The following is a 44,181-nucleotide window of genomic DNA, read 5'->3' as shown; positions in this document are numbered from 1 at the left end:
GGATACCCCATACAACTGCTCCCCGGGAGTCGAAACTGAATTCCTCAGTCCAACTTCCGGGGAGCGGTTCAATCGGCTGGGGGCATTCGTGTCGATTCAGCGAAACACTCAGACGTCCGCGTTACCGGCCTTCCACACGTTCCACGGGATGTTCCAGTCCCCCAGGCCGTCTGTGCCCGACAGCGTGCCACCGACAGTGTTCTTCACGATGACGATGTCGCCGCGCTTGGTGTTGTCGTACACCCACTTGGCGTTGGCGGGGCTCAGGTTGAGGCAGCCGTGGCTGGTGTTGGAGTAACCCTGCTGCCCGACAGACCACGGTGCTGAATGGAAGAAGATGCCGCTGTAGGACATTCGCGTCGCCCAGTCGACCGGAGTCTTGTATCCGTCAGCGGAAGTGACAGGCACTCCGTACGTCGACGAGTCCATGACCAAGTTCGCGAACCGGTCACCGATGATGTAGACACCGTTGTCGGTGGGAGTGCTGTCCTTACCCATCGACGTGGGCATGGTCATGACAGTTTCGCCGTTGACCTGGAATGTGACCTGTTTCGTGTTGTCGTCGGCAACGGCAATCACGGAATCACCGATGTCGAAGGACGTCGTGGCGTCTTCCTGACCGAAGACGCCTTTGCCCAGATCGCGGCCGTAGACGTTGACCTTGACGTCGACCTTGGTGCCTGGCGCCCAGTACGCCTCCGGACGCCACCGAACCTCACGGTTGTTGACCCAGTAGAAAGCACCTTCGACAGCCGGGGTCGTGGTGACGGTGATCGACTCTTCGGCAGCCTTGCGATCCGGAATGTTCTCGTCGAACTGCACGGCGATCGGCTGGCCGATACCGACGACGGAACCCTCACCGGGCATCACGTACGGCTTGGTGAGGTTGCCAGGCGCGCTGGTCGTGAACGACGTCACCGTAGTGCTGGCGCCGCCCAATCCGTAGGCCTGGGCCTCGATCTTGTACTTGCGGTTGTAACCGAGGGGTTCAGCGGTCACCCACGACGCTCCGTCGGCAGCGATGGTGCCGGCAACCGTCTTTCCGTCGGCGTTGACCATCCGAACGGCGGACAGACTGCCGTCGGCGACGTCGATGCGGACCGGATCGCCCGGTGAGAAACCGATTGCGCCGTCAGTGACGGTGGAGGTGACTTTCGGCTTGATGAGCTCGGTCAACGGGTTGGAGTCGATCGGCGCGGCGCCCTCGTTGTCCACGGCAGCCCCACTGGACGTGCACGCGGTCACCAGAACCAACGCTCCCAACGACACGGCGGCCATTGCGGCGCCCCTCGAGACTCGGCCTGCCCCTCCACGCACGGACAGGCCCCACCACTGACGACTCATTTGTTCGACTCCGCTTCACATGTTAACGACCAGCAATTGCGCCAGGTCAATGATGCCAGGCACAGTCGTTACTCACGGTCATGAAAAGCCCGCCGAAGAGTAACGTTCGAGTATCAATCGTTTCGTACCGATTGGAATGTTACCGATTTCGGTCAAGGTCACAGGAACCACCCGTCCGACGACGCCCCACCAGGCGATTTGCTCCCGACGGAACGGTTCGGCTAATGTTCTGTCTCGCAAGAGCGAGCGCCTATAGCTCAGTTGGTAGAGCAAGTGACTCTTAATCACTGGGTCCGGGGTTCGAGTCCCTGTGGGCGCACTTGCAAAGATCCCCACCGTGGAAACGCGGTGGGGATCTTTTTTGTGTCCGGGCGGCGAATACACTCCAGCGAACCCGACAAAATGGAGCGAGCCATGACTGATCTGCCCGATTCGGAAGTCGCATTTGCCGGTGTCGTCGGTCAAGCCGAACTGATCCGCAGCGGCCAACTGTCGGCTCGTGAATTGACCGAACATTCACTCAGACGTATCGAACGGCTCAATCCCGCACTCAACGCATTCACCCGCATCCTCGCCGACGAAGCAATCGCCGAAGCCACCCGACTCGACGAGCGCCAGGCCTCCGACGACCCTGCCGGTCCCCTGCACGGCGTGCCCATCGCGATCAAGGACGAGAACGACGTAGCCGGAACACCCACTACCTACGGCGGTGCCGCAGTCACTCGGATCGCAAAGGCGGACTCCGAGGTAGTGCGACGCTTACGCGACGCCGGAGCGATCATCATCGGAAAAACCACGATGCCGGAGTTCGGTATCTGGCCGTTCACCGAGACCGCTGCGCACGGCTACACCCGAAATCCCTGGAACACAACAGTATCCACAGGAGGCTCGAGTGGCGGCACAGCAGCAGCTGTCGCGTCGGGCATGGTTGCCGCGGGAATCGGCGGCGACGGCGGCGGTTCCATCCGACTTCCGTCGGCATTCTGCGGATTGTTCGGACTGAAAGCGCAGCGCGGCCGAGTAAGCACCGCACCGAACGGCAACCTGTGGCGCAGTCTCGGAACACTCGGCCCGCTCACCCGTTCGGTCCAGGACAGCGCACTCGTCTACGACGCCATCACCGGCACCACACCGGTGGACGACTACCGGGCCGAACCACTCGGGGCCGGCTTCACCGAAGGTTTGGCGTCCCCGCTGCGCCCCCTCCGCATTGCGGTGTCCACCCGCTGCCCCGTACGCGGCGTGAGGCCGGCGCCCGAAGTGGTTGCCGGGGTTCGTGCGATCGCAGAAATGTTGAGCGCTTTGGGGCACCACGTCGACGAACATGATCCCGAATACCCGGATGCAACGGCGTCGTTCCTGCCCCAGGTACTCGGCGGCGTACGCGACGAGGCCTTGCGCGTCGATCGGCCCGATCTCCTCGAAAAGCGAACTCGCGCACTGTCTTCGATCGGCAGGATCGCATCATCCCGGCGCGTCGGCCGGGCCGCGTACCGGCGTGGCCAACGGATCGCGCACACCGTCAACCAGGTTTTCGACACGTACGACATAGTGCTGATGCCGACCACACCCGCCTTGCCACGACGGATCGGTCAACTCGAAGGCACAGGACTGCTGTCCGCCGTCCGCAAGGCTTTGCCGATCGCGGCGTACTGCTCGATCTGGAATGTGTGCGGCAATCCGGCGGCGGCCGTGCCGGCAGGATTTTCGGCCGGCGGACTCCCCCTCAGCGTCCAACTGGTGTCGCGACCGAACGGCGAGCTGACAATTTTGTCGCTCGCACATCAGCTAGAGGGCCGGATGGGGTGGACGAATTCCCGTCCGCCGCAGGCTTGAAAGGCACGTGCGATGTAACTGCCGTCACGATTGGAACGACGCGTTTTGCAAACTGAGGAGCCTGTCGGCTAATGTTCTGTCTCGCAAGAGCGAGCGCCTATAGCTCAGTTGGTAGAGCAAGTGACTCTTAATCACTGGGTCCGGGGTTCGAGTCCCTGTGGGCGCACTTGCTAGAAGGCCCCCATCTCATCGAGATGGGGGCCTTCTTCATGTCCGACGTCGCTGAGTGATCAGCGAATGATCTTGCGAATGACCAGGAGTCCGACAACGGATCCCACGGCGATCAACGCGTACTTCACGTTCGGCTCGTTGAGCTTGGCGAGCACCGTCTTCTTGGTGTTCTCGACCAGCCGCTTCGGGTTGGTCCGTACCGTCAGTTCGTCGAGTGTGCTCGCGAGCTGGTTACGCGCCTTCTCGATCTCGCGCTCGATGCTCTCGGTGTCCCTGGGCACGTGTCCTCCAACTTGTCTGTGTGCTGTCGCTTGATGTTCGTTGCCGCTACGTCCGTGCAGACGCCAGGCGTCGACACCTGGTTCTACCGTAGAGGAGCAGATTGCTCGCGCGCCCACCTGGCGCGCAATTTCTCGACTAACCTCGATTCCCGTGACCGAGAACAGTAGATTGTCTGCCGGCGATACCGCGCCGGATTTCACGCTCCCCGACGCCGAAGGCAACGAAGTTTCGTTGCACGACTACCGAGGCCGCAAGGTCATCGTGTACTTCTACCCGGCGGCCAGCACGCCGGGCTGCACCAAGCAAGCGTGTGACTTCCGCGACAACCTCGCCGAATTGAACGGGGCCGGCCTCGACGTCATCGGCATCTCACCGGACAAGCCGGCCAAGCTCGCCAAGTTCCGCGACAACGAGGAGCTGACCTTCCCGCTGCTCTCCGATCCGGAGAAGGCGACGCTGCAGGCCTGGGGCGCGTTCGGCGAGAAGAAGATGTACGGCAAGACCGTCCAGGGCGTCATCCGATCCACCTTCCTCGTCGACGAAGAGGGAAAGATCGAAGTTGCCCAGTACAACGTCCGGGCCACCGGTCACGTCGCCAAGTTGCGACGCGACCTGTCCGTCTAGCTATTCGAACCGGCTCAAAAACAGGGCTTGCGCGTACGCGAGATTCTCGATCTCCGACGGGTCGACGCTCTCGTTCGGGGCATGGATGCGGCACTGCGGTTCCTCGACGCCGATCAACGCGATCTCCGCGTCGGGGAACTGCTCCGCCAGCGCGCTACACAGGGGAATCGAGCCTCCCTGTCCGGCAAATCCGACTTCGGCGCCGTACGCCGCACTCAGAGCCGCTGTGAGCTGCTTGAATCCCGGCCCACCCGTGGAAGCACCGAACGGCATTCCCGTCGCCTCCGGATCCACGCTCACCCGCACGCCCCACGGCGCCGCAGCCAGCAGATGCCCGATCAGCAAGTCCTGGGCCTCGGCGGGGTCCGTGCCGGGTGGAACGCGCAGGTTCAACCGTGCGGAAGCTCGTGGCGTAATTGCCGCAGCCGAGCCGACCACGGGCGGGCAGTCGATCCCCAAGATCGTGAGCGCCGGCCGCGCCCACACCTGGTCGGCCACAGAACCCGAGCCGACTAGATCGACCCCTTCGAGGACTCCCGCATCGCCGCGGAATTGTGTGTCGTCGTACTCGACGCCATTCCAGTGCTGATCGCTGACAAGACCGTCGACGGTGGTGTTGCCTTCTTCGTCGTGCAGGGTTGCCAGCATCTGCACCAACGCGGTCATCGCGTCGGGCGCCGGGCCGCCGAACACCCCGGAGTGCACCTCACCTTCGAGCGCCGAGACGTGGACGACCACATTGGCGATACCGCGCAATGACGTCGTGATCGTGGGCTCCCCCACTGCGGTGTTGCCGGTATCGGCGATCAGTATGACATCGGCGTCGAACAGTTCGGGGCGCTGCCTCAGCAGGTCTTCGAGGCCTCCGGTGCCCATCTCCTCCGAGCCTTCGGCGACGATTCGCAAGTTGACAGCCGGCGCCTGCCCGGCTGCTGCGAGCGCTCGGAGTGCGGTCAGGTGCATCACGAGGTTGCCTTTGCAATCCGACGCGCCTCGCCCGTACCACCGTCCGTCGCGCTCGGTCAGCGTGAAAGGTGGCGAATTCCAAAGCTCTTCGTCTCCGGGCGGTTGAACGTCGTAGTGGCAGTACAGGAGAACGGTCGGGGCATCCGCCGGGCCAGGCCGAAATCCGATTACCGCGGCGGAACCGTCCGACGTCTCGACCGCCTCGGCGTCCGCAAATCCCTGTTCGCGGAACGCGCCAACCACCCAGGCGGCAGCTGCCGCACATTCTTCCGCCGGGAATTGCCGCGCATCCGCGACCGACCGCAACGCAACCAACCGCGTCAGATCCTCGTGGGCGCGGGGCATGAGCTCGCGTACTGCAGCTCGCAACTGTTCGGCCATTTTGGTCTCCTTTTCTCGCCGACTCCAGTGTGCCCGAATCACCGATGAGCAACCCTCTCCTCCAGCGCACGTTCGGTCCCCTAGTATCGAAGGGTGGCAACGTCGTCGGATTTCCAGCAGTCGGTCGGGTGATCTTTCGGTGAGCCCGGATATTCCACAAGTGCCAAATTCTGCTGCAGATGCCGATAACCTCGAATCTGTGCAGCCATCCACCCGCAACCGCCTACGCCGCCGGCCGGACCCCGCACTCGAAAATTCTCAGAGCGACGCACCTCAGGAACTGCTTCCACGCAAACGTCCGACGCAGGAACGAAGCCAGCGCAAGTTCGATGCTCTTCTCGCCGCCTCTCGCGAACTTCTCACCGACGTCGGTTTCGAATCGTTCACGTGCGAAGAGGTCGCGGCGCGCGCTGACGTTCCCATCGGGACGCTGTATCAGTTCTTCGCCAACAAGTACGTCATCGTGTGCGAATTGAACCGTCAGGACCTCGTGGGGGTGCAACACGAACTGGCGCAGTTCGGCGGTGAGGTGCCGTCACTCGATTGGCTGCGGTTCCTCAACAGTTTTGTCGACCACATGGCCGGACTCTGGACATCCGATCCGTCCCGCCGCGAGGTGTGGTTGGCAATGCAATCCACGCCGTCCACGCGGGCAACCGGTGTCATTCACGAGAAGCAGTTCGCGGAAACCGTCGCCAAGATGCTTGGTCCACTCACACCGCGCTCACCGCGGGATCGCCGCATGATGATGGCGGAAGTGCTTGTGCACGTGGTGTATTCGATGCTGAATTTCTCCGTGCAGGACGGCCAGAGCCACGCCGACGCCGTGGTGGAACTCAAGCGTCTGATGGGTGCGTATCTTCTGGTGGCGGAGAAGGAATCTCGATTGAAGGGCCGCGGCACAGCCGACTACGAGGACTGACGCCAGCTCGACCCTAAGTCGATTCGATCACGGCGAACGCGCCGGCCATGTCACCGTCGTGCGTCAGCGAAATGTGAATCTTCACGTCGGTGAGGTGTTTCGCGACGTCGCCCCGCAATCTGATGCTGGGGCGCCCCCACGCGTCGGAGACGACTTCGATTTGATTGTGGATCATCTCCCCCAGCACCGGTGGGCTGGCGAAGAGAGCAGTGGACCACGCTTTGATCACTGCTTCCTTCGCCGCCCACCGGGCCGCGAAATGTCTTGCCGGATCGGAACTCCGAGTATTGGAATCCCGACGCTCACCCGGTGTGAAGTTGTCGAGCATAGCCGTTCCCGGCCGTTTCAGTTGCTCGGCGAACTCCGACACCGTGACGAGGTCGAAACCGATACCCAGAACTCCCATCCTGCGATTATCTACTTGCAGCCAGGAAGATTCGAGCGGTAACGCTGATCTTCACCCAGGCGTGCGTTCTCGCTGAGGAGAACATCCGCTTCGAGCTGACGCGAAGCCTTTGCGGGCGTTCCGTCGGCGCCGAGACGACGATCGGCGGGACGCTCGTACAGGCTGTCGCCACCGCACATTGCCTTGGCGAGGCGACGCTGACCGTCGATGGTGCGCTGCTGTGCGGCTGCAACATAGTCCGCACGCTTGTCGGCGGGCACCGACTCGACAAATGCCTGCGGGTGGACAACCGCGATCAGTCCGGAGACGTGACCGAAGCCCAGGCTGGTCAGCAGGCCGGCGCGCAGCGGGAGCTGCTCGCCGAACTTGAGCGGCTGACGTGCCCACACGAGGTGCTCGAACTCGGCCATCTTGTCGTCGACGCAGTCGAGGCTGCGGTTCGGCGGGATGACGCCCTGGCTGAGCACCTGGCACAGACCGATCAGCTGGAAGGCAGCTGCACCGCCCTTGGCGTGGCCGGTCAGGCTCTTCTGCGACACCACGAACATCGGAGCACCGTCACTGCGACCCAAAGCCCCGGCGAGACGCTCGTGCAGTTCTGCCTCGTTGGGATCGTTTGCCGCGGTGGACGTGTCGTGCTTGGAGATGACCGCGATGTCGTCCGCGCTGACGCCGAGGGCGTTGAGCGAAAGTGCGAGCTGCGAATCCGCTCCGCCGCGTCCGGCACCCAGTGCGCCGATTCCCGGAGCCGGGATCGACGTGTGGACACCGTCTGCGAACGATCCGGCCCAGGCGACAACGCCGAGAACGGGCAAGCCCATTTCCAGTGCCAGGTCACCGCGAGCGAGCAGGATCGTGCCACCACCGGCGGACTCGACGAAGCCGCCGCGGCGGCGATCGTTTGCCCGCGAGAAGCGGCGATCTTCGATGCCCTTGGCGTGCATGTCCGACGTCTTGGCCGTGGCCGACATGTCACCGAAGCCGATGATGCCTTCCGCGCTCAGGTCGTCGAATCCACCGGCAACAACCAACTGGGCCTTGCCCAAGCGGATCTTGTCGACGCCCTCTTCGACGGACACGGCTGCCGTTGCGCAGGCCGCGACGGGGTGAACCATCGCGCCGTAGCCACCGACGTACGACTGAACGACGTGCGCCGCAATAACATTCGGCAGAGCTTCCTGCAGGATGTCGTTGGGACGGTTCTCGCCGAGCAGCGTGTCGATGTACAAGCTCCTCATGGACGTCATGCCGCCCATGCCGGTGCCCTGCGTGTTCGCCACCAGGCTCGGGTGAACCCAACGCAGCAGTTCGCTCGGAGTGAAGCCGCCCGTGAGGAATGCGTCCACTGTCGCAACGATGTTCCACAGTCCGACGCGGTCGACCGAATCGGCCATGTCGGCGGGGATGCCCCACTTCGTGACGTCGAAGTTGGTCGGAATCTGGCCGCCGACACTGCGCGTCAGCTTCATCTTGCGCGGAACACGGATCTCGGTGCCGGCGCGGCGCGTGACCGTCCAGTCACCGGACTCGGCCGAAACCGACGCCACTGTGTTCTCGGGATCGGATTCGACGAAGGCCTGAGCCTCTGCCTCGCTGCCGACCACGAAGCTCAGATCCTTGTCCAGGAACACGGAGGTGAGCAACGGTGCGGTGTTGTCGATCATCTGGCCTTCGTCGACGTAGCGGCGGATGCCGCAACGCTCGACAACTGCGTCGTGGTACTTGTCGGCGATTTCCGCCTCTGGCACCAGATCGCCTGATTCGACGTCGTACCAACCCGGCTTGGGGTCGTTCTCCCAGACGATCAGTCCGGTGTTCCACGCCAATTCGAGAACGCCTGCGGCAGAAAGCTGCTCGTCGACCTCCATCTCGAAGCGGGTACGCGAGGAACCGTAGGGGCCGAGCTCTCCGGCGCCCACGATGACCACGAGGTCCGCGGGAGTGACATCGAGTTCGGGCCAGCTCGGAGCCTTGATCGAGGCATCGATGCGTGCCGGTGCGGACAGCGCGAGGATGGTGTTCTCGTCGACTGCTTCGTCGACTGCCTCGGCAATCTCTGCGGTCGCGGCGGCTTCCTTGGCGAGGGCGCCCAGGTCGAGGTTCGCCTCCGCAAGTCCACCGGTCAGGTCGACCTCGAGCGGAGCCTTGGCTGCGCTACGACGCGACTGCGCGGTAGCCGTCTTCAGCAGTTCGGTTGCCATTTCCTGGGTGGACCAGGTACGGACACCGGCAGCTTCGACAGCGTCGACGATCGGATCGTTGTGACCCATCAGACCGGTTCCGCGGACCCAGCCGATGACGGCGTGTGCCAACGTGACTCGCTCGGCCCAGTTACGCTCGGCCTTCCAGCGGTTGACCACGGCGATCAGCGAAGCCTTGGCCTCACCGTATGCACCGTCACCACCGAACGTTCCGCGGTTCGGCGAACCTGGCAGGACCACGTGTAGGTGCGTGTCGACGTCGCTGTCGTAACCGATCTTCGACAGACCACCGATCAGGCGCTCCACCGACCACAGCAGCACGCGCATTTCCATTTCGGCGCGAGCGCCGGCGTCGGAGAGTTCTCCGCCGACGCGAGGAGCCGCGAACGGGAAGAGCATCGTCGGCGTCATAGCCGGCTTGATCAGCTTCTTTGCGCCACCGGCATTTTCGGTGGCCTCGTTGCCGATCCAGTCGATCAGTGCGTCGACGTCGGTGTACGACGCCATGTTGGCAGGAACCACCCAGAGAGCGGCACCGGCACGAGCGTTCTCGCGGTACAGGTCGCGGTAGAAGCCGAGACGCGAGCCGTCGAGACGCGACGTGGTGACGAATACCGTTGCGCCACCGGCCAGGAGCTTGCCCGTGACCGCTGCTGCGATGGAACCCTTGCTGGCTCCGGTCACGACTGCGACCTCGCCGGCCCACTCGGGTGCGTCGGATTCTGCCGTCACAGCCGCATCAGCGATGCGGGTGTAGACCTCGGCCAGCGTCGTGCGGCCTTCGTCGGTGGCGCGGGTGGCCCACCACTTTGCCTGTGCGGCAACGGTGGAACCGGCTCCGATGAAGTTCTCGACCGACAGGGTCTCGCTGCCCAGCCAAATACGTGCGAGATCCTCACGCGCACTTGCCCAACGGTCGTCGAGCAGGACCGCCTTCTGAGCGTCGAACGCCGGAGCAACCAGACGCGGCCAGTCGGAACCGAGTTCAGCCGAGACCAGGTCGACCAGTTCGGTGTCCTCGACGGTTGCTGCCGGAGCCTCTTCGCTGAGTCCGAGCTGCTCGAGCACGAGGCGGGCGGCCGAAGCCAGAACGCCGTTGCGGCCCGTGATGTTCTCGGTGAACTCACCCAGAGCGGCTGCGTCGACGGTTCCACCGCCGCCGCCACCGGTTGCCGGCAGCGAAACGCTGGTGCCGCGAGCGGAGGCAACCGAAGCAACGGCACTGTCGATGACTGCGTCGACTGCTGCTGCGTCGGCAAGAGCGCCGGAGGTCAGGCCGCCGAGGTCGCCGCCGCGGATGCTGGCACCGTCACGGGTACCGAGCGCTACCGCTGCGGTGACGTGGTGCGCCCAACCGTCGCCGAGTTCCCAGACCTTCTTGACACGATCGGCGATGTAGCCGGGACGCTTGCCCGAGGGGCCGAAGACCTTACGCAGGTGATCGTTGATCGAATCGGAAAGTACCGGTCCGAACGGCTTGTACGTACGGGCCAGCTTGTCGACAGTGGCTGCGAGCGAGCCCATGTCGGCATCTGCCGCGCCGTCGATGGCGCCGAGGGACAGCTCGGAACCGAGGTCGACCAGAAGCTGGTTACGACGTGAGGACACACCGTCGCACAGTGCCTCGATCGTGTCGGCGGGACCGACCTGATCGGGACGCAGCTTGGTCCACAGGCTGATCAGAACCTTCGTGGCGTCCGGCGCCTTGAAGGTGATGTCGTCCGGACGCGGTCCGCTGGACGTCGCGACGGGTGCAGCGGCGACCGGTGCGGCGGCGGCAGCCACCGGAGTGGCGGCGGGTGCTTCCACCTCGTCGTCATCGTCGGCAGCGGCCGGATCGACATCCGTGCCGTAGACGATCGCAGCTTCACGCTCGATGTTCAGAACCTCGACCGGGTAGCCGAAGCGGCCCGGCAGCTTGAGGGTCTGCGATGCGAGGTTCGCGACGGTCGGGGCAGCGCCGAGGCCGACCTCGACGAAGCGCTCGACACCGAGTCCACCTTCGGACTCGTCACTGAACAGCAGATCCTGGGTCTCGATCCAGCGGACCGGGCTGGCGAACTGCCAAGCCAGCAGCTCGATCAGGATGATCCGGGACAGTTCGTGGCTGCGCATTGCGTAGCTGTCGAAGTCAGCAAGGACTTCCTGCAACTGCTCCGACGGCACCAGGTCGGCGATTTCCTGAACGAAGTCGCGGCTCAGCGAGAAGAGCCTCGGAACGAGGTTCGGGATGTAGCGGCCGATGAGGATGTCCGGATCGATGTCGTGCGGGAGCAAGTCCTGCAGGCATACGCGGAAGTCCGCCACGCCGCCGCGAAGGACGGTGGAGTGGAACGGCACGTCGATGCCGGGAACCTGGATGTAGGCGCGCTTGCCACCGAATTCCGCACGGAGACGATCGATCTCGACCTCGAGTGCGTCGAGGCCGGCAACGGATCCGGCGATGGCGTACTGGCTGCCACGCAGGTTCAGGTTGACGATTTCGAGGAACTCACCGGACGCCTCGGCAACACCGGCGACAAAGTCCTGCACGTCGTCGTCGGACACACCGATCTGCGACGGGCGGATGGCAGCCATGCGGTAGTCGGAACGGCCCGCTGCGTCACGGGGAACCAGCTGGTGCATCGCGGAGCCGCGCTGGAAGACAACCTCGAGGAGAGCTTCGAGCGGGAAGACCTCGGCAACAGCGGCGAGTGCGTTGTACTCACCCACCGAGTGACCCGCGAGGAGCGAGCCTTCGATGAAGGTGCCGGACTCACGCAGTTCAGCAACCTGGGCAACACCGAGAACAGCCATCGCGACCTGGGTGAACTGCGTCAGGTGCAGAACACCGTCCGGATGCTTGTGCTCGACGCCGCGTGCCTTGACGGTGACCGGGTTGTCGCGAACCACAGCAAGAATCGAGAATCCGAGTGTCTTGCGGGTGTGCTTGTCCGCGCGCTCCCAGACGTCGCGTGCTGCCTTCGAGCGAGCGCGGGCGTCGAGGCCCATGCCCGGACGCTGGATGCCCTGGCCGGGGAAAGCGTAGATCGTCTTGGGTGCAGCGGTGCGTCCCGTGGCAACCATGACCAGGTCACCATCGATCCGGCAACCGACCTCGACGATCTCGGCACCCTGATCGATACCGATGCGATCGACGCGGACGTCGATCTCGGCGCCGGGGCGGACCATTCCGAGGAAACGAGCGGTCCACGCGGTCAGGCGACGCGGCGGGGTGCGAGTCTCGGCCGGGTCCACTGCGGTGACAACCTGCTGCGCTGCAGCGGAGAGCCACATACCGTGCACGATCGGGGTTCCGAGGCCGGCCAGCAGAGCGGCGTTGTCGGAGGTGTGAATCGGGTTGTGGTCACCGGAAACCTGAGCGAATGCGCCCATGCTGACCGGAGCCAGGATCTTCGCGTCACGGCGACGACGACGCGAGGTGTCGATTGCTGCATCGCTGATCGATCCGCCGGCGCGAGCCGGGTCGGCGAGTTCGCCTGCACCGGTGCGTCCGCGGATCGCGAAACGCTCGGTCATGGTGACTACTGCGGGGGCCTCGAGGCCCTCGCCGAGCATGGCACCGACCTCGACCTTGACCTCGACGACGCGACCGAGGTCCGTGTCCAGAACCGAGGCGACCTCGGCGTTGACCACGAGAATGCTTGTCTCGGTCGGAAGTTCACCGACCAGATTGACGGCGTGGTCGAGGTGGACCAGGTCGAGCATGCCTTCGATGACTGAAAGACTGTCCAGCTTGGCTGCGCCGAGGACGGCGAAGACGGCGGGCCAGCACGCTCCGACAACCACGTCGGGAACGGCCTTGCCGCTCACGCTCAGTGTGGTCGGCAGACCGGAACCGGTGACTCCGGCGTGATCGGCGATGCGGTCAGGTACCCACGCCACATTGAGGCGCGCGGTGCCGTTCTTGACGGTCGGAAGTTCCTGTCCTGCAGCAACTGCCAGCAATGCGGACATCGCGGCTTCGGCATCGGCCTCGGTGACGACCGGAGCGCCGCCGTCGACGACGGAGCTGGGAATGGTGATCGTGATGTCGACCGACTTGTCGGCGACCAGCGGAACCGAGAGCAGGACGTGCGTCTCGTCGACAACTGTCAGGCTCGATCCGGTCGAGGCGTGAACAGCCTTGTCGGCGGACTCGGCACTCCACTCTTCGAGGTCGCCGAGACGACGTACCGGGTTCTGGGTCAGGCGGCCGGCCCACTGGAGATCCGGTGCCGAGAGAACGGCGTCGAGCAGTCCGGGAGCAGAATCCTGGTGGCGACGGCTCGCGAGGACAACCGGAGTGGTTCCGGCAGCAACCAATTCGTCGTATGTGGCCTTCTCGAAACGATCGAGCAGGTCACCGACGGGCTCGTCGACACGCGTGATGCCGGCAACGGCAACGGTGCCGGGGATGACGCACACCTGATCGGCGGTGTACCGCGGATCGTGTGCCTGCCACAGGGAGTCACTGCGCCACCAGCGGCGCACGTCACCGTCGACGACGGGAACGAAGTTGACCGGCTTACCCGGCGTCTTGCACAGCGAGATGAAGAACGAGACGTCTGCGGGATGCAGAACCGTGCTCGTGTAGTCCGGGTACGACGCCTGCAGTGCGCAAATCGCAGCTTCGGGACGCTCGAGGGTCTCGGCATCGCCGAACAGGGTCGGGATGGGGCCGCGGTCGACGGGGTGCAGACGAGCCTCGGTGCGTTGGAGCATCTCGCCGAAGCGGGCACGCCAGGTGATGTCGAGCCACGGGCTCGTCGTTGCCTCGGCAATAGCGTCCTGAAGGTCTGCGCCGCAGTCGAATTCCTTGGCCGCGTCGATACCGACGGTCAGCTCGAGGTAACGACGCAGCCACTGCGCGTACGTCATGGTCTCGATGTCACCGAAGTACGGCTTGGCGGTGACGTCGAGTGCGGCGATGATCTCGTCACGGCGCTCGGCAACGGCGTCGGCATCGCCGGCGACCTCGTCGAGGAGGCGTCCGGTGCGCGATGCGGCGTTGTCGATCTCGTGGATGTCGGCACCGAGCTGGCTACGGCCCGAAGCCATTCCACCTTCGGCGGTACCCGCACCGACCCAGTCCGGAGTACCCGGTGTGTCGACGAGGAGCTGCTTGACCTCGGGAGACGTGGTGGCCTCCAGCGTCGCCATGGCTGCCGTACCGACGAGAATGCCGTCGACGGGCATTGCCGGGAAGCCGGCTCCGACAGACCAGCGGCCGGTCAGGTAATCGGCTGCGCGCTCGGGTGTTCCGATGCCGCCGCCGACGCAGATGATCAGGTTCGAACGCGTACGCAGCTCGGCGTACGTGTCGAGAAGCAGGTCGTCGAGGTCCTCCCACGAGTGGTGTCCGCCGGCGCGGCCACCTTCGATGTGAACGATGACCGGGAAGTTCGGAACCTCGTTGGCGATGCGGATCACCGAACGGATCTGCGCCACGGTGCCCGGCTTGAATGCGATGTTGGTGATGCCGATCTCGGACAGCTCTTCGATAAGCGCAACGGCCTCTTCGAGTTCCGGGATACCGGCGGTGACGATGACGCCGTCGATGGGTGCACCGGCAGTACGAGCGCGCTGCACGAGGCGCTTGCCACCGAGCTGCAGCTTCCACAGGTACGGATCGAGGAACAGCGAGTTGAACTGGACCGCGCGGCCCGGCTCGAGGAGCATCTTCAGTTCTGCGACACGGTCTTCGAAGATCTCTTCGGTGACCTGTCCGCCGCCGGCAAGCTCGGCCCAGTGACCGGCATTGGCAGCAGCGGCAACGATCTTGGCGTCAACCGTGGTCGGAGTCATGCCGGCCAACAGGATCGGTGAGCGACCGGTGAGCTTCGTGAAGGCAGTCTCGACGCCGATGCGGCCGCGGGGAAGCGCTACAGGCTTGGGCGCGAATTCGGTCCACGAACGTGAGACCTCAGGCGCAGCACCGGGGGTGAGCAAGTTGCGATGTCCGCCGCGGGTGGACGCGGCGATGATGCCAACACCCTGCCCACGCAGCGAGGACGACGTCATACGGGTCAGCTGATCGCTGGGTCCGAGATCGAGAATCCACTGCGCGCCGGCGTCGATGGCACCATTGACGGCCTGCACCCAGTTGACCGGGTCGACCAGGATGGCCTGCGCGAGTGCGCTGGCCCGATCTGCGTCGAGGCCGCAGCGGGCTGCCCAGCTGCCGACCAGGTCGACTGCGTCGGCGAGCGCCGGGTGGTGGAAACCGATCTCGGTGTCGAGCGGGTCGAAGGTGGGAGCGAAGACCGAACCGCCGCGCTTCTTGCCGTCGCGCTCGCGGGCTTCGGTCGCTTCGATCTGCTCGCAACGTTCCTGCACGCGGGCCAGCTGAGCGGGCGGTCCCGCGAGGACAACACGGCGGCGGCCGTTACGAATAGCGAGGACAGCTGCGCGATTGTCCGTCGTGGTCTGGGCCAGTTCGGCGACAATCGCGTCGAGGCGCTCGGGATCGACGTTGGACACCGCGACCATCGGCTTGCCCGACGCGCTCGCGATGATGCCGCGGCGACGACCGACCAGGCTGGCTGCGGCGCCGACGAGCTGAGCAACGGCAAGAAGCTCGCCGTCGTCGTTGCCACCAGCTGCAACAGCAGCGGTCGCGAGCACGCCCTGCGAGTGTCCGATGACGGACACGGGCGGATGCGCTGCAATGTCGAGACCCTGCGCAGTCAGCGCACGCAACGCCGCAAGTTGCGTGAGGAAGACGCCGGGGAGTGAAACAGGGGCTGCGGTGAGTGCTGCAGCAGAGGGACCTGCCGGCTTCTCACCTTCTTCTTCGTCCACGATCTCGGCTTCGAGAATCCACGCGACCGGATCGAATCCGATCGGGCGCACCACCACGAGGTCCTGCGCGAGCGGAGCGAGGCGCGCTGCCGCGTCGTTGACCAAGTCGGTGAGAATCGGCTCCAGGCCGTTGTCGCGGCTGAGTTCTTCGAGCGTGCTGAGCCACGGGGCGCCCTGTCCACCGAAGGCAAGGGCGTACGGCAATCCGTTGTTCAGTGAATCGACGAGCGCACCTTTACTGTTCGTGCGGGAGGCTCCCCCGTCGACGCCGACGCGGCGTCCATCCTTCGAGTCGCGTCCGTTTCCTGTAGGTGTCGTGTCATCGATCGTCACGCGTACGTCCTCTCCTGGTCACCTCTGCGGCGAGGTGGGAATTGTGGGTCTGCCCGGGGCGCACGTCTTGCATATCGACCGAAAGAATCGGCATGTCTGCGCCTTCCGTGCACGTTAAGGCTGACACAGGATCATGAGGATTTCCTCACGTTTGCTGGCAGCTCGAAATACTGGACTTTCCAGCCGGTGATCTTCCTCACGGGATGTCGAGAAAGTGACTCGTGAGTAGGTCGCAAACCCGCTGCCAGGGACTGTTACTCGGATTTCCACAAACCTGAGGAACTCCTCATATTTATCGTTACCAAATCGTTACCCTCTTGACGGTTGGCCCATCGCGTGCCTTTCACCCCAAAACCTGTCGGACTCCCGCGCTAGGTTCAGCGCGTCCGATCGGACAACTTTCTCGGGGGGAGAAATCATGGGTACCGACACCACAAAAATCGTCATCGACTTCATCGCACGCGAGCTGCCACAGTCCGCGTGGCCGCACTGGACCGATGGGTGGGCACACGAGGCTGAAGCAGCCATCCTCGACGCGGCCTTCTCGGCCCGCGCCGCGTACGGAACACCTACGACGGGCGTGCGAGCCGTCATCACGCGGTGGCGTCACCACCGCCAGTCGGACGCGCCACTCGACAACCTTTCCGCTCTGGCAGCCTTTGCCGAGCGCGGCGACGAACTGGCCGTCATTCTCGGTAACCGTCAGCGGGTGCCTGGCAACTACTCCACCAAAGCAGAGGCCGCAGCATTGGGCGCCGCAGCACTGGTTGCCGTCGGATGCTCCGGTTGTGCAGATATCGGCAACACCGACGCCCATCGAGCGGCAATCATGTCGGTTCCGGGGTTTGGAACGCGCACATTCGACGCGCTGTTGTTTCTGTCCGGCACACTCACACCCGATTCGGTGGAACTACTGACTCGTTTTGCCACCGAGGCAGCCGGTAGCGCCGAACCGCTGGGCGGCGCAGAGGCAACCTCGCTGCTCGCTGCGGTGGCTGCTGAATTGAATGTCCCCGCAACAACTCTCACGCACGCAGCATGGCGGTACCAACGCACCGCCGAACAACCACGGCGACCGGCAAAATCGGACCCGGTTCCAGCCATGTGAGGGCCGTGCCCACTGCATATGAGGGCCGTGTCCGCCGCGGGGTCGGCAATCGCGTATCCTGTGAATTCCGCGCGCGAGTGGCGGAATTGGCAGACGCGCTGGATTTAGGTTCCAGTGTCTCAGGACGTGGGGGTTCAAGTCCCCCCTCGCGCACAACGCTAGAGCCCCATCGAGATCGTTTCGGTGGGGTTCTGTTTTTGTGTCTACGACACCGTGTCGGAGATCGCAGGGCGCGGCACTATAGCTCTGCGGTACCGTCGTAGTGTGTCGAAGAAGCCTACAAAAAGCCGACCTGCGCTGATCCTGCTGGTTCTGGTGTCAGCAGCGGTCTGCTTGTCGCTCGGCTGGTGGCAGTGGGAGCGCTTCGAAGCTGTGGGCGGCAGCGGGCAGAACCTCGGCTATGCGTTGCAGTGGCCACTGTTCGCCGCGTTTGTGGTGTACGCATATCGCAAGTTCGTTCAGCTCGAGGATGCCGATCCGGACGAGGTCGAAGCCGAGGAAGCCGCAGCGGAGCCGCGTGAGATTCCGGCCGATCTGCTACCGCAGCGTCCCCGGGCACAGTTCGGCGACGCGGAACTCGATGCCGATGACCCCGAGGCACGCCAAATGCTCGAATACAACGACTACCTTGCGCAGCTCGCCGCTCGCGAGCCCGATAGGAGCACTACGTGAGTACCGGCCCGGAAGCGAGCACCGCTACCACCTCAGACAAGGCCACCAAGGCGCAGGCCGAGAAGCAGAAGAAGGTTGCTTCTGCGCTTGTTCGTTACCGCGTTCTGGCGTGGATCACCGGCCTGTGGCTGCTGTTCCTGACCGGTGAGATGGTCTACAAGTACCTGATCCTGGAAAACTCCGCCGACGCTCCGTCGTGGCTGTTCTACATCGGCCAGATTCACGGGCTGTTCTACATGCTGTACCTGGTGTTCACGGTCGACTTGGCTATCAAGGCGCGCTGGAAGTCGGGCACGACGGTTGCCACGGCACTGGCCGGCACCATTCCGTTCCTGTCGTTTGTGTTCGAACACAAGCGGACCATCCAGGTCAAGAGCGACTACAACCTCTGATTTTCCGTAAAGCAAAGGCCCTGAACGTGATTGACGTTCAGGGCCTTTGCCGTGTGTGCGATCAGCCGGCCAGTGCCGCCAGCGCGGGCACCAGTTGCACCAGCGCTCTCCCGCGATGCGAGGCCGCGTCCTTCTCGGCCGGAGTGAGTTCCGCCGCCGAGCGGGTGTCACCGTCTGGACGGAAGATCGGGTCGTAACCGAATCCGCCGTCGCCTGCCGGTTCCCGGCCGATGACGCCGCGCCATTCGCCGCGGACCACGGTCTCGTCGCCGCCGGGGATCACCAGTGCGCAGGCGGAGACAAAGGCCGCGCCGCGCCGCTCGTCGGGCACGTCACCCAACTGAGCGAGTACCAGCGCAGTGTTGGCGCCGTCGTTTCCGTGGGTACCGGACCAGCGGGCAGACAACACACCGGGCATCCCGTTCAGCGCATCGATCTCGACACCGGAATCGTCTGCGATACACGGCATTCCGGTGGCAGCGGCTCCGTCACGAGCCTTGGCGAGCGCATTCTCTTCGAATGTCGCGCCGGTCTCGGGCGCTTCCGGAAACGGCGGCACCTCGTCGAGCCCGACCAGTTCGATTCCGCTCACGCCGGCCGCGTCGAGAACGCGATGGAGTTCCTTCAGCTTCTTGGCGTTTCTACTTGCTACCAATACTCGTACGCTCACAGCTCAGGCACCGAACTTCTTCTTGGGTTCCGGGTTCTTGGGTTCGGGCAACGCACCCGGATACGGCTCCGCCAATGCCTGACGCTGGATCTCGAACAGCTGCTCGCAGCCCGCCAGCGCGGAGTCGAGAAGCTTGTCCAGGGTCGAGCGCGGGAACGTGGCGCCTTCGCCGGTGCCCTGGATTTCCACCAAGGTGCCGGTATCGGTGGCGACGACGTTCATGTCGACCTCGGCGCGCGAATCCTCTTCGTACGGCAGATCGAGGCGCACTCGTCCGTCGACGACGCCGACACTGACGGCCGCGATGCCACACGAGATGGGCTGAGGGTCACTCAACAGATCGGCAGCGCGAAGATACGTCACCGCGTCGACGAGGGCTACGTACGCACCCGTCACGGCAGCGGTACGGGTGCCACCATCGGCTTGCAGGACATCACAGTCCAGAGCAATGGTGTTCTCACCGATGGCTGCGAGGTCGATGCAGGCCCGAAGGGATCGACCGATGAGCCGGCTGATCTCCTGGGTGCGGCCACCGACCTTGCCCTTGACGGATTCACGTCCACTGCGGGTGTGCGTCGCTGCGGGCAGCATCGCGTACTCGGCGGTGAGCCAACCGAGCCCGGAACCCTTGCGCCACCGCGGAACACCCTCTTCGACGCTGGCCGTGCACATCACTCGGGTGTTTCCGAACTCGACCAGAACCGAGCCGGCCGGATGGCTGGTGAACCCGCGGGTGATCTTGATCGGGCGAAGTTCGTCGTCCGCCCTGCCGTCTTCTCGTGTAGTCACCTTCGTGAGCCTAGCGTCCCACCCCAGGCAACACGTCAGATGTCGTAGACGCTTCCCGCGGACACAGCGTGAACCGGTCCTGCGAACTCGGATTTTGCTTCGGCGATGACGTCCTCACGGGACGTCCACGGCGGGATGTGGGTGAGGAGTAGTTCCTTCACTCCGGCCAACGTCGCGATCCGGCCGGCTTCCTTGCCTGACAGGTGAATACCTTCCGGCCGATCGGGACTGTCCGTCCACGACGCCTCGGAAAGGAGGATGTCGGCTCCACGGGCAAGCTCGACGACGTTGTCACACATCCCGGTATCGCCGGTGTAGACGAGAATCCGGCCGTCGGCGTCCGTGATCCGGAATCCGTACGCCTCGGGCGGATGATTCATGCGACTTGCCACGACGGTCAGTTCACCGAAGGTAACGGGTTCGTTCTCCGACCACAGTTTGAGATCGATGGTGTCGGAAATATCGTCCATCTCCCCCGCGCACTCGGCGGATGACGTTCCGATCCGGCAGGCGGTATCCGTCGGGCCGTACACCAGCGCTCGCCCCTCGGGCCGGTTCGGATGGTAACGACGCCACACGAGCAGGCTCGGCATGTCGAGGCAGTGATCGGCGTGCAAGTGCGAGAGCAGAATCGTCGCGTCCCCTGGGTCCGCGTACCGCTGCAGAGCCCCGAGCACTCCGGGACCGAAATCTATGACGAGCGGCGGGGTACCCGGCGCTGTGAGCAGGTAACCCGAAGCCGGTGAATCCGGCCCCGAGACGCTGCCGGAACACCCCAGGACGGTCATGCGCATAAGGTCATGCTGCCACGTCGACCCGTCAACAAAAAAGCTCCCGGTCGTTTTGGCGAGTCGAAGTCACACCGCCCGGTGGCTGTGACCCACGTCCGATCAGAAAGTTGCTGGTCGGGCAGGTGTTGTGGCGCCGGCGCGGTTCGCTCGATCGCCGGAGGAGAGTGCCCACGCCGCTACGACGCCGCCGACCGCACCGAACAGATGCCCCTGCCACGACACTCCCGGTGTGCTGGGCACCACGCCCCACAGAACTCCGCCGTAGATCACGAAGACAACAACACCGATCAAAATCTGGCCGAAACTGCGGGTAAAGAATCCACGCGTCAACAGGTAGGTCACCCACCCGAAGATCAGCACCGACGCCCCGACGTGATTGGTATTCGCTCCGGCAACGAGCCACGTCCCGACCCCGCCGATCACCCAGATGATTCCGGTCGCGGCCAACCCCCTCGATATGCCGGACACCAGAACGAGATAGCCGAGGATCAGTACGGGAATGGTGTTCGCGATCAAGTGCGCCCAGTCGTCGTGCAGCACCGGCGCAAACAGGATGCCCCACAAACCGTCGAGCGTTCGCGGTGAGACCCCAGCGTTCTGGACGTTCTGACCGGAAATGACGTCGATGATCTCGATGACGTACAGCGCCAGGACAAAACCGCCGACCAGCACCGCGGACTGCTTCCACACCGACGGCGGCTTCGGCGCGGGAACCGGTGCCCGTGAACCGAAATCAGGACTGTTGAAATCCATCGTCATCGCGTGCGTCCTCACAGTAGATGTGTCTACTTCGAGGTTACCGGCGCTCGCCGGGCTAGACGAAAGCCGACGGGAACAGGTCTCGGTAACTCGGGATCCCGGCCACGGATGTCGCGTCGAGAATTGCCTTGACGATCGCGCGTTCCACGACCTGGGCGGCAGCCGCACAGACAGCGTCGAGGATCGGCAGATCCGCGGGGAACGCCGCCGGTACCTCGATCGCCGATTCCGGTGTGTGCGTTCCCGTGGCAAGCGCAAAGATCGTGTCGCCGTCCAACGGTGAATGGGCCGGACGGATTGCCCGGGCCAAACCGTCGTGACCGGCAACCGCAACGCGTCGGCACCCGGCTTTGCTGAGGGCCGCGTCGGTAGCGACGACGCCGATGGTGGTGTTGAGCACCGTCCCTTTGGCGCCGATCGCGTTGGCTGCGTCGAGCTCGCACGGTATCGGCATGCCGATCCCGAAGGACGCCTCCCCCTCGGACCCGACGCCCCACGGCAGACCGGTACGCGGATCGAAGACAGAGCCCACCGGGTTTGCCACGATCAGGGCCGACACAGTTGTCCCCTTGGCCGGTCCGTCCGTGATTACGACGCTGGCGGTTCCGACGCCGCCTTTGATCCCACCGGCTCGGGCACCGACACCGGCGCCCACTGTTCCGGTCGCACATTCACGCGACGCGGATTCTGCTGCCAGATATCCGAAATCGGCGTCAGGCCGAATCTTCCAGTCCCCCACCGGAAGATCGAAGATGACGGCGCCCGGCACGATCGGCACCACCTGGCCGGGCAGGCCCATCGCGATTCCGTGGCCGTGTTCCTCGAGCCAGCGCATGACACCGTCGGCGGCAGCGAGGCCGTAGGCACTTCCGCCGGTCAGGAGCACGGCATTGACCTGCTGAACCGAATGACTCGGGTCGAGGAGATCGGTTTCGCGCGTACCCGGCCCACCACCCCGAACGTCAACTCCGGCAACCACTCCCGCCGGAGCCAGCACGACGGTGCATCCCGTCGCCGCCCCCGACCCCAATGCAGCGTCGTCGTCGAGTCGATGATGATGGCCGACAGTCAAACCCGCGATGTCGGTCAACGAATCCGTGGGGCCCGGCGCCGTGGTGATCACGGCATGAGCGCCTGAACGAGCGAATCCTGCATCCATGTCAACCAGTGATAGACGTCAAGATGCGGTGCCCGCGGATCGTCCGGCTCCAAACTTTCCGGAGTGTCTGCATCGATACCGAGATTGGTGCCGAGAGCCAGGCGAACGTCGTTGAGTGCGGACAGCCACGCGTCGGCCTGCTCCTGGGTCAGGAGGACCTTGCCGCCGTCTACGGGAAGCGAGGCCAGCAAAACCCTGCCGGCAGCCTTCTTCGCGTCGATGATCTCGGGTTCGTGCAAACTCCGCAGCGCACCGTTGACATTGGCGCCGGCGTCGTCGAGATCATCGGAATCCGGGGACGCCTTGCTGGGGTCGGTTCGCTGAAAATCGGGGAGCAACCGCGCCAGAACCGGGTTGTCGGGCGCTTCCGAATTACCGGTTCGAAGACCGGTGAGCGCCGCCAACTCGTCCTGCGGTGCGCCGGACTCACGATCTTCCAGCAGTCCGATCACCGACTCGACGAGCGAACTCAGAACGGTCACCTCATGAGCGTCCATCTCGGATTTGAACTTCACTCCGGAAAGCGAGTTCTTCTTGATCCACGTCCGCACGCGTCGGACTCCCCTCTTGTGATCGGTTCGAACTGGTCGAAGGTGAGCGAGTCCTACGTGTCGTCGCGCTGCATCGTTGCCCAGAGTCCCGCCGCGTGCAGACGCCGAACATCGGCTTCCATCTTGTCGCGCGAACCACTGGACACGACGGCCTTGCCCTCCGAATGGACCTTCATCATCAAATCGGTGGCCTTGGCCTTGCTGTACCCGAACAGCTTCTGGAACACGTAGGTCACGTAGTGCATCAGATTGACCGGATCGTCCCAGACGATCGTCACCCAAGGCCTGTCAACAGCTTCGATGATTGCAACAGCCTCCGACTGCTCCGGAACCGCGCGCGGCGCAGAGGCAGTTGTGGAAACAGTCGCAGAGCCGAAAACCATGTCTCCAGGGTACGGCGCGATCCGAGGCGACAACACCCACCCTCGTGGTCTCCCGCCTAGAGTTATGTGCGTGCCTACGCAAATCTCCGACACCCGTGACGCCGACGCGAGTACCGCTCTGCTCACCGACCAGTACGAGCTCACCATGCTCTCTGCCGCACTGGCCGACGGATCTGCTTTCCGTACCTGCAGTTTCGAGGTATTCGCGCGCAGACTTCCCGATGGCAGGCGCTACGGAATCGTCGCCGGTACGCAGCGCCTGCTCGACGCTCTCGAGCACTTCCGTTTCGGAGAACCCGAACTGGCGATCGTCTCGAAGTTCCTGGACGACACCACCGTCGAGTGGCTGCGCAATTACCGCTTCTCCGGCGACATCGACGGCTACCGCGAAGGCGACTTCTACTTTCCCGGCTCACCGATCCTCTCCGTCCGCGGTTCGTTTGCCGAATGCGTGTTGCTCGAGACATTGGCCCTTTCGATCCTCAACCACGACAGCGCGATTGCGTCGGCCGCGGCCCGCATGGTCAGTGCCGCAGACGGTCGACGGCTCATCGAAATGGGTTCACGCCGGACCCATGAGCAAGCCGCGGTCGCGTCGTCCCGCGCCGCGTACCTTGCCGGATTCGACGCCACTTCCAATCTCGAAGCCGTCCGTCGCCACGACGTTCCGGGCGCGGGTACCAGCGCCCACGCATTCACCCTCCTACACACAACCGACAGCGGAACCGACGAAGCCGCTGCCTTCCGCGCGCAGGTCGACGTACTCGGTGTCTCGACCACGTTGCTGGTCGACACCTATGACATCACCGAAGGCGTGAAAACCGCTATCGCCGTAGCCGGAACCGAGCTTGGTGGGGTGCGTATCGACTCGGGCGATCTCGGGGTGGTCACCCGCCAGGTCCGCCGACAACTCGACGACCTCGGCGCCACCAAGACCCGCATCGTCGTCTCCGGCGACCTCGACGAATATGCCATCGCCGCTCTGCGCGCCGAACCCGTCGACACGTACGGCGTCGGCACGTCCCTCGTCATCGGCTCCGGCGCTCCGACGGCCGGCATGGTCTACAAACTTGTCGAGGTCGACGGAATTCCCGTCGAGAAGCGCAGCACCAACAAAGCGTCGCGAGGTGGAGCGAAGAAGGCACTGCGCATCGCCCGCCCGACCGGAACGCTGGTCGAGGAAGTGATCTACCCCGCCGACGCACCCTCGCCGTTCACCGCTGCAGATGGCGCGACCGAGCTGATGATTCCGCTCGTACGCGGCGGCAAAACCGTCGACGGCGTCCCCACACTCGAAGAGAGCCGAGCTGTCGTGAAGGCCGGTCTGGTCAGCCTCCCGTGGGAAGGTCTCAAGCTCTCGCGCGGAGATTCCGCGGTGCCAGTCCGATTTGTCGGTGGAGGTCAGCGATGACGGCACGTGCATTGATCGTGGTGGACGTCCAGAACGACTTCTGCGAAGGCGGTGCGCTTGCCGTGGACGGCGGCGCTGCCGTAGCAGCGGCAATCAACACTTTCGTCGATTCGCACGAGTACGACGCCGTCGCAGCGACCCGCGATTTCCATATCGATCCCGGTGCGCACTTCTCGGAGAACCCTGATTACGTCGACACCTGGCCGGTGCACTGTGTGGTCGGAACCTCGGGCGCGGACTTCCACCCGGCATTCGATGCAACAATCGCCGGTTCCGCCGTGTTCTCCAAAGGTGCGTACAGCGCCGCGTACTCCGGGTTCGAAGGGTTTTCCGAGGACGGCACAACGCTCGAGGAGTGGTTGCGGGCCCATGACATCACCGACATCGACGTCGTCGGCATCGCTACCGACCACTGTGTGAAGGCCACGGCACTCGACGCGGTCCGTGCCGGCTTTGCCACCACAGTCCTCCTACCACTCACCGCGGGTGTGGCAACCGCCACGATCGAAGCTGCTTTGACGCAGATGCGCGAGCACGGAGTGCAGCTCAGCGGCCGTGACGAACATGAGCCTTCGAGTGGCGTCGATATTTCTGACGTAGGTATCCACTAACCTGCTTCAGTGGCCGATGAACTTCCGAATGTCCCCGAACTGCTTCGCACAGCGGTGCAGGCGCTGGGCGGTGCCGAGCGGACCAGCCAGCTCACGATGGCGTCGGCGGTAGCGCATTCGATCGATACCGGTGAGCATCTTGCCGTCCAGGCCGGCACCGGTACGGGTAAGTCGCTGGCCTATCTGGTGCCGAGCCTGCGTCATGCCGTCGAGTCCGGTCGCACCGTCGTCGTGTCGACGGCCACCATCGCGCTGCAGCGGCAGTTGGTCGATCGTGATCTCCCCCGCCTGGCCGATGCACTGAAGAAGCCTCTCGGACGCCGCGCGGAATTCGCAATCCTCAAGGGCCGCAACAACTACCTGTGCATGAACAAGATCCACACCGGCGCCTCCGAGCAGCCGCCGGAGGACGAACTGTTCGATCCGTTCACAGTCTCCCGCCTGGGCCGTGAAGTGGTGCGCTTGACCGAGTGGTCGTCGGACACCGACACCGGCGACCGCGACGAACTCGTGCCAGGCGTGTCCGATCAGGCGTGGCGGCAGGTCAGCGTGACGTCCCGCGAGTGCATCGGAAAGAACCAGTGCCCGGTCGGCGAGGACTGCTTTGCCGAACGCGCCCGCGTCGAGGCATCGAAGGCAGACGTCGTGGTCACCAACCACGCCCTACTCGCGATCGACGCCATCACCGGCATCCAGATCCTGCCCGAGCACGACGTCGTTGTCATCGACGAAGCCCACGAACTGGTCGACCGCGTCACCGGAGTCGCGACGGACGAACTCACCGCGGCCGCCATCAGCGCAGCCGCTCGTCGCTGCGGCAAGATCGTCGAAGAACAAGACGCCGATCGGCTAGAGGCCGCCGGCGAGGGCTGGGCCGGACTCCTCGAAGAACTTCGCCCCGGACGATGGGACGGGCTTCCCGACGGCGCAGCCCCGGCACTCGCAGCCATCCGCGATGCCGCGTGGGCCCTGCGCACGGCTATCGGCCCGGCCAAGCCCGGCATGATGGCGGCCGATCCCGAAGCCGCGGCCGCCCGCAATGCGGCACTCTCCTCGGTGGAAGACATTCACGACAGCGCCGTACGAGTGCTCACCGCTTTCGACGAACCAGATCCCGCCCAGCGCAAAGACGTCGTCTGGCTCTCGTCCGACGAGTTCCGTGGGTCGGTCCGCCGCTCCGTCCGGATGGCCCCGCTGTCCGTCGGCGGTTTGCTGCGCTCACGCCTGTTCGCGGAATCGACCGTGGTGTTGACGTCCGCAACCCTCACCGTCGGCGGTTCCTTCGACGGTCTTGCGATCAACTGGGGACTACCCGCGCAGTCGTCGGTTCGCCCCGATTCCGGAACCGCGATCGGAAGTGAAGCACCGTCCGACGCCAACGCATTTCGTTGGAACTCGGTCGACGTCGGATCGCCGTTCGACCATGCGAAAGCCGGAATCATCTACATCGCCCGTCACCTGCCCACACCCGGCCGGGACGGCTTGTCCCCGGTCTACCTCGACGAAATCGCCGAACTCGTCGAGGCTGCGGGTGGGCGCACCCTCGGGTTGTTCTCGTCGATGCGCGCCGCCAAAGCCGCATCCGAAGCCATGCGTGATCGCCTCGACACACCGATCCTGTGCCAGGGCGACGACGCCACCGGAACACTCGTCAAGGCCTTCGCCAAGGACGAGCCCACATCACTGTTCGGGACACTGTCCCTGTGGCAGGGCGTCGACGTTCCCGGCCCGTCGCTATCACTGGTGATCCTGGACCGCATTCCGTTTCCGCGGCCGGACGATCCGCTGCTGATGGCTCGTCAACAGGCCATCGAGGCGCACGGCGGAAACGGCTTCCTCAGTGTCTCGGCCAACCACGCAGCGCTGCTCCTCGCCCAGGGAGTCGGCAGACTACTGCGCAGCGTCGACGACAAAGGTGTTGTGGCCGTCCTGGATCCGCGTCTCGCAACAGCCCGGTATGCCGGGTACCTGCGGGCGTCGTTGCCTCCGTTCTGGGAGACGACCAAACCTGAGGTCGTCCGCAAGGCACTGACCCGTATCCGCGATTCACGGCCCTGACGCACTTCTGCCCCGGACCTTCTCGACATGGTCCGGGGCAGAACGTGGGACTACAGGGACGGCGTGGTCACCAATCCCAGTTCAGATGCATCGACCAGCAGACGGTGATGCGGGAGAACCCTGACCGTGTAGCCGACCGAGCCCGAAACCGGAAGTGCCACTTCCGCTTCGAAGATCTCGACGCCATCCTCCGAACCGAAATGCGTCATCGGGAAGGTGACCACATCGGTCAGTTCCTCACCCGGAGTGACGCGTCCGATGACGGCTTGCACCTCGACGTCGGAGACCGACAGATCAGCGAGACGAACCTGAGCCTTCAGCGAGAGAGTCGCACCGATTTCCGGGGTATCCGGCAACCCGGAACCGTCTACCTGCACGACGCTCACGGACGGCCACTGCGATTCGATGCGTCGACGGAACTCGGCAACCTCGCGCGCTCCGGCGTAGCTGTCGGCCACCACAGCCCGAGCAGATTCTGCCGACGGCGCGTAGTACTGCACTGCGTAGTCACGAACCATGCGTGACGCCAACACCTTCGGGCCCAGATTCTCGAGTGTGTGGCGAACCTTCTCGACCCACCGCGTCGGCAGGTCGGCAGCGTCACGGTCGTAGAACGTAGGCAGCACCGCGTGTTCGAGCAATTCGTAGAGCGCGCTCGCTTCGAGATCGTCACGGCGAACGTCGTCGAGGACGCCGTCGGCGGTCGGGATTGCCCACCCGTTCTCACCGTCGTACATCTCGTCCCACCATCCGTCACGGATGGAGAGGTTGAGTCCGCCGTTGAGTGCAGACTTCATCCCGGAGGTTCCGCACGCCTCCAACGGGCGCAACGGATTGTTCAGCCACACATCGCAACCCCAGTACAGGTACCGGGCCATCGACATGTCGTAATCCGGCAGGAAGACGATGCGATGACGGACATCCGTCTCGTCGGCAAACCGCACCACTTGCTGAATGAGCGCTTTGCCACCGTCGTCGGCGGGATGCGACTTTCCGGCCACCACCAACTGCACTGGCCGCTGTTCGTCGAGCAGCATCGCACGTAGTCGATCGGGGTCGCGCAGCATCAGGGTGAGTCGCTTGTACGTCGGCACGCGCCTGGCAAATCCGACAGTCAACACATTGGGGTCGAAAACGCCACTGGTCCAACCCAGTTCGGCTTCGGTGGCGCCGCGCTCGAGCCACGACGCTTTCACGCGTCGACGCACTTCGGTGACAAGCTTGCCGCGCAAGTCGTTGCGCGTTTCCCAGAGTTCCGTGGCGGACAGTTCGTGCAAGCGTTCCCAGCCGCGCGATTCCTCGAGCTGATCCTGACCGACGATCCGGCGGGCGACGTTCATCCATTCCGGCGCCGCCCAGGTAGGTGCGTGAACACCGTTGGTGACCGAGCCGATCGGCACCTCGTCAGCGTCGAATCCCGGCCAGAGACCGTTGAACATGTCGCGACTGACGATGCCGTGCAGCTTCGACACACCGTTGGCGCGCTGGCCCAGGCGAAGGCCCATGTGCGCCATGTTGAAGATCGACGGGTCGGACTCGCGGCCCATCCCGACGATGCGATCGACAGTCAGTCCGGGAAGCAGCGTCGATTCGTTCTCGCCGTTGGAACCGCCGAAGTAGTGGCGAACCAGATCCGCCGGGAAGCGGTCGATTCCGGCGGGCACCGGAGTGTGGGTCGTGAAGACCGTTCCGGCGCGAACGGCCGCCAACGCCGAATCGAAATCCAGCCCGCTGGTGGTGACAAGTTCACGGATTCGTTCTATACCGAGGAAACCGGCGTGGCCCTCGTTCATGTGGAACACCTCGGGATCGGGCAATCCGTACGCCGCGGTGTACGCCCGAACCGCACGTACGCCACCGATACCCGCCAGGATTTCCTGCTTGATGCGGTGATCCTGATCGCCGCCGTACAACCGGTCGGTCACGCCTCGGAGATCGGGATCGTTCTCGGCGATGTCCGAATCGAGGAGAAGCAGGGGCACTCGGCCGACCTGCGCGATCCACACCCGCGACCGGAGGACTCGCCCGCCTGGCATCGCAACGTGGATGACTACCGGTGATCCGTCGTCGGACGACGGGCCGGCATCCGTCAGCAAACGTAGAGGCAACCCCTGCGGATCGTGGGGTGGGTAGTGCTCGGCCTGCCACCCGTCGGCTGTCAGGGACTGGCGGAAGTAGCCGGAGCGATAGAGCAGTCCGACACCGATCAGCGGCAGTCCCAGATCCGATGCGGCCTTGAGATGATCGCCGGCCAGAATTCCCAGGCCACCCGAATAGTTCGGCAGAACTTCGCTGACGCCGAATTCCATGGAGAAGTACGCAATTCCCCCAGCCAGCGACACCCCCTTGGCCTGTTGCGACTGGTACCAGCGCGGAGTGCTCAGGTAGCCGTCGAGATCGGCGGCTGCTGTGTCGAGGTCGGCAAGAAACGTATCGTCGCTGCTGAGCTCGTCGAGCCGAGCGGGATCGACCTCTCCGAGCATTCGAACCGGATCGAACTGAACTGCTTGCCAGAGTTCAGGGTCCAGGCGCGAGAACAGATCCTGAGTCTCGGGATGCCAGGACCAACGCAAGTTGGTGGACAAGGGGCCGAGCGCTGCAAGGCGCTCCGGAATGTGGGCTCGGACAGTGAACCGACGCAAGGCTTTCACCCCGCGAACCCTAGTCGAGTTGAACCACCGTGTCCGCTGGAGCGACGACAAGGCGCTGTACCCACTACGGTTGAACTCGGCCACACCAGTAACACTCCACCATCAGAAATGGAGCTTCCCGTGACAGGACGCCTCGGTATCGACGACGTGGTACCCGCGATCTCGGGTAACTATCCAGCCAAGGCCGTAGTGGGTGAGGTGTTTCCCGTACACGCCACGGTATGGCGAGAGGGCCACGACGCAGTTGCGGCCACCCTCACCGTGCGCGGACCCCGCGGAACCAAACCGATACGCATCCAGATGGACCCGGGCAGCGAACCGGACACCGTTGACGCCGTGTTCGTCCCGTCCACCGAGGGACTCTGGACGTTTCGGATCGAGGCGTGGAGTGATCCCGTCGCAACCTGGAAACACGCCGTCGAAGCCAAACTGTCCGTCGGACAGGGCCCGACAGAGCTAGCCAACGACCTCGAGATCGGCGCGCGGCTTTTCGAACAAGCCGCCCAGGAACAGCCCCGCGCCAACCGCGCGAAACTGGAGGCGGTGACGGCGTCGCTGCGCAGCACCGCGCCTGTGACAGCCCGGGTCGCCCCCGCATTTGCGTCGGATGTCGCCGAGTTGCTCCGGGCGCATCCCCTGCGCGAGTTGGTCACCAAGGGCGAACCGCACAACGTGCTGGTCGACCGCAACCGAGCACTGTTCGGATCGTGGTACGAGTTCTTCCCTCGCTCCACCGGCGGCTGGGACGAGAACGGGGTTCCGAAGCACGGCACGTTCAAAACCGCGTCGGAGGATCTACCGCGCATTGCCGCAATGGGTTTCGACGTTGTCTATCTGCCGCCGATTCACCCGATCGGTGAGATCAACCGCAAGGGCCGCAACAACACGCTCACTCCCGAACCCGGGGATGTCGGATCGCCGTGGGCCATCGGCTCTGCAGACGGTGGACACGACGCGGTTCACCCGGAACTCGGCACGCTCAAGGATTTCAAGGCGTTCGTCTCGCGCGCACGCAAACTCGACCTCGAAGTGGCACTCGACCTCGCACTCCAATGCGCGCCCGATCATCCTTGGGCAGCAAAGCATCCCGAGTGGTTCACTGTTCTGCCCGACGGCACCATCGCCTACGCGGAGAACCCACCGAAGAAGTACCAGGACATCTATCCGATCAACTTCGACATCGACCCAGACGGGTTGGACAAGGAAATCCTGCGGGTCGTTCGCCACTGGATCAACGCCGGGGTCAAGATCTTTCGAGTCGACAACCCCCACACCAAACCGCCCAACTTCTGGGAAAAGCTGATCTCCGAAGTCAAGAAATCCGACCCCGACGTGCTCTTCCTGGCCGAGGCGTTCACCCGGCCGGCCCGCATGTACGGCCTGGCCCGACGTGGCTTCACGCAGTCGTACACGTACTTCACATGGCGTGTCGCGAAGTGGGAACTCACGGAATTCGGCAACGAACTCGCGGCCAAAGCCGACGAGGCGCGCCCCAATCTCTTCGTGAATACCCCGGACATCCTGCACGAGTCGCTACAGCACGGCGGACCCGGAATGTTCGCGCTGCGAGCAGCTCTCGCCGCGACACTCGCACCGACGTGGGGCGTCTACTCCGGATACGAACTCTACGAACACCAAGCGGTGCGACCCGGCAGTGAAGAATATCTGGACTCCGAGAAGTACGAACTACGTCCGCGCCGGTTCGCGGAAGCCGCTGCGCGCGGCGAATCCCTCGAGCCCTGGATCACCACGCTCAACCGCATCCGCCGCGCGCACCCCGCGCTGCAACAACTGCGCAACCTGCATTTCCACCACATCGACAACGACGCGATCATCGCCTACTCGAAGTTCGATCCGATCACCGGCGACGCCGTACTCACCGTCATCAACCTCAATCCGTTTGCCGCGGAAGAGGGAACGATCTGGCTGGACATGCCGGCACTAGGGCGCGAATGGCACGACCACATGAGCGTGCTCGACGAAGTGAGCGGCGAGCAATACCAGTGGGGCCAAGCAAATTTCGTTCGCCTCGAGCCGTGGCGGTCCGTCGCCCACATTCTTGCGCTACCGCCAGTTCCCTACCCCGCCAGAACTTCCCTGGCATACCGCGGAGGTAAATGATGGCCGCCGAACTGCCTGCCGGAGTTGCTCCAGAGCCCCACGATCTGGAATTGCTTGCCCGCGGCGAACACCACGATCCGCACAGCGTCCTCGGCGCGCACACACACCCCGACGGAACAGTGCTGCGTGCACTTCGGCCACACGCCGAGTCGGTCGACGCCGTCATCGGCGGGAAGACCTTTCCCCTCCGCCACATTTCGGGTGGAGTGTTCGCCGCACTGGTCCCCTACCCGGAGCTCATGGACTATCGGTACTCGGTCACCTACCCCGGTGGTCATACCGTCGTCGTTGCCGATCCTTACCGATTCCTCCCCACACTCGGCGAACTTGATCTCCACCTCTTCGGCGAGGGTCGGCACGAACGCCTGTGGGACATCCTCGGCGCCCACCCGCGCAGCTACGAAACGCCGGACGGAGTAGTCGAGGGAACCTCGTTTGCGGTGTGGGCACCCGCCGCCCGCGGAGTCACCGTTATCGGCGACTTCGACGGCTGGGGTGGGCAATTCGCGCCCATGCGCGTCCTCGGTTCGACAGGAGTCTGGGAACTGTTCCTGCCCGGAATCACGGCAGGCGAACTGTACAAGTTCCGCGTCCACGGGCGAGACGGTTCGGTAGCGGACAAGGCCGATCCCATGGCCTTCGCCGCCGAAGTACCGCCGGCAACGGCGTCACGGGTGAGCACCAGTTCCCACATCTGGCACGACGCAGAGTGGCTCGAGGCTCGCGCCCACATCGACCCAGCCCAGTCACCGATGAGTGTGTACGAAGTACATCTCGGATCCTGGCGCCCTGGCCTCGACTACCGGCAGATGGCCGAGCAACTCGCGCAGTACATCACCGAAACCGGGTTCACCCACGTCGAATTGCTCCCAGTCGCAGAGCACCCGTTCGGCGGTTCCTGGGGATATCAGGTCACGTCGTACTACGCTCCGACCGCACGATTCGGGACACCCGACGATTTCCGCTGGTTTGTCGATCACCTCCATGCCGCCGGCATCGGCGTCCTCGTCGACTGGGTTCCCGCCCACTTCCCCAAGGACGAGTGGGCACTGGCCCGCTTCGACGGCACTCCGCTCTACGAACATGCCGATCCACAACGCGGCGAGCAGTTGGACTGGGGTACATACGTATTCGACTTCGGTCGACGTGAGGTCCGCAACTTCCTCGTTGCCAACGCACTGTTCTGGCTCGACGAATTCCACATCGACGGCCTCCGCGTCGATGCGGTCGCGTCCATGCTCTACCTGGACTATTCCCGCCCCGAGGGGGGCTGGACTCCCAACATTCACGGCGGCCGCGAGAACCTGGAAGCAGTTGCCTTCCTTCAGGAGATGAACGCCACCGTCCACAAGAAGCATCGTGGCGTTGTCACCGTTGCCGAGGAATCGACCGCGTGGCCTGGGGTCACGCGCGCGACCAATGTCGGCGGTCTCGGATTCAACATGAAATGGAACATGGGGTGGATGCACGACACCCTGGGATTCCTGGGCCGCGACCCCGTCCACCGCACCTACCACCATCACGAGATCACCTTCTCGCTGATGTACGCGTGGAGCGAGAACTACCTGCTGCCCATCAGCCACGACGAAGTCGTCCACGGCAAGGGAACCTTGTGGACACGTATGCCCGGCAACGATTTCGCGAAAGCCGCGGGGCTTCGCGCGCTCCTCGCCTACATGTGGGCACACCCGGGCAAGCAACTCCTGTTCATGGGCCAGGAGTTCGGCCAGACCGCCGAATGGTCCGAAGAACGAGGCCTCGACTGGTGGCAACTCGACGACCCCGACACCGGCAATCTCCACCGCGGCGCGATGAAACTGGTCAGCGATCTCAACTCTGCCTACCGCCGGCATCCGGCGATGTGGACCCTGGACACTTCACCTGGCGGTTACTCGTGGATCGACGCCAACGACACCGAGAACAACGTTCTGAGTTTTCTGCGTTACGGTACTGACGGCTCGATTGTCGCCTGCCTCTTCAACTTCTCGGGCAGCGAACACTCGAGCTACCGCGTCGGGCTACCGGAGCCCGGCCGATGGGTGGAAATCCTCAACACCGATGCGCAGACGTACGGCGGCTCGGGGGTGGGCAACCTCGGTGCGGTCACAGCGACGTCGCAGTCGTGGCACGGTCGGCCGGCGTCAGCTCAGGTCGCACTTCCCGCCAACGGCGCGATATGGATCAGTCTGGAGCGTTGATGGTGGGCCGGCGAGCAGCACTAGTCACTTCGTCGTTGTTGGCAACTGCTGCCGTGTTGACCGGCTGTTCGCAGACGTCGAGCGGCCAGGCCGTCTCGATCTACCACGATCCGTTCCGCGTTGCCGGCCTCGACGCGTCGTCCGGTCCGAGTGGTCTGCGGCCCGGTGCGCCCGACGCCGAACGCGACATCGTCGGCACCAACGGCGGTTCGATCGACGCCCTCGCTGCCAACGCGATCACCGACATCGAAACCTATTGGAACACGCAGTATCCGACCCTGTTCAACGAGCCGTTCCAACCCGTCGACACGCTGATCTCCTGGGATCCCACCGAATCGAACGGCCCGGACTTCTGCGAAGAGACCACCGAAGACCTCATCAACGCCGGCTACTGCAGCCTCGACCACACCATCGGCTGGGATCGCGAACTTCTCCTTCCCGAGGTGCAGGAAAAGTTCGGGGACGTCGCCGTCGCGTTCATCTTCGCGCACGAGTACGGCCATGCCGTCCAGCGCAAAGCCGGAATCGTCGAAGGTGGGTCCGAATCGGCCTTGGTGCGCGAACAGCAGGCCGACTGCTTCGGTGGTGCATTCCTGCGGCACGTTGCCGAGGACAAGGCAGCACACTTCACCATGAACACATCCGACGGCCTGAACAAGGTGCTCGCCTCTGCGGTCGCTATCCGTGACGACGATCCCAACGATCCCGACTCACACCACGGTTCCGCGTTCGAACGCGTCACCGCAACTCAGATCGGGTTCACCGACGGCGCGTCTGCCTGCACGCGGATCGACCAGGAAGAAATCGAATCCCGGCGGGCCGAACTGCCCCAGCAATTCGACTCCGAAGACGATTCAGGAGAACTTCCCGTCACCGAGGAAACCCTGCAGGAGTTCCTGACGACGTTCCAGTCGGTCTTCGAATTGGAGAATCCGCCGACAGTCACCTTCACCGGCGCGGACACCGGATGCGCCGACGCCGTCGCCACCGAACCGGTCTCGTTCTGCCCCTCGACCAACACCATCGGCATCAACGTCGACGAACTGGCGGAACGCGGAACGCCGGGACGGCCCGGTCGACGCGAATTGATGCAGACCGACATCACCGGTGACTACAACGCATACGTGCTGCTCGCGTCGCGGTACACCCTCGCGATGCAGCAGCAACGTGGCCAGGCACTCGACACACCACAGACCGCGCTGCGGGCGGCGTGCTTGGCCGGAGTGATCACAGCCGCACTGAGCCCCACCAACGCAGCCGAGTCCGGTGCGCAGGTCACCCTGTCCCCGGGCGACCTCGACGAAGCAGTCTCCGGCTTGTTGACGGACGGGTTGGCTGCCAGCGACGTCAACGGCGACACCGTCCCGAGCGGCTTCGCCCGGGTCGACGCCTTCCGTACCGGTGTGCTTGGTGGGCAGGTGTCCTGCGACAGCCGCTACACGGAGTAGCGGCCAGTCGCGGGAGGCCTAGTAGAGCGCTGCCGCCAGTTTGCGGCGCGCTGCCATCACCATGGGCTCAGCGGGATCGAACAATTCGAAGAGTTCGAGCAGACGCGTCCGCGCTGCTGCCTTGTCGTCTCCTGCACTGCGTGACACGACGCCGATGAGGCGAGCAAAAGCTGCTTCCGGCTTCTGTCCGGCCATCTCCAGGTCCGCTGCCGCAAACTGCAGTTCGGCATTCGACGGATCTGCGTCGGCGGCCGCGACGGCATCGGGGTCGGTGTTCTGGGCACGCGCCATGAACTTGACCTGGCGAACAGCGTTGAGGGCCTCAGCGTTTGCGGGCTCGGCGTCGAGAATCACCTGGTAGGCGGCAATCGCACCGTCGAGATCACCGGCGTCGAGAGCTGTTTCGGCAGCAACGAACCGTGGATCTTCCACTTCTGGTTCGTCGCTCTCAGCCGTCGGAGCAGGACCACTGAGCTTGCCGGCGGTAGCTTGCAGAACAGCGGCAAACCACTGAGTCAACTGCTCTTCGGGCTGTGCGCCCTGGAAATCGGCCAACGGCTGGCCGGCGGCGACGGCAACAACCGTCGGCACCGACTGGATTCCGAAGGCCTGCGCGATCTGGGGGCTCACATCGACGTCGACGTTCGCAAGAATCCACTGGCCACCGGCCTGCGCGGCTAACCGCTCCAGCACCTCGGTGAAAACAACAGACGGCTCGTACGCGCGCCCACCCAGATTGACGATCACGGGCACCTGGCTCGACTTGACCAGAACTTCGGCCTCGAAGTTCGCTTCCGTCACCTCGACGACAGACCCATTGGCAGCAGAAACGGCCCCGTCGCCGCTGGGATTACGCGGAGGTGGGGCCGTGGCCCGCTCTTTGAGAACGGACAAGTCGACTGCGCCGCTCATAGCGGCTGCAACTGCTGACGAACGCGCTGGGGGCCTGGATCCTGGTCGAGTCACAAGTCCCAGTTTGTCACGAGTTGCCGGAACCTTCGAAGAGGCCTACTTCACTTAAGCGAGCGCGGGGTCTGAAGCGGCTGTGTTCACCTTGGACAGTTCCGCCAACTTGCCTGTGCGCGCGGCCCACGCTTCGAAAACGATCGTGCCGAACGGCGGGATGCTGGCAAACAGTGCCCAGAACGTGGTGACCAGATTCCACTTCAACTGCTTTGCAGTCCAGAGCGCAACCAGGATGTAGATGACGAACACGGCGCCATGGAAGGGACCGAAGATCTTGACGCCGGCCACCATTCCCTCTTCGGGGATGTACTTGAACGCCATTCCGACCAGCAATCCGAGCCACGTGAAGGCCTCGAGGACGGCAATGAAACGGAACCGCTTTGCGGTGGTACTGAGATCGAAGACGTTCGCCATGAACCCCATTGTGCCCGAACAACTACGACGCCCCGTAGTGGTGTGAGAAATACCACGAGGCGTCGTAGAGCGAACTGAGGTGTTCAGGTGTATTTAGACGCTCAGGCCTTCGGTACGCGGACGATCAGTGCGTCGCCCTGTCCACCGCCGCCGCACAGTGCGGCCGCGCCGATGCCGCCGCCGCGGCGAGCCAACTCGAGTGCCAGGTGCAGTGCGATGCGAGCTCCGGACATCCCGAGGGGGTGCCCGACGGCGATGGCGCCGCCGTTGACGTTGACCTTCGCCGGATCGAGGCCGAGCTCCCGCGTCGAGGCGATACCGACGGCCGCGAATGCCTCGTTGATCTCGACGAGATCGAGATCGGCGGGCGTGATGCCTTCCTTCGCGCAGGCCTTCGCGATGGCCCGCGCCGGCTGGGACTGCAGGGTCGAATCGGGTCCCGCGACCACACCGTGGGCGCCGATCTCCGCGATCCAGTCCAGGCCGAGTTCTTCGGCTTTGGCTTTGCTCATCACGACCACGGCGGCGGCGCCGTCGGAGATCGGTGAGGCGGAGCCGGCGGTGATGGTGCCGTCCTTGCTGAACGCGGGACGCAACTTGCCGAGGGATTCGACGGTGGTGTCGGCGCGGATGCCCTCGTCCTGCGCGAAGACGATCGGATCGCCCTTGCGCTGCGGGATCGAGACGGGGACGACCTCGTTGTCGAAGAGGCCGTCTTTCCAGGCGCGGGCCGCGTTCTGGTGCGAGGCCGCGGCAAAGGCGTCCTGCTCCGCGCGGGTGATGTGGGTGTCGTCCTGTTGATTGACCTGCTCAGTGAGCAGTCCCATCGCCTGATCGGTGAAGATGTCGTGCAGGCCGTCGTAGGCCATGTGGTCCCGCATCGTGACGTCGCCGTACTTGAACCCTTCGCGGCTTTTTTCGAGCATGTGCGGTGCGCGGGACATCGATTCCTGACCGCCGGCGACGACGACGTCGAATTCGCCGGCGCGGATCAGCTGATCCGCCAGGGCGATGGCGTCGACACCGGAGAGGCACACCTTGTTGATGCTCAGGGCGGGAACGCTCATCGGGATGCCCGCGGCGACGGCAGCTTGGCGGGCGGGCATCTGGCCGGCTCCGGCGGTGAGCACCTGACCCATGATGACGTACTCGACCTGCTCGGGGGCGACACCGGCCTTATCGAGGGCGCCCTTGATGGCGACGGCGCCGAGATCGGACCCGGACAGGTCCTTCAACGAACCCATCAAACGACCCATCGGGGTACGGGCTCCGGCAACAATCACAGAACTGGTCACGATTTCCTCCGGCTGCAAAAAGAGACATAGTCTTCGGGCGCACGTGGTATACGAGCCAAGTCACATCCCGACGTGTACTACTTAAACGGTAGCGCTACCGTGAACGGTATGACACAGACCTCCCCCAGTCCCGCTCTCGCAGCGCTGTCCTCCGACCTCGTCGTCGCCATCGACCACGTCGGAATTGCCGTTCCCGACCTCGATGTCGCCATCGCGTGGTACACCCAGCACCTGGGCATGGTCTCGACCCACGAAGAGGTCAACGAAGCACAGGGCGTGCGCGAAGCCATGCTCTCCGTCGTCGGTGCACCGGCGGGCTCCACGGCCGTTCAGTTGCTCGCACCCCTCGACGAGAACTCGACTATCGCCAAGTTCATCGACCGCAGCGGCCCCGGACTGCAGCAGCTCGCGTACCGCGTCACCGACATCGAAGCTATTTCCGACGAGCTCCGTGCACGCGGCGTCCGGTTGCTCTACGACGCACCGAGGCGCGGCACCGCGAACTCACGCATCAACTTCATCCACCCGAAGGACGCCGGCGGTGTGCTCGTCGAACTGGTCGAACCGGCCGCGTCGCACTAGTAGGCCCGACTCCTGCAGGTATGCCAGGTAGATTATCGCCATGGCATACGAGCAGGACCGCGGTTCCATTCAACTTCCGTTTCAGATCGCACGGAAGGGATACGACCGCGACGAGGTACGCAACTACTTCGAGCGATTCGACGTAGAACTGCGTGTGACGGCTGCGGATCGCGATGCCGCAGCCGCGCAAGCCCGCGACCTTGCCAAGCAGTTGGACGATGCCCGCGACGACATCGACGATCTCCGTAAGGACGTCGACCGCCTGTCCGTTCCGCCCACCACCGCGGAGGGCATGAGCGATCGCATCAGCCGCATGCTCCGACTGGCGTCCGACGAAGCATCCGAGGTCCGTGCCAAGGCCGAGGCCGACGCAGCAGAGATGACCTCCATCGCCGAGCAGGACGGTGCCCGCCTACGTGGGCACTACGAGTCGTTGATCGCGGAGCTCGACGACCGCCGCAACGCGATGGAAACCATGCACGAGCAGACCATGTTGCAGGCCAAGACCGAAGCGGCGCGCATCGTCGAAGCCGCGCAGGCCGAGCGCGACCGTCTGGCCGCCGAATCCGAGGCAAAGCGAACTCAGATTCGCGAGGATTTCGACATCTCGATGGCCGAACGACGCGCCAAGGTTGTTGCCGCAGTCGACGAACTCGAAGCATCCAGCAAGGCAGAAGCCGAACGACGATTGACCGACGCCACCCGCGAAGCTCAGCGTCGCCTACAGGCCGCGACAGATCAGTCCGAGCGAAAGATCGCTCACGCCAAGGAACTTGCCGAAGAACTGCGTGTTCTGCGTGGCCGTATTCTCGCGCAACTCCTGGGAATCCGCGGTCAGCTCGATTCGGTACCCGCGATGCTCGCCTCCGTCAACCGTGAGAGCGAATTGCTCGACGCGCCGACCACGCCGCCGTCCTCGGAATTCACCGACGACGAGTACGAGGAAACCAGTTACACAGAGTCCGAACCGGAAACCGACGACTCGGACGATATCGAAGACACCAACACTGCCGAAATCGACACCCGCGAGGTCGAGCAGCGGGCGCAGTCCCGAAACTGATCCGTCACGACCACCGTCTGGTCAGGCTGCGGGTGCCGCGGCCTGACCAGCATCCGGTGTGCCAGTGCCGACGCTCCGCAGCCCCACCAGGCTCCGACGGCCACGTCACCACATGCGCAACTCCCGGCCTGATGTCGTGGTCGCAACCGGGGCATCGATAGAACTTCGTGGCATTGGCTCCCGGAATCGGCCGAACCATGTACAGCTCGCCGCCCGGTCCGGGTTCTTCCCGGACCACCGCCCCACCAAAAAGCACACCCCGCGGTTCTTCCGAGGCCGGACCTCGTCGACTGCCCGTACGACGAGATTGTTTCGGCATCGGTTTGCGGCGAGGCATTAGAAAAGCCGGAACTCGGTGCTCTCGGTCCCGCGCAAGGCCTCGTAGTCGAGGACAAGGCAGCGAATCCCGCGGTCGGTTGCCAAGGTCTTGGCCTGCGGCTTGATCTGTTGCGCTGCAAACACTCCCGTCACCGGAGCGAGCAGTGGATCACGGTTGAGCAATTCGAGATAGCGCGTCAACTGCTCGACACCGTCGATCTCACCGCGACGCTTGATCTCGACGGCAACCGAAGCACCATCGGCATCACGAACCAGAAGGTCGACCGGCCCGATGGCCGTCATATATTCGCGTCGTACCAGGGTGTAGCCCTTACCCAGCGTTTCGACATGCTCTGCGAGAAGCTCTTGCAGGTGCGCCTCGACGCCGTCCTTGATCAAACCAGGATCGATACCGAGTTCGTACGACGAATCATGTTCGACCTCTTCGAGGGTGATCCGCAGTTCTTCGCCGGCCTTGTTGGTCACGACCCACAAAAGGTCGTCACCGTCACCCGTGGTCTCGACCAACCAGCACGGCGGGCTCATCCAGTTGAGCGGCTTGTAAGCCCGGTCATCAGCATGGATGCTGACGGAGCCGTCCGCTTTGACCAACAAAAGTCGTCTGGCGGTGGGCAGATGGGAGGTCAATCGACCTACGTAGTCGACTCGGCAACGAGCTATAACTAAGCGCACTGCACCACCCTAAGCGATCGGTGCGACTAGTCTCGACACACTATGCAGCCAAGCAACGTCCCGAGCGCGCCCCTAGGGTCGTGGCTGCTCGGATCAACAGACGAGAGTCCCCGCCGACGACGCATTCGCGTCCAAGCCCTCCTCACTGCTCCGCTCCTGGTCACTAATCTGATCGGGTCCGTTCTGGCCGTCGTTCTCATCGGAGTTGTTGTTCCAGGCCCGAGCATCATGCGATCGGAGTTCGCGTGGATCAACTTCATCGCGGTGCCGATATTCACAGCGTGCGTTTTCATCGTCGGGCTGCTCTGGGGAACTACACGCCTCATCCATGATCTTCGCTGGGCAACGGACAACGTCCCGCCGACAGCGGAGAATCAACGCGCCGCGCTACGCGGACCGTGGCGTCTTACTCGCGTTCAGGTCGTCCTGTGGTCGGTGGCGTTAGCCACATTCACCACCATGTACGGGATCGTCGACGCCAACACCATCCCGAAAGTGTTGTTCACCATAGCTTTCAGCGGAATCACGACCTGCGCGTTCTGTTATCTCCTCAGCGAGTTCGCGCTTCGTCCCATCGCAGCCCGCGCCCTCGAATCCGGGACACCCCGCAAATCCGCGGTGCTCGGGATTACCGGGCGCACCATCCTGGTCTGGATGCTCGGCAGCGGTGTCCCCGTCACCGGCTTGATGTTGATCGCGATCTTCAGCTTCATCCGCCCAGCCTCCGGACAGGCTCTTGCAATCGCCATTCTGGTGATCGGCGGAATCACCCTGTGCGTCGGACTCGGGCTGACCTATATCAACATTCGATCTGCCGCGGCGCCAATCCGATCCGTTCGCCGAGGCATGGAGCAAGTCACCCGCGGCGATCTGAGTGCTCACGTCGTTGTCTACGACGGCACCGAATTGGGCTTGCTCCAAACCGGTTTCAATCGAATGGCCGAAGGACTGCGGGAGCGTGAACGCATTCGCGACCTGTTCGGACGACACGTCGGGCATGAGGTTGCGGCCAACGCGATGCGTCAGAATCCCGAACTCGGCGGCGAGGAACGTGATGTATCCGTTCTCTTTGTCGATGTCATCGGTTCCACCACGATCGCCTCGACAAACACCCCTACCGCCGTCGTCGCATTGCTGAACAGATTCTTCGACGTCATCGTCGACGAGGTCGACGGGCACGGCGGATTTGTCAACAAATTCGAGGGCGACGCGGCCCTTGCCATCTTCGGTGCGCCGAACCGGATCGACAACCATGCGGGCAGCGCGCTCGCAGCGGCCAGACAGATCCAGATCCGTCTATGCGCCGAAGTACCTGAAATCAATGCCGGCATCGGCGTCGCGTCAGGTATCGCAGTTGCCGGAAATGTCGGCGCGCGTGAAAGATTCGAGTACACCGTGATCGGTGATCCCGTGAACGAAGCGGCCCGTCTCTCCGAGGTGGCCAAGACAGTACCGGGAAACCTGGCAGCGTCAGGCCGCGCGGTTGCGGCGGCACACAACAGCGAAGCCGACCAGTGGCAGATCACCGACAGCATCACACTGCGCGGCCGCCTCGAAGAGACAGAACTTGCGATTCCTCGTGAGCCGGCGGAAGGCCTTGTATCGACCCCCGTTCCGCCGACGGACTGAATCCGGTTACGAGCCGAAGATTTCCCCGAGTTGATTCAGTATCGACGTTGACGGATCGGGCTCTGGGGATACCGGCACTGTCGGCGATACACCTGTTGTCGGCGATACCGGGCTGACCGTACTGTCACCGCTGGCAATGTTGAACTGACCGACGGTGGACGCAGACTGTGCGGGCGTCACACCGAGACAGGTGTAAATGCCGCTGCCGCCATTCGAACTTGGCCAGATCTTTGCTCCAGACGACGGGTTGTCGTTCCCGAAAGACACCTTCGAGTACCTCACGCTCACATCCGGAATGTCGGCACACGTCTTGATCCCGGAGAACTTCTCGATGAAGCCGATAGTCGTACTCTTCAGTCCACCGAATGCAGCTGGAGTGGACCACGACCCCATCTTTGTGACCACTCCGGTGGAATCATTGGTGATCGTTCCCGACCACGTTGTTGCCGTCGACGACGAACCCGACTTCGTGATGTCGAAGGAATACGCCGTTCCCCGCGAATAGGGAACATCAATTGCACAGGTGACACCATTGCCACCGTCAGCGCCCGATCGACATTCCGAAGACAGCGGCACACCACCGGCACCGAACAACGAGAACCGAACGCCGGCGGTGCCGTCCGGGTGCGGCTGAATGCCCGAGTAGTAGCCGGCTCCACCCTTCTCAAATATCTGATACTGGGCATAGTAGACATAATCGGAGCTCAAAGGAGTGTCCACCGCAACCGTGTAATGGAAACTGTCGATCGTTTCAACCGGCGTGCGGGGAGTCACGTCGTAGGAGATGAAATGCTGCGGATTGCCGGCGGGTATCGACGACGCCCCAGGCGCGGCAGCACTCGCCACCCCGACAAGTGCACAGACGGATCCCACTGCAACTATTGATGCGCCTACCAGTCTTTTCATACCTGGCAACGTACACATCAAAACAATTCACGAATACACGATTTGAGAAACTATTTCCGAATTCTCGAGTATTTTCATCGAATTCAGACATAGAAGTAAATTCGACTGTTCTATTTGCAATCAATGAATAGATATATCCGAATTCTTACATTCGATTGCAAATCTACGATTGTCTGTATATGAGCTTCATGTTTCGGGGACACGAAAAAGCCCCCAACCATGAAGGTTGGGGGCTTTCTCAAGTTGTGTTCGGCGGTGTCCTACTCTCCCACACCCTGTCGAGTGCAGTACCATCGG

Annotated in this window: 34 protein-coding genes and 3 tRNA genes; 18 read left to right on the top strand and 19 right to left on the bottom strand. The window is 63.7% G+C overall.

Annotated features, from left to right (window positions below):
- Positions 1-108 precede the first annotated feature (108 nt).
- Entirely contained in the window at positions 109-1,278 is a 1,170-nt protein-coding gene (locus tag V2B23_RS28225; protein WP_430953280.1) for a L,D-transpeptidase, read from the bottom strand.
- Positions 1,279-1,590: 312 nt separating this feature from the next.
- Between V2B23_RS28225 and V2B23_RS28220 the strand changes: the two genes are divergently transcribed.
- The 3 genes from V2B23_RS28220 to V2B23_RS28210 all read left to right on the top strand — a co-directional run bounded on the left by V2B23_RS28220 (position 1,591) and on the right by V2B23_RS28210 (position 3,346).
- Positions 1,591-1,663, top strand: a tRNA-Lys gene (locus V2B23_RS28220).
- A 95-nt stretch (positions 1,664-1,758) separates the two neighbouring features.
- Complete coding sequence (locus V2B23_RS28215) at positions 1,759-3,180, top strand: amidase (RefSeq protein WP_430953277.1); 1,422 nt, start codon at positions 1,759-1,761, stop codon at positions 3,178-3,180.
- Between the two features lie 93 nt (positions 3,181-3,273).
- Positions 3,274-3,346, top strand: a tRNA-Lys gene (locus V2B23_RS28210).
- A gap of 64 nt (positions 3,347-3,410) precedes the next feature.
- On the opposite strand, the gene V2B23_RS28205 is transcribed toward V2B23_RS28210, so the two are convergent.
- Positions 3,411-3,632: a DUF3618 domain-containing protein gene (locus V2B23_RS28205; RefSeq protein WP_033232750.1), complete on the bottom strand. Its 222-nt coding sequence runs from the start codon at positions 3,630-3,632 to the stop codon at positions 3,411-3,413.
- 151 nt (positions 3,633-3,783) lie between these two features.
- Between V2B23_RS28205 and bcp the strand changes: the two genes are divergently transcribed.
- Positions 3,784-4,257, top strand: a complete 474-nt coding sequence (bcp, locus tag V2B23_RS28200; RefSeq protein ID WP_430953276.1) for a thioredoxin-dependent thiol peroxidase — start codon at positions 3,784-3,786, stop codon at positions 4,255-4,257.
- On the opposite strand, the gene V2B23_RS28195 is transcribed toward bcp, so the two are convergent.
- The gene (locus tag V2B23_RS28195) at positions 4,258-5,604 is read right to left on the bottom strand and encodes a dipeptidase (RefSeq protein ID WP_430953275.1); all 1,347 of its coding nucleotides are present in this window, start codon (positions 5,602-5,604) and stop codon (positions 4,258-4,260) included.
- 199 nt (positions 5,605-5,803) lie between these two features.
- Here V2B23_RS28195 and V2B23_RS28190 point away from each other — a divergent pair, with 199 nt between their 5' ends.
- Positions 5,804-6,526 carry a TetR/AcrR family transcriptional regulator gene (locus tag V2B23_RS28190; RefSeq protein ID WP_430953274.1) on the top strand — a complete coding sequence of 241 codons (723 nt, stop codon included), beginning with the start codon at positions 5,804-5,806 and terminating at the stop codon, positions 6,524-6,526.
- Between the two features lie 13 nt (positions 6,527-6,539).
- Here the strand turns inward: V2B23_RS28190 and acpS are convergent, their stop codons facing one another.
- Positions 6,540-6,932 carry a holo-ACP synthase AcpS gene (gene acpS, locus V2B23_RS28185; RefSeq protein ID WP_033232742.1) on the bottom strand — a complete coding sequence of 131 codons (393 nt, stop codon included), beginning with the start codon at positions 6,930-6,932 and terminating at the stop codon, positions 6,540-6,542.
- A gap of 11 nt (positions 6,933-6,943) precedes the next feature.
- Entirely contained in the window at positions 6,944-16,249 is a 9,306-nt protein-coding gene (locus V2B23_RS28180) for a fatty acid synthase subunit beta domain-containing protein (protein ID WP_430953273.1), read from the bottom strand.
- 418 nt (positions 16,250-16,667) lie between these two features.
- Here V2B23_RS28180 and V2B23_RS28175 point away from each other — a divergent pair, with 418 nt between their 5' ends.
- The 4 genes from V2B23_RS28175 (at position 16,668) to V2B23_RS28160 (ending at position 18,421) form a co-directional block, all read left to right on the top strand.
- On the top strand, positions 16,668-17,357 hold the full coding sequence (locus V2B23_RS28175; protein WP_430953272.1) for a hypothetical protein: 690 nt from the start codon (positions 16,668-16,670) through the stop codon (positions 17,355-17,357).
- Positions 17,358-17,428: 71 nt separating this feature from the next.
- Positions 17,429-17,510: transfer RNA gene (locus tag V2B23_RS28170), tRNA-Leu, on the top strand.
- 111 nt (positions 17,511-17,621) lie between these two features.
- Positions 17,622-18,029, top strand: coding sequence for a glucitol operon activator (locus V2B23_RS28165; RefSeq protein WP_033233158.1), 408 nt, complete (start codon positions 17,622-17,624; stop codon positions 18,027-18,029).
- Positions 18,026-18,421, top strand: a complete 396-nt coding sequence (locus V2B23_RS28160; protein ID WP_430953271.1) for a DUF3817 domain-containing protein — start codon at positions 18,026-18,028, stop codon at positions 18,419-18,421. The genes V2B23_RS28165 and V2B23_RS28160 overlap by 4 nt, the downstream gene beginning before the upstream one ends.
- Before the next feature lie 61 nt (positions 18,422-18,482).
- On the opposite strand, the gene rdgB is transcribed toward V2B23_RS28160, so the two are convergent.
- From rdgB to clpS, 7 genes are all read right to left on the bottom strand, one after another.
- The gene (rdgB, locus tag V2B23_RS28155; protein ID WP_003945370.1) at positions 18,483-19,091 is read right to left on the bottom strand and encodes an RdgB/HAM1 family non-canonical purine NTP pyrophosphatase; all 609 of its coding nucleotides are present in this window, start codon (positions 19,089-19,091) and stop codon (positions 18,483-18,485) included.
- A gap of 3 nt (positions 19,092-19,094) precedes the next feature.
- Positions 19,095-19,880 carry a ribonuclease PH gene (gene rph, locus V2B23_RS28150; protein ID WP_430953270.1) on the bottom strand — a complete coding sequence of 262 codons (786 nt, stop codon included), beginning with the start codon at positions 19,878-19,880 and terminating at the stop codon, positions 19,095-19,097.
- Between the two features lie 35 nt (positions 19,881-19,915).
- A complete protein-coding gene (locus V2B23_RS28145; protein WP_430953269.1) occupies positions 19,916-20,674 on the bottom strand; it encodes a cyclic nucleotide-degrading phosphodiesterase in 759 nt (252 codons plus the stop codon).
- A gap of 96 nt (positions 20,675-20,770) precedes the next feature.
- Complete coding sequence (locus V2B23_RS28140; RefSeq protein ID WP_033232731.1) at positions 20,771-21,430, bottom strand: rhomboid family intramembrane serine protease; 660 nt, start codon at positions 21,428-21,430, stop codon at positions 20,771-20,773.
- A gap of 55 nt (positions 21,431-21,485) precedes the next feature.
- Positions 21,486-22,553: a P1 family peptidase gene (locus tag V2B23_RS28135; protein ID WP_430953279.1), complete on the bottom strand. Its 1,068-nt coding sequence runs from the start codon at positions 22,551-22,553 to the stop codon at positions 21,486-21,488.
- Positions 22,550-23,140: a DUF2017 domain-containing protein gene (locus V2B23_RS28130; protein WP_430953268.1), complete on the bottom strand. Its 591-nt coding sequence runs from the start codon at positions 23,138-23,140 to the stop codon at positions 22,550-22,552. Before V2B23_RS28130 ends, V2B23_RS28135 begins: the two co-directional genes overlap by 4 nt.
- A gap of 53 nt (positions 23,141-23,193) precedes the next feature.
- Positions 23,194-23,523 carry an ATP-dependent Clp protease adapter ClpS gene (gene clpS / locus V2B23_RS28125; protein ID WP_033232727.1) on the bottom strand — a complete coding sequence of 110 codons (330 nt, stop codon included), beginning with the start codon at positions 23,521-23,523 and terminating at the stop codon, positions 23,194-23,196.
- A 64-nt stretch (positions 23,524-23,587) separates the two neighbouring features.
- Between clpS and V2B23_RS28120 the strand changes: the two genes are divergently transcribed.
- From V2B23_RS28120 to V2B23_RS28110, 3 genes are read left to right on the top strand one after another with little or no spacing between them, the layout of a single operon-like run.
- Positions 23,588-24,934 (top strand): nicotinate phosphoribosyltransferase, encoded by a 1,347-nt coding sequence (locus V2B23_RS28120; RefSeq protein WP_430953267.1) that lies wholly within the window; start codon positions 23,588-23,590, stop codon positions 24,932-24,934.
- Complete coding sequence (locus V2B23_RS28115) at positions 24,931-25,545, top strand: isochorismatase family protein (RefSeq protein WP_430953266.1); 615 nt, start codon at positions 24,931-24,933, stop codon at positions 25,543-25,545. Before V2B23_RS28120 ends, V2B23_RS28115 begins: the two co-directional genes overlap by 4 nt.
- Before the next feature lie 9 nt (positions 25,546-25,554).
- Positions 25,555-27,603 (top strand): ATP-dependent DNA helicase, encoded by a 2,049-nt coding sequence (locus V2B23_RS28110; protein ID WP_033232721.1) that lies wholly within the window; start codon positions 25,555-25,557, stop codon positions 27,601-27,603.
- Between the two features lie 50 nt (positions 27,604-27,653).
- On the opposite strand, the gene glgP is transcribed toward V2B23_RS28110, so the two are convergent.
- Complete coding sequence (glgP, locus tag V2B23_RS28105) at positions 27,654-30,254, bottom strand: alpha-glucan family phosphorylase (RefSeq protein ID WP_430953265.1); 2,601 nt, start codon at positions 30,252-30,254, stop codon at positions 27,654-27,656.
- 120 nt (positions 30,255-30,374) lie between these two features.
- Here glgP and V2B23_RS28100 point away from each other — a divergent pair, with 120 nt between their 5' ends.
- The 3 genes from V2B23_RS28100 to V2B23_RS28090 are packed head-to-tail and all read left to right on the top strand — an operon-like array spanning position 30,375 to position 36,021.
- Positions 30,375-32,375 carry a maltotransferase domain-containing protein gene (locus V2B23_RS28100; protein ID WP_430953264.1) on the top strand — a complete coding sequence of 667 codons (2,001 nt, stop codon included), beginning with the start codon at positions 30,375-30,377 and terminating at the stop codon, positions 32,373-32,375.
- Positions 32,375-34,573 carry a 1,4-alpha-glucan branching protein GlgB gene (gene glgB / locus V2B23_RS28095; RefSeq protein WP_430953263.1) on the top strand — a complete coding sequence of 733 codons (2,199 nt, stop codon included), beginning with the start codon at positions 32,375-32,377 and terminating at the stop codon, positions 34,571-34,573. The genes V2B23_RS28100 and glgB overlap by 1 nt, the downstream gene beginning before the upstream one ends.
- Complete coding sequence (locus V2B23_RS28090; protein WP_430953278.1) at positions 34,573-36,021, top strand: neutral zinc metallopeptidase; 1,449 nt, start codon at positions 34,573-34,575, stop codon at positions 36,019-36,021. The genes glgB and V2B23_RS28090 overlap by 1 nt, the downstream gene beginning before the upstream one ends.
- A gap of 18 nt (positions 36,022-36,039) precedes the next feature.
- On the opposite strand, the gene V2B23_RS28085 is transcribed toward V2B23_RS28090, so the two are convergent.
- The 3 genes from V2B23_RS28085 to V2B23_RS28075 all read right to left on the bottom strand — a co-directional run bounded on the left by V2B23_RS28085 (position 36,040) and on the right by V2B23_RS28075 (position 38,696).
- Positions 36,040-36,933, bottom strand: a complete 894-nt coding sequence (locus tag V2B23_RS28085) for a tetratricopeptide repeat protein (RefSeq protein ID WP_430953262.1) — start codon at positions 36,931-36,933, stop codon at positions 36,040-36,042.
- A gap of 105 nt (positions 36,934-37,038) precedes the next feature.
- A complete protein-coding gene (locus V2B23_RS28080) occupies positions 37,039-37,401 on the bottom strand; it encodes a DUF3817 domain-containing protein (RefSeq protein WP_430953261.1) in 363 nt (120 codons plus the stop codon).
- 101 nt (positions 37,402-37,502) lie between these two features.
- Positions 37,503-38,696 (bottom strand): acetyl-CoA C-acetyltransferase, encoded by a 1,194-nt coding sequence (locus V2B23_RS28075; protein ID WP_430952867.1) that lies wholly within the window; start codon positions 38,694-38,696, stop codon positions 37,503-37,505.
- 108 nt (positions 38,697-38,804) lie between these two features.
- On the opposite strand from V2B23_RS28075, the gene mce reads away from it, so the two are divergent.
- Both mce and V2B23_RS28065 read left to right on the top strand, forming a co-directional pair.
- Complete coding sequence (mce, locus tag V2B23_RS28070; RefSeq protein WP_033237402.1) at positions 38,805-39,278, top strand: methylmalonyl-CoA epimerase; 474 nt, start codon at positions 38,805-38,807, stop codon at positions 39,276-39,278.
- A 40-nt stretch (positions 39,279-39,318) separates the two neighbouring features.
- Positions 39,319-40,338 carry a hypothetical protein gene (locus V2B23_RS28065; RefSeq protein ID WP_033237401.1) on the top strand — a complete coding sequence of 340 codons (1,020 nt, stop codon included), beginning with the start codon at positions 39,319-39,321 and terminating at the stop codon, positions 40,336-40,338.
- Between the two features lie 4 nt (positions 40,339-40,342).
- Here V2B23_RS28065 and V2B23_RS28060 read toward each other — a convergent pair whose 3' ends face one another.
- Together V2B23_RS28060 and nucS are read right to left on the bottom strand one after the other, a co-directional pair.
- Positions 40,343-40,675, bottom strand: coding sequence for an ATP/GTP-binding protein (locus tag V2B23_RS28060; protein ID WP_430953260.1), 333 nt, complete (start codon positions 40,673-40,675; stop codon positions 40,343-40,345).
- Complete coding sequence (gene nucS / locus V2B23_RS28055; protein ID WP_430953259.1) at positions 40,675-41,349, bottom strand: endonuclease NucS; 675 nt, start codon at positions 41,347-41,349, stop codon at positions 40,675-40,677. Before nucS ends, V2B23_RS28060 begins: the two co-directional genes overlap by 1 nt.
- A gap of 42 nt (positions 41,350-41,391) precedes the next feature.
- On the opposite strand from nucS, the gene V2B23_RS28050 reads away from it, so the two are divergent.
- Complete coding sequence (locus V2B23_RS28050; protein ID WP_430953258.1) at positions 41,392-42,978, top strand: adenylate/guanylate cyclase domain-containing protein; 1,587 nt, start codon at positions 41,392-41,394, stop codon at positions 42,976-42,978.
- A 6-nt stretch (positions 42,979-42,984) separates the two neighbouring features.
- Here V2B23_RS28050 and V2B23_RS28045 read toward each other — a convergent pair whose 3' ends face one another.
- Entirely contained in the window at positions 42,985-43,884 is a 900-nt protein-coding gene (locus V2B23_RS28045; protein ID WP_430953256.1) for a DUF3472 domain-containing protein, read from the bottom strand.
- Positions 43,885-44,181 lie beyond the last annotated feature (297 nt).

Source organism: Rhodococcus sp. 24CO, assembly GCF_050586165.1.
Classification (GTDB): Bacteria; Actinomycetota; Actinomycetes; order Mycobacteriales; family Mycobacteriaceae; genus Rhodococcus_F.
The sequence above is the reverse complement of the archived record's forward strand: the minus strand, read 5'-3'. Positions and strand labels throughout refer to the sequence as shown.

What these genes read in the sequence shown, in the direction of transcription:
- V2B23_RS28225 (WP_430953280.1), bottom strand. Translation starts at nt 1,278, where the DNA reads ATGGCCGCCGTGTCGTTGGGAGCGTTGGTTCTGGTGACCGCGTGCACG.
- V2B23_RS28215 (WP_430953277.1), top strand. Translation starts at nt 1,759, where the DNA reads ATGACTGATCTGCCCGATTCGGAAGTCGCATTTGCCGGTGTCGTCGGT.
- V2B23_RS28195 (WP_430953275.1), bottom strand. Translation starts at nt 5,604, where the DNA reads ATGGCCGAACAGTTGCGAGCTGCAGTACGCGAGCTCATGCCCCGCGCC.
- acpS (WP_033232742.1), bottom strand. Translation starts at nt 6,932, where the DNA reads ATGGGAGTTCTGGGTATCGGTTTCGACCTCGTCACGGTGTCGGAGTTC.
- V2B23_RS28175 (WP_430953272.1), top strand. Translation starts at nt 16,668, where the DNA reads ATGGGTACCGACACCACAAAAATCGTCATCGACTTCATCGCACGCGAG.
- V2B23_RS28145 (WP_430953269.1), bottom strand. Translation starts at nt 20,674, where the DNA reads ATGCGCATGACCGTCCTGGGGTGTTCCGGCAGCGTCTCGGGGCCGGAT.
- V2B23_RS28140 (WP_033232731.1), bottom strand. Translation starts at nt 21,430, where the DNA reads ATGACGATGGATTTCAACAGTCCTGATTTCGGTTCACGGGCACCGGTT.
- clpS (WP_033232727.1), bottom strand. Translation starts at nt 23,523, where the DNA reads ATGGTTTTCGGCTCTGCGACTGTTTCCACAACTGCCTCTGCGCCGCGC.
- V2B23_RS28120 (WP_430953267.1), top strand. Translation starts at nt 23,588, where the DNA reads ATGTGCGTGCCTACGCAAATCTCCGACACCCGTGACGCCGACGCGAGT.
- V2B23_RS28115 (WP_430953266.1), top strand. Translation starts at nt 24,931, where the DNA reads ATGACGGCACGTGCATTGATCGTGGTGGACGTCCAGAACGACTTCTGC.
- glgB (WP_430953263.1), top strand. Translation starts at nt 32,375, where the DNA reads ATGGCCGCCGAACTGCCTGCCGGAGTTGCTCCAGAGCCCCACGATCTG.
- V2B23_RS28090 (WP_430953278.1), top strand. Translation starts at nt 34,573, where the DNA reads ATGGTGGGCCGGCGAGCAGCACTAGTCACTTCGTCGTTGTTGGCAACT.
- V2B23_RS28085 (WP_430953262.1), bottom strand. Translation starts at nt 36,933, where the DNA reads ATGAGCGGCGCAGTCGACTTGTCCGTTCTCAAAGAGCGGGCCACGGCC.
- V2B23_RS28080 (WP_430953261.1), bottom strand. Translation starts at nt 37,401, where the DNA reads ATGGCGAACGTCTTCGATCTCAGTACCACCGCAAAGCGGTTCCGTTTC.
- mce (WP_033237402.1), top strand. Translation starts at nt 38,805, where the DNA reads ATGACACAGACCTCCCCCAGTCCCGCTCTCGCAGCGCTGTCCTCCGAC.
- V2B23_RS28065 (WP_033237401.1), top strand. Translation starts at nt 39,319, where the DNA reads ATGGCATACGAGCAGGACCGCGGTTCCATTCAACTTCCGTTTCAGATC.
- V2B23_RS28060 (WP_430953260.1), bottom strand. Translation starts at nt 40,675, where the DNA reads ATGCCTCGCCGCAAACCGATGCCGAAACAATCTCGTCGTACGGGCAGT.
- V2B23_RS28050 (WP_430953258.1), top strand. Translation starts at nt 41,392, where the DNA reads ATGCAGCCAAGCAACGTCCCGAGCGCGCCCCTAGGGTCGTGGCTGCTC.
- V2B23_RS28045 (WP_430953256.1), bottom strand. Translation starts at nt 43,884, where the DNA reads ATGAAAAGACTGGTAGGCGCATCAATAGTTGCAGTGGGATCCGTCTGT.